Genomic DNA, 46335 nt, shown 5'->3' on the forward strand with positions numbered 1-46335 from the left:
TGTCTTGCGTTTCCGACTCTATCAGATCGTTTTCCGATCCGATTTCCTCGGTGCTTTCCAGGTTTCCGCTTTCGCGTTTCCCTTTCCGGCGGTTCTGACTCTATCAGATCCTTTCGGGCCTGATTCCCGGTCAGCGGGGACTGTCTTCACGGTTGTTGGGCCGTTCCGACGAGTGAGACTTTAGCGGATTCCCGGCTCCCGAGCTAATCGGGGGCGACGCCCTTTCGAACGTGGATTCCTCATTTCGCAAATAAGCATGCCAAGGACACGACGAGGGATCGTCGATTGTTGGTGATTACCTGCGGAATGGCTGCCCGGGGACCGACCGAGGGTCGGCGCTCACGTCGGACAACTCGGAGAACACTACGGATCGGCTCGGGCTGTGTCAACTCGCTGCCGGACGGCCCCCCGGAGGCGTAGCCTGACGTACATGACTACGCGTACGTGTCACCAACTGTGGTGGGCCGCCTGACGGCGGCCGGACTCACGTATGCATACGACGGCCGCCGTTTCGGCGGCCGTTCTCGTATCTCTCTCCAGAGAGTCGGCCGGCCGATGGCGGCGGTCCTGACCGAGAGGATGAGAGATGACGCGGGTCTTCAGCGGGGTCAAGCCGACGGGGCATCTGACGCTGGGGAACTACCTGGGGGCCGTACGGCGGTGGGCCGAGGTCGATCAGCATCGGACGGACGCGCTGCTCTGCGTCGTCGATCTGCACGCGCTGACCGTGGACCACGATCCGGCCCGGGTGCGCAGGCTCAGTCGGCAGGCGACGACGTTACTGCTGGCGTCGGGGCTGAATCCGGAGCTGTGCACCGTGTTCGTACAGAGTCATGTGGATGAGCACGCGCGGTTGTCGTATCTGCTGGAGTGCGTGGCCACCGACGGCGAGATGCGGCGGATGATCCAGTACAAGGAGAAGGCCGCGCGGGAGCGGGAACGGGGTGGGAGTGTCCGGCTGTCGTTGCTGACGTATCCCGTGCTGATGGCGGCCGACATCCTCGCGTACGGAACTGACGAGGTGCCTGTGGGGGACGATCAGACGCAGCACGTCGAGCTGGCGCGGGATCTGGCGGTGCGGTTCAACCAGCGGTACGGGCATACGTTCGTGGTGCCGCGGGCCACGCATCCCAAGGTCGCGGCTCGGGTGATGAATCTGCAGGAGCCGACGTCGAAGATGGGGAAGACGGACGACGTGGGGCCGGGGATCGTCTATCTGCTGGATGAGCCGGATGTCGTGCGGAAGAAGATCATGCGGGCCGTGACCGACAGTGGGCGGGAGGTCGTCTACGACCGGGAGGAGCGCCCGGGGCTCGCGAATCTGCTGGAGATCCTCGCCGCCTGTGAGGGTGGGAACCCCGAAGACCTGGGCGGCGTTTACGAGTCGTACGGCGCCCTGAAGAAGGACACCGCGGAGGCCGTGGTCGAAGTCCTCAAGCCCGTACAGGAGAGGCACAAGGAGCTGTGTGCTGATCCCGCCTATGTGGAGGGGGTGTTGCGGTTGGGCGCGGAGAAGGCGAGAGAGATGGCCCGGCCGAGGGTGGACGCGGCGTATCGGGCGATCGGCCTGCTACCGGCGTAACCGCGTGCTGTGACGGCTCATCGCCGCAGCGCCGGGAGCCGTGGGGCGGGCTCGGTCCCGGCGCTGTGCGCGTGGCTCAGCTGTTGTTGCCGGAGGCCAGCTCGCGGCTTCGGTTTCGGGCGGCCTCCAGCGCGGCGATGAGCGCGGCGCGCACCCCGTGGTTCTCCAGTTCGCGGATCGCACTGATCGTCGTGCCCGCGGGAGAGGTGACGTTCTCGCGGAGCTTGACGGGGTGTTCGCCGCTGTCGCGGAGCATCGTGGCCGCGCCGATGGCGGACTGGACGATGAGGTCGTGGGCCTTGTCGCGGGGCAGGCCGAGGAGGATGCCGGCGTCGGTCATGGCTTCGACCAGGTAGAAGAAGTACGCCGGGCCCGAGCCGGAGAGGGCGGTGCAGGCGTCCTGCTGGGACTCGGGGACGCGGAGAGTCTTGCCGACGGCGCCGAAGATCTCCTCGGCGTGCGCGAGGTCGGCCTGGCTGGCGTGGCTGCCGGCGGAGATGACGGACATGGCCTCGTCGACGAGGGCGGGGGTGTTCGTCATGACACGGACGACGGGGGTGCCCGTGGCCAGGCGCTCCTCGAAGAAGGAGGTGGGGATGCCCGCCGCGCCGCTGATGACCAGGCGGTCGGCGGGGACGTGCGGGGCGAGTTCGTCGAGCAGGGTGCCCATGTCCTGCGGCTTGACCGTGAGGATCAGGGTGTCGGCCGTCTTCGCGGCCTCCGCGTTGGTGACGGGTGTGACGCCGTAGCGGGTTCGGAGTTCCTCGGCGCGTTCGGGGCGGCGGGTCGTGACCAGGAGGTCCGCGGGGGCCCAGCCGGCTCGGATCATGCCGCTGAGCAGGGCCTCGCCGATCTTTCCGGTGCCGAGAACTGCGACTTTCTGGGTCATGGTGCGGGTGCCCTCCGGGGTGCGTCGTTCTGGGGCCATCCTCGCACTGGGGGTGGGGCTGCGGGGTTCGTGTCCGGTGGGCGGGACGTGGGATGGGGCTGTGCGCGGGGCCGCGCGGTGGGTCCGTTATGTGGTTCGGCGCCTCAGGGTTGCCGCTCCCAGGGTCAGGACCAGCAGGGCGCAGCCGGCGACGACGAGGACGTCTCGTACGAAGTTGGTGGTCATCTCCGTGTGGTGGAGGACCTCGTTCATTCCGTCGACCGCGTAGGACATGGGCAGGGCGTTGGAGATGGCTTCGAGAGCGGGGTGCATGTCGGGACGGGGGGTGAAGAGGCCGCAGAGGAGGAGTTGGGGGAAGATCACGGCCGGCATGAACTGGACGGCCTGGTACTCGGAGGAGGCGAAGGCCGAGACGAAGAGGCCGAGGGCGGTGCCGAGGAGGGCGTCGAGGAGGGCGACGACCAGGAGGAGCCAGGGTGAGCCGGTGACGTCCAGGTCGAGGAACCAGACGGCCAGGCCCGTGGCGAGGGCGGACTGGATGATCGCCAGGGTGCCGAAGGCCAGGGCGTAGCCCGCGATGAGGTCGCCCTTGCCGAGGGGCATGGCGAGGAGTCGTTCCAGGGTGCCGGAGGTGCGTTCGCGCAGGGTCGCGATCGAGGTCACCAGGAACATGGTGATCAGCGGGAAGATGCCGAGGAGTGAGGCGCCGATGGAGTCGAAGACGCGTGGGTTCGCGTCGAAGACGTAGCGGAGCAGGAAGAGCATCACACAGGGGATGAGGATGAGCAGGGCGATCGTGCGGGGGTCGTGGCCGAGTTGGCGGAGGACTCGGGCCGCGGTGGCCGTCGTGCGGGAGTAGGTGAGCGCGCTCGGGCGGGCGGGCCTGGAGGGGGCGGGCGCGTTCGCGGGGCCGTTCGTCTGTGTGTTCGTCGTGGTCATCGCGCCGGCTCCTTGTGGTGTGCGGCGGTCGCGGTGGCCTCGTCCACGAGGTGGAGGAAGGCCGCTTCGACGGTTTCCGAGTGGGTGCGGGCGCGGAGGGCTTCGGGGGTGTCGTCGGCGAGGATCTCGCCCTCGCGCATCAGCAGGAGGCGGTGGCAGCGCTCGGCCTCGTCCATGACGTGGGACGAGATGAGCAGGGTGGCCCGGCGTTCGGCGGCGATGGTGTGGAAGAGGTCCCAGAGGTCACGGCGGAGGACGGGGTCGAGGCCGACCGTGGGCTCGTCGAGTACCAGGAGTTCGGGGGTGCCGAGGAGGGCCACGGCCAGGGAGACGCGGCTGCGTTGGCCGCCGGAGAGGTTGCCGGCGAGGGCGTCGGTGTGGGTGGTGAGGTCGACGTCGGCGATGGCCCGGGTGACGTTGTGGTGGCGGCGTTCGGCTGAGCCGCGCCCGGGGTCGAGGATCGCCGCGAAGTAGGCGAGGTTCTGGTGAACCGTCAGGTCGTCGTAGACGGACGGGGCCTGGGTGACGTAGCCGATGCGGGAGCGGAGTGTGGGGGCGCCTGCCGGGTGGTCGAGGACCGTCAGGGTGCCGGTGGCTTTGGCCTGGGTGCCGACGATCGAGCGCATCAGGGTTGATTTTCCGCAGCCGGAGGGGCCCAGGAGGCCGGTGATCTGGCCTTGGGCGACGGCGAAGTCGAGGTCGCGCAGGACCGTGCGGGGGCCTCGGGTGACAGTGAGGCCCTGGGCCTGGATGGCGGGGGGTGGCGGTTCCCCGCGAGAGAAATTCATCATGTGATGAATACTGCTCTCGTGCGGGCGGGGCGTCAAGGGAGGAGGGGCGGGAGGGCGTGGACGCGGCGGCGGTGTTGCGTGGGGAGTGAGGAGGGGCGCAGGCGCACTCCGGGGTGATCGGAGGACGGGATTCCGGGGGTGCACGCTTCCGCCGTCCGTGAGTGAGCAGGGAAAGGGGGTGCGATCGGTGCTCACTTTGGGTGACAATTGATTGCGGAGCGTGGCCACTGTCGCGTCTCTTCGCTGTCGCCCGGTGTGGCGATCTTCCGTTGTGTTTTCTCGTGAGCGGCTGGAGGGGTGGCTTCTCGTGCGTAATGGCTCAGGGGCATTTCTGGAGCGACCTTGGCTTCGCCTACCGCCTCGGCCGTCGGTGCGGGCCGTGTGGCGTGGCGAGGTCGGCGCCTCGCTCGTGGTGTTCCTCGTGGCGCTGCCGTTGTGCGTCGGCGTCGCCGTGGCCTCCGGGGTGCCCGTGGAGTTGGGGCTGGTCACCGGGATCGTGGGCGGGCTCGTCGTCGGGGTGTTGCCCGGGAGCAGTCTGCAGGTGAGCGGGCCGGCGGCCGGGCTGACCGTGTTGGTGTACGAGGCCGTGAGAGCGCATGGGTTGTCGGCGCTCGGGGTGCTGGTGCTCGGCGCCGGGGTGGTGCAGGTCGGGCTGGGGTTGTTACGGCTCGGGCGGTGGTTCCGGGCGGTGTCCGTGGCCGTGGTGCAGGGGATGCTCGCCGGGATCGGGCTGGTGCTGGTGGCGGGGCAGGTGTACGCCCTGGGCGATGCCGTCGCGCCCGGTGGGGGCGGCCTGGAGAAGTTCGCGGGGCTGGGGGCGTTGCCCGGTGCCGTCGAGCCCGTCGCCCTCGCGATCGGGGTCGGTGTCGTGGCCGTACTGGTGGTGTGGCCGCGCTGGCGGCGGGGGGCGCGGTTTCTGCCGGGGCCGTTGGTGGCCGTCGGGGGTGCGGCCCTGGTGACCGGGGTGTTCGACCTGGAGGTGCGGCGGGTCGAGGTGCAGGGGTTGCTGGAGGCCGTGCGGGTGCCGTCGGTCGAGGAGTTGAGGCTGCTCGCGGAGGTGGGGGTGCTGGGGACCGTCCTCGCACTGGCGTTGATCGCCTCCGCCGAGTCGTTGTTCAGCGCGGCGGCCGTGGATCAGCTGCATGACGGAGCGCGCACCGACTACGACCGTGAACTGGTCGCGCAGGGCACCGGGAATGTCGTGTGCGGGGTGCTGGGCGCGTTGCCGATGACCGCGGTGATCGTACGGAGCGCGGCGAACGTCAGAGCCGGGGCACGGACCAAGGCCTCGCGGGTGCTGCACGGGGTGTGGCTGCTGGTGTTCGCGGCCGTGCTGCCCGGGGTGCTCGGGGTGATGCCCGTCGCCGCCCTGGCCGGGCTGCTCGTGTACGCGGGCTGCAAGCTCGTGCCCGTGCGGGAGTTGGGGGTGTTGTGGCGGGGGCGGCATCGCGGGGAGGTGGTGGTGCTCGGGGTGACGGCGCTGGCGATCGTGGCCTGGAATCTGTTCGAGGGTGTGCTGGTCGGGCTGGCTGTGGCGGTGGCCAAGACCGCGTGGGACATCAGCCATGTCCATGTGGAGACCGAGGACCGGGGCGATGCGGGGGTCGTGGTGCGGGTGGTGGGGCATGCCACGTTTCTGCGGTTGCCCGTGTTGCTGGACGCGTTGGAGGAGGTGCCTCGGGATCGGGAGGTGCGGCTGGAGTTGGGTGGGTTGCGGCACCTGGACCATGCGTGTGCGGCGGCTTTGAGGGCGTGGGAGGAGGGACGGGGGCGGGGGGCTCGGGGGGCCGAGGGGCTCGGAGAGGGCCGGGGGCTTTTCGGGGAGCCCGGGGTGTCCGGGGAGTTGCGGGGGCCGGGGGAAGGGGCGGGGTTCGGGGAGTTGCGCAGGTCCGGGGAAGAGCCGGGGTTCGGGGAGTTGCGGGGGTCCGGGAGAGAGCGGGAGCCCAGGGAGGAAGGGGACGGAGGCGGGGACGCGGGGGTCGGGGGTCAGGGGCGGATGGCCAGGAGTAGATCCACGTCGTAGGTCTCCTCGATGGTTTCGTCAGGGAAGCGGTCGTGGAGGTGGGCTCGTTCCTCGGTGAAGAACCGTGCCTTGGTCTTCTCGTCCAGGACCAGGAAGCCCGAGTGGCTGGCGATGTTGGCCAGGTGGGTGTCCAGGGAGACCGTGCGGCTCCAGCGGATGCGGCGGCGAGTGAAGTCCAGTTGGCCGGCCGTGTCGGTGAGTGCGGCGGGGGCGCCGGTGCCGCTCTTGTCGACGGGGCTGTGGGGGTCGAGGCCGAAGAAGTTCTGGATGCGGACGGCGGCGTCGGCGATCCAGGGGACGTCGAGGGCGCCGGTGTTCCACCACAGGGCCAGGGCTCCGCCGGGGCGCAGTACGCGGAGGGCTTCCGGGACCGAGCGGGTGGGGTCGGTCCAGTGCCAGGACTGGGCGTAGGTGAGGAAGTCGAGGGAGGCCGTGGCAAAAGGGAGGGCGTTGCCGTCGCCCCGGACCAGGGGGATGTGGGGGTGGCCGCGGCGGAGTTGGGCGGCCATGCCGGCGCCGGGTTCGACGGCTGTGACATGGGCGCCGCGCGAGTGGAGGAGGGCGGTGGAGATGCCGGTGCCCGCGCCCACGTCGACGGTGACCGAGCCGGACAAGGGGCGGGTCGCCAGGGAGTCGATGGTGTCGAAGAGGGAGGGGGGATAGGAAGGACGGACGGCGGCGTACTCGGCGGCGATCGCGTTGAAGGAGTGGGCGCGCGCGGTGTGGGCGGGGTTCAGGGCGGCCATGGGGCCATGGTGGCGTGGTGGGGGCGCGGCCCGTAAGAGGGCGGTCCCGTAAGGAGGGGACGTCCCCCCGTCAAGAAGGGGGTGTCCCGTAGGGGGCGGGGCTCGGCTAGGTGTTGCGGCGGCGTTTGGCCGGGTTGCCCGTGCGCTTGGCGGTGCGCTTCGCGTACTGGGTGCGGGCCGTCTCGTACTCGTCGCGGAGCAGGGACTCGCCCGGGGCCTCCTTGAGGGAGCGGAGGAAATAGGCGGCCAGGGCGCCCAGGAAGCCGATGGTGAGGAGGCCCCGTAGGGAGGACTGGCGGGCCGGGTCGGGGCGGGTGGTGTAGGTGCCCCAGGTGTGGCCGAAGGCGAGGGCGCTGCAGATGGCGAACATGACGAGGACCATGACGCTGACGAAGCCGCCGACGGCCGCGAGTTGGAGGCCCTCGTAAGCGAGGCGGAGGAGCAGACAGGAAGCGATCAGGGCGGCCAGCGAGCCGGCGGAGACGGTGGCGCGGCGGGACTTGTAGGTGCCGTCGTGGTGCAGCCAGGTCGTGCCGAAGAAGCGGATGGGTTCGGGGGCGGGGCCCTTGGGGGTGGTCGCGGTGGTTTCCGCGGTGGTGTGCTTGCCCTTGGGGGGCGCCCCGGTGCCGGTCTGCTTGACGTTGTCGCTCTCGCTCACGGTTCGATTATGGCGGCGGGGGTGGGAACGGCCGAGGGCGGCAGGCGTCCCGTGCCTGCCGCCACCCTTCGCCGTGGTCCTACGGCTTCACCGCAGCCGTACGGCTTCACCGCGGGCTTGTCCGCGCCTCCGCCGAGGTCGTGCCCGCGCCTCCGCCGAGGTCGTGCCCGCGGCTTCGCCGAGGTCGTGCCCGCGGTCTCGCCGAGGTGGGGTCGCGGTCAGCCGCAGCGGCCGGTCACGTAGCCGTCGCTGCCGGTGTAGACGTAGGCGTCGGAGATGTACTGGCCGTCGGCGATGTTGTCCCAGACATTGGTGGTGCCGTAGGGGCCGGAGATGGTCTGGCCGGGGGTCTGGCAGTAGATCGGGACCTCGGCGCCCTCGGGGAGGACGCGGACGACGCCGTAGCTGGTGCTGGGACCGCTGCGGACGTTGAGGCGGACGCCCGGGGCTATCGAGTAGTAGCGGACGGCTGCGGTGACCGAGGCGGACGCGGCCGTCGTCGACGCCGTGGCCGTCTGGGGCTGCTCGCCGTCGCCCGTGACGTCGTCGATGGCAGGGTTGATGGACATGGTGGTTCTCCCCCCGTTGAGACCGCCGAGTCATGGAGTCGGCGGCTGTGAAAGCGTGATCGCGTGTGCGTACGAGACCCATGACAGTCCCCTGATTGCCATGGGATGCCGTTGATACCCACCTATCAAGCCACGCACACCTGTACGTTCTTCGCACATGGTGGCTGGCACGCCGCCTCTGGCCCGTAGGTGGCATCGACTAGGCTCCCTGCGTCGCTCGACCGGCCCGAACAGCACGGAGGTGGACCCCATGGCAGCGCAGCGGGGCACCCGGCCGGGGACGGAAGCGGAACCTCCGGAATATGCCGGTCAGTACCGGCTGGAGGCCTGTCTGGGCTCGGGCGGCATGGGGGTCGTGCATCTGGCCACCTCGACCTCGGGGTTGCGGCTCGCGGTGAAGGTGGTGCACGCGGATTTCGCCAAGGACCCCGAGTTCAGGGGGCGGTTCCGGCAGGAGGTGGCCGCGGCTCGGCGGGTCAGCGGGGCATTCACCGCGCCCGTCGTCGATGCCGACACCGACAGTGCGCGGCCCTGGATGGCCACCCTCTTCATCCCCGGTCCCACCCTCGCCGAGCACGTCAAGCGGAACGGGCCGATGGCACCCGGGCAGTTGCGTCGGCTGATGGCGGGGCTCGCGGAGGCCCTGCGGGACATCCATCGGGCGGGTGTCGTGCACCGGGATCTCAAGCCGAGCAACGTCCTTCTCGCCGAGGACGGGCCCAAGGTCATCGACTTCGGCATCTCGCGGCCCAAGGACAGCGAACTGCGCACGGAGACGGGGAAGTTGATAGGCACTCCCCCGTTCATGGCGCCCGAGCAGTTCCGGCGGCCCCGTGAGGTCGGGCCCGCCGCCGACATCTTCGCGCTCGGCTCGGTGACCGTGCACGCGGCCACCGGGCGCGGCCCCTTCGACTCCGACAGCCCGTATGTCGTCGCCTACCAGGTCGTCCATGACGAGCCCGACCTCACCGACGTACCGGACAGCCTCGCGCCCCTCGTTCGCGCCTGCCTCGCCAAGGAGCCCGAGGACCGGCCCACCGCCGACCAGTTGATGCAGCAGCTCAGGGCCGTTTCGGCCTCGTACGACACCCAGACGTTCACGGCGGCGGGGAGCGGCGAGGGGGGCGAGGGTCCCGAGGGCGCGGGGAGTGGGGAGCGTGCGGGCGGCCGGGAGGGCGCGGACGGGTCGGCGGGGGCGGGTTCACGTGGGTGGCCGGGGGCGGGGAGGGGCGGGGCCAAGGGCTGGGGGGACAGTTGGGGCGGGGCTGCGACGGAGGCCGTCGTCGAGGGGTCGGGGGCAGGGGCGTACGCCGGTGACAGTGACAGTGACAGGGCGGGCGCGGGCGTAGGCGCCGGTGGCGATGCGAGCGCGGGCGGGGCCGGTGGCCGTCGTGGGGCCCTCGGTGGTGTCGACGGGTCTGGCGGCCGACCGCGCGGAGGCCGGGCCGGGGCGCGGGACCGGGCGGGCGACGGGGCGGATGGGGCCGAGGGCGGTGGCCGGAGTGGTGTTCGGGCGCGGAAGCGAGCCGTGTTCGCGGCGACCTCGCTCGTGCTGGTCGCCGGTGGGGTGTTCGGGTCGGTGCGGTGGGTCGGCGGTGGTGGCGACTTGGCCGGTGGCGGGGCCACGCCCCGGTCCACCGGGGCCGCGGTCGTCGCACCCGCGCTGGAGCCCTGGGCGACCAAGCCGGCGGCGAAGAAGCGCGGAATGCCGCAGTGTGCGTACGGGGCGGGGAAGCTGCTGTGTGAGCAGGCGGGGCTGGTTTCGGCCTTGGACCCGGCGGACGGGACCGTACTGTGGCGGCACACCTTCGCGCAGGAGGGCGTGACCGGGCCGAGTGACCCTCCTGTCGTGGCGGGCGGCCTGGTGCACGTCCTGACGGACGGGGAGCGGCGGCTTCAGGCCCTCGACCCGGCCACCGGCAAGGTCCGATGGGAACAGGACCTGACCGCGTACGGCAGCAAGCGGTACGCGGGCGAGGTGCTGTTGCTGACCTCCGCCGACGGGACGGTCACCGGGTTGGACGGGGCCACCGGTGACACGCTGTGGAGCCGGAGGATTCCGGGGCACGGGCAGGTGTTCTTCTCCTCGTTCGCGGGGGACGGCCTGGCGTACGCGGTGAGCACGCCCGACGATCCTGCGGCGGCGGGGGCGCGGACGCGGATCACCGCGGTGGACCCCGGGACCGGTGAGGTGCGGTGGAGTGCCGAGCCGGAGGGCTATCTGAAGCCGGTCGGGGTCGACGACGGCGTCCTCGTCCTCGCCGCGATCGGTGACGTCTACGGGGACACGACGGGCCTGGTCCGCTACGACCCCGACACCGAGCGGACCGAGCGGTTCACGTTGCCGGTGCGGGTCGAGCAGGCGAGTGCGGGTGTGCGGGGCGACCTCGTGTATCTGCTGGGCGCCGGTGGTTCGCTGACGGCCGTGGACATGGGGGCGCGCAAGCAGTTGTGGCGGGCCGAGACCGGGGTGGCGCGGGGTTCGGCGCCGGTCGCGGACGAGCGGCATGTGTACTTCACGGCGGCCGACGGACGGTTGTTCGCCCTGGACGTGCGCAAGGGCGACGTCAGCGGGGAGACTCCGCTGCGGCTCGGTGACGCCGACCGGGTCGCCGCCGCGCTGCCCGAGCCGGTCGTCATCGACGGACGGATCTGCTCGGCCGCGCCGGACGGGACGGTCTTCGGTGTGGACGGCGCCGATCCGGGAGGTTGGTGACCGGAACCGGGCGGCGGAACAGGCCGAGGGCCGCACCCCCGTGAGACCCGTAAGACCTGCAAGCCCGGTAAGACCCTTGGGGGAGCGACCCTCGCACGACCATGTGACGTCACCGGCGGGGATGAACGCCGTCCGGGCGCCGGCCGTCCTGCCGAGCTACCGGCGACCGATCCGCCGCCGGGCGCCGGCCCCACCGCCAGACGCCCAATCCAACCGGACGGCCCAGCCGGACCGCCAGGCGTCCATCCACCCGCCGGACGCCCCACCGAATCCGCCAGGGGCCCAGCCGGCCGCCGGGCGCCCACCGAATCCGCCGGACGCCCCGCCGAAGCCGCCAGGCGGCCAGCCGAACGCCGACCGCCCCAACCCCCGTCGAGCCCCCGGCTACTGCCGGGTCACCCCGCCAGATACCGGCCGGCTCAGCCCAGCTTCGTCACATCGCGCACCGCGCCCTTGTCGGCGCTGGTCGCCATCGCGGCGTAGGCCTTGAGCGCGGCGGAGACCTTGCGCTCGCGGTTCTTGGGGGCGTAGACGCCGTTCAGGGCCTGCTCGCGGCGGGCCAGCTCGGCGTCGTCGACCAGCAGCTCGATCGAACGGTTCGGAATGTCGATGCGGATGCGGTCGCCGTTCTCGACGAGGGCGATCGTGCCGCCGGCGGCCGCCTCGGGCGAGGCGTGGCCGATGGACAGGCCGGACGTACCGCCGGAGAAGCGGCCGTCGGTGATCAGCGCGCAGGACTTGCCGAGGCCGCGGCCCTTCAGATACGAGGTCGGGTAGAGCATCTCCTGCATACCGGGGCCGCCCTTGGGGCCCTCGTAGCGGATGACGACGACGTCGCCCTCCTTGATCTCCTTCAGCAGGATCTTCTGGACGGCCTCCTCCTGCGACTCGCAGACGACCGCCGGGCCCTCGAACGTCCAGATCGACTCGTCCACGCCGGCCGTCTTCACGACACAGCCGTCGACGGCGAGGTTGCCCTTGAGGACGGCCAGGCCGCCGTCCTTGGAGTACGCGTGCTCGGCGGAGCGGATGCAGCCGCCCTCGGCGTCCTCGTCCAGGGTGTCCCAGCGCTCGGAGGTGGAGAAGGCCTCGGCGGAGCGGACGCAGCCGGGGGCCGCGTGCCACAGCTCGACCGCCTCGGGGGACGGGGAGCCGCCGCGCACGTCCCAGGTCTTCAGCCAGTCGGCGAGGGAGGGGCTGTGCACGGAGTAGACGTCCTCGTTGAGCAGGCCCGCGCGGTGCAGTTCGCCCAGCAGGGCCGGGATGCCGCCGGCGCGGTGCACGTCCTCCATGTAGTACGTGCGGTTCTTGGCGACGTTCGGGGCGACCTTCGACAGACACGGCACCCGGCGCGAGACCGCGTCGATCTCGGCCAGGCCGAAGGGGACGCCCGCCTCCTGGGCGGCGGCCAGCAGATGCAGGATCGTGTTGGTGGAGCCGCCCATGGCGATGTCGAGGGCCATGGCGTTCTCGAAGGCCGCGAACGAGGCGATGGAGCGCGGCAGAACCGTCTCGTCGTCCTGCTCGTAGTAGCGGCGGGTGATGTCCATGACGGTGTTGGCCGCGTCGATGTACAGCTGTTTACGCGCGGTGTGCGTGGCCAGGACCGAGCCGTTGCCCGGGAGGGAGAGGCCGATGGCCTCGGTCAGGCAGTTCATCGAGTTGGCGGTGAACATGCCGGAGCAGGAGCCGCAGGTCGGACAGGCGTTCTCCTCGATACGGAGGATGTCGTCGTCCGAGATCTTCTCGTTCACGGCCTCGGACATCGCGTCGACCAGGTCGAGGGTGCGGACGGTGCCGTCGACCAGCGTGGCCCGGCCGGACTCCATGGGGCCGCCGGAGACGAAGACGGTCGGGATGTTGAGGCGCAGGGCCGCGTTCAGCATGCCCGGGGTGATCTTGTCGCAGTTGGAGATGCAGATCAGGGCGTCGGCACAGTGGGCCTCGACCATGTATTCGACCGAGTCCGCGATCAGGTCGCGGGACGGGAGCGAGTACAGCATGCCGCCGTGCCCCATCGCGATGCCGTCGTCGACCGCGATGGTGTTGAACTCGCGCGGGATGCCGCCCGCTTCACGGATCGCGTCGCTGACGATCCGGCCCACCGGCTGGAGGTGGGTGTGGCCCGGCACGAACTCGGTGAAGCTGTTCGCGACCGCGATGATCGGCTTGCGGCCGATGTCCGCGCCCGGTACACCGGAGGCGCGCATAAGGGCGCGGGCGCCCGCCATGTTGCGGCCGTGGGTGACTGTGCGGGACCTCAGCTCGGGCATCGCGCTCGCTCCTTCAGAGACTGCGATCAGAGAGTTCTGACAGAGTCGAGCGTACGCCGGTCATCCAGGGGGTGGACCGGGTGTCCGGAATGCGGGATGTGTGTCTCGCTTTCGGCTGCGGGCCGGTGGGGGCTTGTCGCGCCCACGCGGCGGAGCCGCACATCGATACGGCCCCGCGTCCCCTGGGAGCCGCACATCGATACAACCCCAGGTCCCCTAAAGGGGCGCCGTCAGGTGGGCCTGCACCACCGGCGCGACCCTCCTGATGATCTGCTCGGGGTCGGCCGACGCCAAGGGCTCGACCTTGATCACGTATCTGAGCATCGCCACCCCCACCAGCTGCGCCGCCGCAAGCTCGGCCCGCAGTTCCGCGTCCGGCAGATCCAGGCGGCGGGCGATCCGGTAAAGCAGCTGTGTGGCGACCATACGGCGGAAGACGGCGGCCGCGGCGTCGTGGTTGACGGCCGAGCGGACGATGGCCAGGAGCGGCTTGCGGGTGGTCGGATTCTCCCAGAAGCCGAAGATCGTACGGGTCAGTCGCTCGCCCACATGGTCGAGCGGGCCCTCGATGACGGTGTCCCTGACACTGAGCACCGGCGAGAAGGCGACCTCCACCGCCGCCTCGAACATCTGGTCCTTGGTGCCGAAGTAGTGGTGCACGAGCGCCGAGTCCACCCCGGCGGCCTTGGCGATCCCACGCATGGACGTCTTGTCGTAGCCCCGCTCGGAGAACTCCTCCCGGGCGGCGGCGAGGATACGGTCCCGCGCGGCGGGGGCGTCGGCCGACTCCGTACGAGAGGGCCGTCCCCGGCGGCGCGGGGCGGCGGCACCGGAGCCGGGCCCGGTCATGGCCTCGGCACCTTCATGGCCGAGGCCAGGTGCAGCCGGGTGAAGGCCAGGGCCTCCGCCAGGTCGGCCTCGCGCTCGGCGGTGGACATGGCGCGACGGGTGTTGACCTCGATCACGACATGGCCGTCGAAACCGGTCAGGGCGAGACGTTCCAGCAGCTCGGCGCAGGGTTGGGTGCCGCGGCCGGGGACGAGGTGCTCGTCCTTGGCCGAGCCCTTGCCGTCGGCGAGGTGGACATGGCCGAGGCGGTCGCCCATGCGGTCGACCATCTCCAGGGCGTCCGTGCGGGAGGTCGCGGCATGGCTGAGGTCGATCGTGAAGTGCCGGTAGTCGTCCTTGGTGACGTCCCAGTCGGGGGCGTACGCCAGCATCTCGCGGTCGCGGTAGCGCCAGGGGTACATGTTCTCGACGGCGAACCGTACGTCCGTCTCGTTCGCCATCCGCCAGATACCGGTGACGAAGTCCCGCGCGTACTGGCGCTGCCAGCGGAACGGGGGGTGGACGACGACCGTGGTCGCCCCGAGCTTCTCGGCCGCCGTCCGGGCGCGCTGGAGTTTGACCCAGGGGTCGGTGGACCAGACGCGCTGGGTGATCAGGAGGCAGGGGGCGTGGACCGCGAGGATCGGGATCTGGTGATAGTCGGACAGCCTGCGCAGGGCTTCCAGGTCCTGGCTGACCGGGTCCGTCCAGACCATCACCTCGACGCCGTCGTAGCCGAGGCGCGCGGCGATCTCGAAGGCCGTCGCCGTCGACTCCGGGTACACGGAGGCCGTGGACAGCGCGACCTTCGCATCCGGGATTCGTACGGGGTCTGCCACGCAGGACAGCCTAAGGGGTTTCGCGGTGGGGGCCGGGGTCAGGGGGTTGGGCGGGGGTGTGGGGTGGCGCTCGCCTGCGCGCCGTGGGGGTTGCTCAATGGGGGCGAGTGCGGGTTGTGTGTGGTTGCTCGCGCAGTTCCCCGCGCCCCTGAAAAGCAGGGGCTGCGCCCCTTGCTCTTCGGCCCGCAGGGACCGTGTCTTTTAGGGCGCGACCAGCCCCCCACCCACCCGCAGACGACTACGCGCCCCTTCCCTGAACCCCTACGCCGTCCCCATGTGATCCAAGCGCCGCAGGATCACACCCTCCCGCAGCGCCCACGGGCAGATCTCCAGTGTCTCCACCTCGAACAGATCCATCGCGCCCTCCGCCACCAGCGCGCCGGCCAGCAGCTGGTTCGCGCGGCCCTCGGAGACGCCGGGGAGGTCGGCCCGTTGGGCGGCGGTCATCGTGGCGAGGCGGGGGACCCAGGTTTCGAGGGCCTCGCGCTTGAGGTCGCGCTGGACGTAGAGGCCCTCGGTGGAGCGGGCGGCGCCGCCGATGCGGGCGAGCTGCTTGAACGTCTTGGACGTGGCGACCACATGGTCGGGGGCGCCGAAACGGCTGAACTCCCCGACGGTACGGGCGATCTGGGCGCGGACATGGCGGCGCAGGGCGCGGATGTCGTCGGGGGTGGGCGGGTCGCCGGGCAGCCAGCCGGCGGTGAGACGGCCGGCGCCGAGCGGCAGCGACACGGCCGTGTCGGGCTCCTCGTCCATGCCGTACGCGATCTCCAGGGAGCCGCCGCCGATGTCGAGGACGAGCAGTTTGCCCGCCGACCAGCCGAACCAGCGGCGGACGGCGAGGAAGGTCAGCCGGGCCTCCTCCTCGCCGGTGAGGACCTGGAGCTCGACGCCGGTCTCGGCCTTCACGCGGGTGAGGACCTCGTCGGCGTTGCTGGCCTCGCGCACCGCGGAGGTGGCGAACGGGACCATCTCCTCCACGCCCTTGTCCTCGGCGGCCTGAAGGGCCTCGTGGACGACGCCTATGAGTTTCTCGACACCTTTGGGATCGATCGCCCCGGCGTCGTCGAGAAGTTGGGCAAGGCGCAGTTCCACCTTGTGCGAGTGCGCGGGCAGGGGGCGCGCGCCGGGGTGTGCGTCCACCACCAGCAGATGCACCGTGTTCGATCCCACGTCGAGGACACCGAGTCTCATGGACGGAAACGCTACTGCCAGCGAGGCCGTGCACCGTCCTCCGTGCGCTTCTCGGCGCCGTACCCTGGACGCGTGCCAAAGACGAAAAAGGCAAAGGGCGACAAGTCGGCAGCGGATTCCGTGCGGGCCGCCGGTTCTTCGCGGGCGAAGGCGCAGGCCAAGCCTCCGAAGCAGAAGAAGATCACCGTCGAGCCCGACGAGAAGGGGCTCGATTTCGCCCGCGCGTGGGTGGAGTTCCCTGATCCGGCGGACGACGAGCAGGTCTTCCGCTGCGATCTGACCTGGCTGACCTCGCGTTGGAACTGTGTCTTCGGCAGCGGCTGCCAGGGCATCCAGGCGGGCCGCGCGGACGACGGCTGCTGCACCCTGGGCGCGCACTTCTCGGACGAGGACGACGAGAAGCGGGTGGCCGACCATGTGGCGAGGCTCACTCCGGAGATCTGGCAGTTCCATGACGTGGGCATGGAGTCGGGCTGGGTCTCGAAGGACGAGGACGGGGAGCGCCAGACCCGCCCGTACAAGGGGTCGTGCATCTTCCAGAACCGCCCCGGGTTCGCCGGGGGCGCGGGCTGCTCGCTGCACATCCTCGCGCTGCGGGAGGGGCGCGAGCCGCTGGAGACCAAGCCGGACGTCTGCTGGCAGCTGCCGGTGCGACGCACGTACGACTGGATCGACCGGCCCGACGACACCCGGGTCCTCCAGGTCTCGATCGGTGAGTACGACCGCCGCGGCTGGGGGCCCGGCGGCCACGACCTCCACTGGTGGTGCACATCGGCGACCTCGGCGCACGGCGCGGGCGAGCCGGTGTACGTGTCGTACCGCCCGGAGTTGACCGAGCTGATGGGCAAGGCCGGCTACGACCGCCTGGCGGAGCTGTGCGAGGAGCGGCTGGCTTCGCGACTGCCGCTGGTGGCACCGCATCCGGCGGACCCGGTGGAGCGGGCAGAAACCGCGCGCTGACGAGGACTCCTCCGGCCGACGGGCCGACTCCGCCCAAGGGTTTCTCCGGCTGGCTGTGTGGGCTGGTGGGCTGGTGGGCCGACTGACGGGCGGGTTTCTCCGGTCGGCCGGGCGGGCCGATCGACGGGCTTCTCCGGTCGGCTGGGTGGGCCGATCGACTGGTTTCTCCGGTCGGCCGGGCGAGCCAATCGACGGGCTCTGTGGCTCGCCCGGCGGACCGATCGACGGGCTCTCCGGCTGACAGGCCGACTGACCGACGGGCTTCTGCAGTCGGCTGGGCAAGCCGGGCGACTGGTTTCTCCGGTCGGCCGGGCGAGCCGATTGACGGGCTCTGTGGCTCGCCCGGCGGGCCGATCGACGGGCTCTCCGGCTGACAGGCCGACTGACCGACGGGGTTCTGTGGTCGGCCGGGTGAGCCGGGCGACAGGCTCTCCGGCTGGCCGGGGGCCGAGCGACGGATTCCCGCTCCTGCCGCGCGGGCCGGCCTACGGCCGCGCCCCCGTCCGCTGGCCGCCCCATCAGCCATCCGGCGGCCCGCCGCTCGGTAGGCCTCCTCAGTCCCTCAGTCCCCCTCAGCCCCTTCAGCCGCCTCCCTCGGCTCCCCGCCTCCCATCTGCTCGGCTACGGCGCCGGAGGCGAGCCGCTGCCGTCCGTCGGGGTGGGGGTCGGGGGCGGCGGGTCCGTGGGGGGCTGTTGGGTGGGTGTGGGGGTCGGGTCGGGCTGGGGCGGGGTGGTGGGGGTGGGCTCCGGGCCGGGGTCCGGGGGTGATGTGGGCCTCGGCGGGTCCGGGTTCGGCAGGGGTGGGGTCGGGCGGGGGTCTTCCGGGTGTGTGGGCGCGGGTGGGCCCTGGCCCTCGATGGTGACGACGGCGCCCGAGGGGGCGAGCGACACCGTGGCGGTCCAGTGACCGGTGGGCTCGGTCAGATGGTCCACGTACACCTTGATCGTGAACGACTCGCCGGGCGCCAGGGTTCCCGAGGAGCGGCTGAGGTCGAGCCAGTGGTCGCCGGTGCGGGCGGACCAGCGGACGGGTGCGTCGCCGGTGGCCTTGAGGGTGATGAGGGTGATGTCACCGCTGCTCTCGGCCGTGACGGTGAGGCCGCCGTGGTGTCGGCCGGGGCTGACCTCCACGGCGACGTCGTCCTTGGCGCCCCGCTTGCCCTTGCCGTGCCGGGCTCCGGGCTCGGCCCTGGCGCTGCCGGCGTTCTCGTAGGCGTCGCCGCTGCCGTCGCCGACGGTGCCGTCGCCGTGTTCCTCCCCGGCGGTGACCGGACGGCCGTCGACGCCCTCGCCGGTGAAGGGCGCGCTCCGGTAGGCGGCCCAGAGGGCGAGGACGGGGGCGGCGACGACGGTGGCGACGACGGTCGTGGTGACGGCACGCGCGCGTAGCCGATCCCGGCGGGCGGCGCGGTCCCTGGGGTCCATCGGGAAGCCGCGCCGGTCGAAACGGGGGGCACGCGCGCGTGTGAGGTGCCCCATCGCCGCGCACAGGGCCGCGCGCGGCGCCTCCAGCACGGGCAGCGCGGCGGGCGTGACGCTGGTGCCGGGCCAGTGACCCGGTACGGCGCGCTCGGCGGCGCGTCGGCACAGGGGGCAGTCGTCGACGTGCCGGACGAGTTCGCGGCGGAGGGTGGCGGTGAGGACGAGCTGGTGGTCGCCGGTGAGGCGGGCGATGCTCGGGCAGGCGCCGGTCGCCATGACGGCGAGGGCGGCCCGGGTGCGCTCCACCTCGCAGGCGGCGGAGGAGAGCAGTTCGCGCGCGGAGGCGAGGTCCATGCTGAGGACGTCGGCGACCTCCTGGGCGGCCAGTTGATGCCGTACGGCCAGTTCGAGCGCCTCACGCTGCTCGGGGGTGGTCCCGGCGGCCTCGGGCCAGGCCAGCGCGGCCAACTCCCGCCGCCGCTGCCGCTCTTCGTCCTCGCAGAGGCCGACGGCCGCCTTGGAGGCACCGCCGCGCGGCGCCCACCTAGCGCCGGCGTGCGCACCCTGCGCCTGCGCCGGTCCGGGCGCCTGCCCTCGGCCTCGGCCCTGCCCTTGCTGCCGCTGCCGGGACTCGGCGAGCTTGCGCAGACAGGCCCAGCGGGCGAGGGCGTAGAGCCAGGCGCGGCGGGCGTCCGGGGCGTCGGGCCCCCGGCGGCGTTCGGCGAGGGCGAGGACATCCCCCAGGGCCGCGATCGCGGTGTCGTGGTCGCACAGCACGGACAGGCAGTAGGTGAACAGGCCGTCCAGGTAGGGCTCGTAGCGCGCGGGCGGGCGCTGCGCCACCGCGCGCGCGGCGGCCCGGTCGCGCGCCTCGCGGTGCGCCCGGTGTGCGCCGGTGGAGCGGGTCGAGGTCTCCGGACTGATGCTCATCACTCGTGGACGGTAGGCGCCCAGAAGCGGCAGCTTCTCGCCCGTTCAGCACATTTACTCCGTACGGGTGAAACGATCCCTCATAAGGGGACAGGAATCACTGATTCCGCCACACCCCTGCCCTAATGTTGTGCACTTCCTTGACCCTCACAACAATTTCGCCCTACATTCCCTGAGGCCCCGGGTTACCACGTGTCACCGTCCCCCACCCGCGCGTAGACAGGAGCCCCACCCACCATGGCCTCAAGGACCCCCCGCTCGACGGCTCCGGCCCCCCGCCGCACGGCTCGCACCCTCGCCGCCCTGGCCGCGGCCGTCGTCCTCTCCCTGACCGGCGCCTCGGCCTCACCCGCGGCCACCGCCCCGACGGCGGCCACCGCCGCGCAGTCCTCCGTCGAACGACTCAGCGGCACCCTCCCCGACGGCGCGACCTGGATCGCGGACGTCCCCGAGGACTGGAACGGCACGCTGATCGTCTTCAGCCATGGATTCGGCGTCACCGAAGCCCGGAACGCCCCCTCCGAAGCCGTACGACTGCGCCTCCTTGAGGAGGGCTACGCGCTGACGGGTTCCTCGTTCGACACCAGCAGGACGCTCTGGGCCCTGGAGAGCGCGCACCGCGACCAGGTGGCCACCATCGAGGCGGTCACCGACAAGATCGGCGAACCCACCCGCACCCTCTCCATCGGCCAGTCCATGGGCGGCCTCGTCAACGCCCAGTTGGCCCGTTCCGGCGCCGGCGGCATCGACGGCGCCCTGGGCCTGTGCGGCCTGGTGGCCGGGGCGAACGACCTGGAGAACTACCAACTCGACGCCGAGTACACGATCGCCCGCCTCCTCCTCCCCGCCACGGACGTCAAGCTGGTGAACTTCGCCTCCCAGGCCGAGGCCGCCGCCACCGCCAAGCAGCTCACCGACGCCGTCACCGCCGCCCAGCGGACCCCCGAGGGCCGCGCCCGTATCGCCCTGGCCGCCGCCTATCTCAATCTCCCGGCCTGGTCCCCCGGCAAGCCCCGGCCCGCCGCGGACGACTGGGCGGAGCAACAGGCCCAGCAGTACGACTGGTTCGCGCAGGGCATCCTCAGCTTCGTGGAAGGCGGCCGGTTCCACATCGAGAACGCCCTCGGCGGCAACAACTCCTGGAACAAGGGTCTCGACTACGCGCGCGTGCTGGCGAAGTCCCAGCACGCGCCGCTGGTCAGGGCCATGTACCGCGAAGCGGGCCTCGACCTCCACGCCGACCTGCGCACGCTGAACTCCGGCGCCACCATCACCGCGGACCCCGCCGCGGTCGCCACCGCCGAACGCACCTCCTCCGCCGGCCAGAACCTGGCCGTCCCGCTCCTCGACATCCACACCACCGCCGACAACCTGGTCCCGGCGGAACACGAATCCCGTCTCGCGTCACGCGTCAGGGCGGCCGGGGACGCGCCCCTCCTGCGCCAGGCGTACGTGGAACGCCAGGGCCACTGCACCTTCACCACCGCCGAGACCGTGGCGGCGCTCCACGCCGTGGAACACCGCCTGGACACCGGCCGTTGGGGCACCGCCGCGAGCCCGGGCGCCCTCCAGCAGGCAGCGACCGCGCTGAACCTCGACGGGGCGGCGTACGTCCCGTACCGCGTCGCTGACCTGACGCTCGGACGACGGCCGTAGCGGAACCGGGCCACTCGGGGCCACCGGGCACCCGGCGCGGGGATGGGCCGGGCCGGGGCCGCGCTTGCCGGCGCTGACAGGGTGCCGCTGCGCCCACCCTCCCCCACGCTCGGCTTCTCCCCCACTCTCAGCTTCGTTCGAGCGGGAGGGGCCCCCACCGCGGGCGGTACCCCCATCGCCCCAGCGGCACGACTGCCCGCAGCTGGGTACGGCGGGGTGGGCAACCGCCGGGCGGCACGCCTGCCCGCAGCTACGACGACTGCCGGGTGGGCGCCGCCCAGCGCCACGCCTGCCCGCAGCTGGGACAGCTGGCGAGACGGCGGGTTAGCCGCGTACGGACGGAAGGGGCCGGGCCGGTGTGTCCTATGTCCGTCGCGTACAGCCGGCTCAGCAAAGTTCACGCCATCCCAACCCCGAGCAGTACGTCCGCCTGCGACGGACTGACACACCGGCCCGGCCCCGCCCCACCCACGCACCCAATCGCGAATAGCCCGACCACCGACCACTGTCAGTGGGTTCGGATAGCGTTCCCCCCATGGCTGCCCGTACCAAATCCACCAAGGACCGCCCGTCCTACCGCTGCACGGAATGCGGCTGGCAGACGGCGAAGTGGCTCGGCCGCTGCCCCGAGTGCCAAGCCTGGGGCACGGTCGAGGAGTACGGCACCCCCGCGGTCCGCACCACCACCCCCGGCCGAGTCACCACCTCCGCCGTCCCCATCGCCCAGGTCGACGGCCGCCAGGCCACCGCCCGCACCACCGGCGTCCCCGAATTGGACAGAGTCCTCGGCGGCGGCATAGTCCCCGGCGCGGTCGTCCTCCTCGCCGGCGAACCCGGCGTGGGCAAGTCCACCCTCCTCCTTGACGTGGCCGCCAAGTCGGCGAGTGCCGAGCACCCCACCCTCTACGTCACCGGCGAGGAGTCGGCCAGCCAGGTCCGCCTCCGAGCAGACCGCATCGACGCCCTCCACGACCACCTCTACCTCGCCGCCGAAACGGACCTCTCCGCGGTCCTCGGCCACTTGGACGAGGTCAAGCCCTCCCTCCTGATCCTCGACTCGGTCCAGACGGTCGCCTCCCCCGAGATCGACGGCGCCCCCGGCGGCATGGCCCAGGTCCGCGAGGTCGCCGGCGCCCTCATCCGCGCGTCCAAGGAGCGCGGCATGGCCACCCTCCTCGTGGGCCACGTCACCAAGGACGGCGCGATCGCGGGCCCCCGCCTCCTCGAACACCTCGTGGACGTCGTGCTGCACTTCGAGGGAGACCGCCACGCCCGCCTCCGCCTGGTCCGGGGCGTCAAGAACCGCTACGGCGCCACGGACGAGGTCGGCTGCTTCGAGCTGCACGACGAGGGCATCACCGGCCTCGCCGACCCGAGCGGCCTCTTCCTGACCCGCCGCGACGAACCGGTCCCGGGCACCTGCCTGACCGTCACCCTGGAGGGCCGCCGCCCCCTGGTCGCCGAAGTGCAGTCCCTCACAGTCGACTCGCAGCTCCCCTCCCCCCGCCGTACGACGTCCGGCCTGGAGACCTCCCGCGTCTCGATGATGCTCGCGGTCCTGGAACAACGCGGCCGCATCAGCGCACTCGGCAAAAGGGACATCTACTCAGCAACGGTCGGCGGCGTAAAACTCTCCGAACCGGCCGCCGACCTCGCGATCGCCCTCGCCCTGGCGTCGGCGGCCAGCGACACCCCCCTGCCCAAGAACCTGGTGGCCATAGGCGAGGTCGGCCTCGCGGGCGAGGTCAGAAGGGTCACCGGCGTCCAGCGCCGGCTCGCCGAGGCGCACCGACTCGGCTTCACGCACGCCCTTGTTCCGGCCGATCCCGGCAAGATCCCTCCGGGGATGAAGGTCCTGGAAGTCGCCGACATGGGGGACGCTCTGCGGGTGCTGCCCCGATCGCGTCGACGAGAGGCCCCACGGGACGAGGAGGACCGCCGGTAGACTTTGCCCAGGTCTCGCCCGTCCGTACGAACGACATGTGCGAAGCGGGAGCGCCCCAGAACCTGCGACCGGAGGAGTGCAGTGGCAGCCAACGACCGGGCAGCAGCTCCCGGAAAGTCCGGTGGGAGTGCCGGTACCGATGGCCTGATGCGCGCCTCGCTGAGCGCCGTGGCACCGGGCACCCCGATGCGTGACGGCCTGGAGCGGGTGCTCCGCGGCAACACCGGCGGCCTGATCGTCCTCGGCTCGGACAAGACCGTCGAGACGATGTGTACGGGCGGTTTCGTCCTGGATGTCGAGTTCTCGGCGACGCGGCTGCGTGAGCTGTGCAAGCTGGACGGCGGCATCGTCATCTCCTCGGACATGTCGAAGATCCTGCGCGCGGGGGTCCAGCTGGTCCCCGACCCGACGATCCCCACGGAGGAGACGGGCACCCGCCACCGCACCGCCGACCGCGTAAGCAAACAGGTCGGTTTCCCGGTGGTCTCGGTCTCCCAGTCGATGCGCCTGATCGCGTTGTACGTCGACGGCCAGCGCCGCGTACTGGAGGACTCGGCGGCGATCCTCTCCCGCGCCAACCAGGCCCTCGCCACGCTGGAGCGCTACAAGCTCCGCCTGGACGAGGTCGCGGGCACCCTCTCCGCCTTGGAGATCGAGGACCTGGTCACGGTCCGGGACGTCTCCGCGGTGGCCCAGCGCCTCGAAATGGTCCGCCGTATCGCCACCGAAATCGCCGAGTACGTGGTCGAACTGGGCACCGACGGCCGCCTCCTGGCCCTCCAGCTCGACGAGTTGATCGCGGGCGTCGAACCGGAACGCGAACTGGTGGTCCGCGACTACGTCCCGGAACCGACCGCCAAACGCAGCCGCACGGTCGACGAGGCCCTCTCCGAACTGGACGCCCTCACCCACGCGGAACTCCTGGAACTCCCCACGGTCGCCCGCGCCCTCGGCTACACGGGCTCCCCCGAGGGCATGGACTCCGCGGTCTCCCCCCGGGGCTTCCGCCTCCTGGCCAAGGTCCCCCGCCTCCCGGGCGCGATCATCGACCGCCTGGTGGAACACTTCGGCGGTCTCCAGAAGCTGCTGGCCGCGAGCGTCGACGACCTGCAGACGGTGGACGGAGTGGGCGAGGCCCGAGCGAGGAGCGTCAGGGAGGGCCTGTCCCGCTTGGCGGAGTCCTCGATCCTGGAGCGGTACGTCTAGCCTCCGAGGCCAGCACGTACAACCACAACGCACCCACCCACAGCTACACCCGCACCCGAGCACACCCGCAACTGCACCCGCACCAAGCCGCAGCTACGCACTCGCACCCGCCCACAAGCCAACCCACAAGCCGACGCACCCGGCTCATGGGCACAGCTCAGTCCTTCTCCAACACGAAGGACACCCGCGCGGTGGCCAGCCCGGGCGCCGCGGCCTCCACCAAGTACGTACCGGCGGTCGCCGAACCCGCCGAAGGCGTCGCGCAGTTGGGCGCGCTCGGGTCCCGGTTCCACTCCAGGGCGTAGGTGATGGTCTCACCGGCCGGCACCCGGAAGAACAGGCTGCCCGCGCTCTCATGGCAGTCGTCGGAGGACCAGAACGGATCGTCGGCGCCGGTCTGAGTGATCGTCACCACCGTGTTGTCCGGCCCCAGATCGAGCTTGCAGTCACTGCCGGACGAGTTCCGGGCGATGATCTCGAACGAGGGGTTCACCCCGGGGTCGTAGGCGTTGCGCACGCTCCGCAGGCTCAACTTCACGGCGCTGCCGGTGCAGTCGGGGAGCCCGGAGCTCGCCGGTACCTGCTCACCCGAGGTGGTCGCACCGCTGCCGCCCGTGCCTCCGCCGGAGCCGGCCGCACCGCTGTCGCCGTCGCCGCTCCCGGAACCGGACCCCGAGCCCCCGCTCGAACCGTCCGATCCACTCGACCCACTAGACCCGCTCGACCCGCTCGACCCGCTGGAACCACTCGACCCGCTCGCCCCCGAGCTGTCGCCGGCGGAGCTGGACTCGTCGCCCGACTCGTCGCGCCCGCCCGGCGCCTCGCTGATCGCGGGCCCGGAACCGGACGGGCCAGGGGTGATGGAGGGCGCGGGATTCTTGCCGTCGGAGTCACCCGCGTTGTTCGTGCCGCCATCGCCCCCGCTGGTGACGATCCACACGATCAAGAGCACGAGCACACCGACGACGGCGCCCAGAATGGCCCTCCGTCGCCAGTAGATGGTGGAGGGAAGCGGCCCGACCGGATTGCGCAGAGATCCCACGGCGCAAACTGTACGAGAGATCCGGCAGTTACCTTGCCCCACACCCCGCCCTGAACCTCAACTTTTCCGGATCATCATCCCGGAAGCCCTCGTCCCGAGCCCCACCGAGCAGCCCTTGATCACGTTACGTGACCACAAGGACCACCTGGGCACCCTCCGTTACGACGCCGACGAAACCGGAGCGACCAACTCCCCACCCCCACCCACCCGTTCGCAATCGCACCCTTGCACCATTGGCCAAGATGCCGGCCCGACCGCCCTCCTCCCTGCCCCCACCTGCCACAATCGGTACGGGCGAAGACGGAGGAGATCGGGGAAGACGGTGGACGAAGTCATATCGCCGGGCTCAAGGCCATTGCGGAAGCTGGGCTTTCTGACCATCGGGCTGTTCGACGAGGCGGACCCCCGCCGGGGCCATGAGTCCACGCTGGAGATCATCGAGTTGGGCGAGCGGCTCGGCTTCGACAGCGCCTGGCTGCGCCACCGTCATCTGCAGTACGGCATCTCCTCCCCGGTCGCGGTCCTGGCCGCCGCCTCCCAGCGCACCTCCCGTATCGAACTGGGCACCGCCGTCATCCCGTTGGGCTGGGAGAACCCGCTCCGCCTCGCCGAGGACCTGGCCACGGTCGACCTGCTCGCGGGCGGCCGGCTCAACCCGGGCGTGAGCGTGGGACCGCCGATGCGCTACGACACCGTCAAGGCGGCGCTCTACCCGGACACCGCCGACGCCGAGGACTTCGGCTTCGAACGGGTCCGCCGCCTCCTCGACTTCGTACGCGGCGAACGCGCCACCGACTTCAGCGGCACCGAGGGCTTCGAGACCTTCTCCGACCGCGTGCAGCCGCACTCCCCCGGCCTCGGCGGCCGTATGTGGTACGGCGGCGGCAGCACGCGCTCCGCGCGCTGGGCCGGCGAGAACGGCATGAACTTCCTGACCAGCAGCGTCGTCAAAGCGGAGGACACGTCGATGTCCCCCGACTTCGCCGAGATCCAGCTCGCCCACATCCGGGAGTTCCGCGCCCACCACCCCGATGGCGAGCGCGCCCGCGTCTCCCAGGGACTGGTCGTCATCCCGACGGACTCGGCGACGGCGGGGCAGCGGGCGAAGTACGAGGCGTACGCGGCGGCTCGTCTGCCGCGTACGGCCGCGCCGCAGGGGGTGGGCCGTCTGCTGTTCGCGCCGGACCTGGTCGGTACGGCTGCGGAGATCGCCGAGCGGTTGCATGTCCACGCGGCGTTCCGTGAAGTGGACGAGGTCGCCTTCGCGCTCCCCTTCACGTTTGGCCACGAGGACTACGTCCAGATCCTCACGGACATCGCGACGAAGCTCGGCCCCGAACTGGGCTGGAGTCCGGCCGCCTGAGCGCCCACTGACTCGGGTGGTGGGAGTTGTGTGGCGAGTGCGGGTGGGTGGGGGCTGGTCGCGCAGTTCCCCGCGCCCCTAAAGGACAGGGCCTACGGCCCTGATAACTGGGCGCGGCCTTGAGCGGGGGGATGAAAAAGCAGGCCGCAGGCCGGTTTTTCAGGGGCGCGGGGAACTGCGCGAGCAACCCCCACCCACCCGCACCCGCCCAACAACCCCACCCACCCCTCCCCCGACGCGCCCCGCCCCACCCAGCGGAGCGACATGGCAGGATCGGCCCTGCCATGACTGCACCCACGAAACCCACACCACCCCCGCAGCCCACACCGCCCCAAAACGACACCGCCCCCTCCCCCACTCCGAACCCCCCAACCACCCCCACCCCCACTCCCACCGACTCCCCCCTCCACCCCCCAGTGATCGCATGGTTCGAGGCGCACGCCCGTGATCTTCCGTGGCGGCGGCCCGAGGCGGGGCCCTGGGGTGTGATGGTCAGTGAGTTCATGCTGCAGCAGACGCCCGTCAACCGCGTACTGCCCGTCTACGAGCAGTGGTTGACCCGCTGGCCCCGCCCCGCGGACCTGGCGAAGGAACCGCCCGGCGAGGCGGTCCGGGCCTGGGGCAGACTCGGCTATCCGCGCCGCGCGCTCCGGCTGCACGGCGCGGCGGCGGCCATAACGGAACGGCACGGCGGCGACGTACCGAGGGATCACGCGCAGTTGCTGGCGCTGCCCGGCATCGGTGAGTACACGGCCGCGGCGGTGGCGTCGTTCGCGTACGGCCAGCGGCACTCGGTGCTGGACACGAATGTGCGGCGGGTCCTCGCGCGGGCGGTCACCGGTACGCAGTACCCGCCGAACGCCACCACGGCCGCCGAGCGGAAGCTGGCCCGCGCGCTGCTGCCGGAGGACGACGGGACGGCGTCGCGCTGGGCGGCTGCGTCGATGGAGCTGGGCGCGCTGGTGTGCACGGCGAAGAACGAGTCCTGCGAGCGCTGTCCGATCGCCGGGCAGTGCGCCTGGCTGCTGGCCGGGAAGCCCGCGCACGACGGTCCGGCCCGCCGGGGTCAGACGTACGCCGGTACCGATCGTCAGGTCCGCGGCAAGCTCCTCGCCGTACTGCGGGACGCGGTGGCGCCCGTACCGCAGGCGGCCCTGGACCGGGTGTGGGACGAGCCGATCCAGCGGGCCCGCGCCCTCGACGGTCTGGTCGCCGACGGTCTCGTGGAGCCCCTACCCGGCGGTCTCTACCGCCTCCCCCTGACCTGACGCCCCACCTGCACCCCGCCCGGCACATCACCCGACGCCTCACAGCGCACACATCGCCGAGCCCCCGGAAATCCATCGGCAACGCATCGGTGAGGCAGCACCGCAACACAAGCCGACACACAACCCCGCCGGGCAAATCACCCCATAAACCCCTCAAAGCCCGTGCCGCCGTACCCCTTTCCCGCCTCTGTTACACAACCGACGGACAGCCGAGCGTTCTCCGCAGGCTGGCTCGGACATCGCCGTGACAACCCCTCCGTAGCTTCATTGCCGTACCGCGGAACACGCGGAACGCACGGACCGAAGCAGCGAATGCGGCGGACCACCGACGGCGCACCAGGAGCGTCCGCGGCGGCAACGGGGAACGGAGGCGGTTGGAATGGCGCACGGCGAGGTGCTCGAATTCGAGGAGTACGTCCGCACTCGGCAGGACGCGTTGCTGCGCAGCGCCCGCCGGCTGGTCCCGGACCCTGTCGACGCCCAGGATCTGCTGCAGACGGCGCTGGCGCGGACGTACGGCCGCTGGGAGGGCATCGCGGACAAGCGGCTGGCGGACGCGTATCTGCGCCGGGTCATGATCAACACGCGGACGGAGTGGTGGCGGGCCCGGAAGCTGGAGGAGGTCCCGACCGAGCAGCTCCCGGACGCGTCCATCGACGACTCCACCGAACAGCACGCGGACCGCGCGCTCCTCATGGACATCATGAAGGTGCTCGCTCCCAAGCAGCGCAGTGTCGTGGTGCTGCGACACTGGGAGCAGATGTCCACGGAGGAGACGGCCGCCGCCCTCGGTATGTCGGCCGGAACGGTCAAGAGCACGCTGCACCGGGCGCTGGCGCGGCTCCGCGAGGAGCTGGAGTCACGGGACAGCGAGGAGCGCGCCGCACGCGTGCTCGAACGTGAGGAGCGGGAGCGTTGCGCGGCCTGAGCACAGCGGCCGGCCCGGACCCAGGGGCCCGGCAGGCGACGAAGGCGGTGATCACGGCGGTGGCCGTGCTCGCCGCCCTCGGCCTTTTCGTCAGCGCCTGCGGCACGGGCGGCACCGGCGCGCGCGACGAGGGCCCGGCCGACAGCGACTCCCTCGCGGCGGGTGTCGCCTCCCCGTCCGCCTCCGGCTCGGCCGAGAGCGATCACCCGCCGGTGGACGAGGTCGTCCGTATGGTCCGGGCCGATCCGGACGTCAGCAAGACGGTGAAGAGCGATTTGCAGCCGTGTGTGGCCGACGAGTACCCGGTCGACGTGATCTACGGGACGCTGACCGGGGGTTCGACGGACGACATCGTGGTCAATGTGATGACCTGCGCGGACGCCGTCGGTGTGGCCTCGTATGTGTACCGGCTGGAGAAGGGGAAGTACGAGAGCGTCTTCCTCTCCGAACAGCCGCCCGTCTACGCGGAGATCGACCGGGGCGATCTGCTGGTCACCCGGCAGCTGTACGAGAATGACGCGAACGGCGACCCGGCCGCGTACCCCTCCAGCGAGGAAGTGACCACCTACCGCTGGCTGTCGGGCCGCTTCGTCCAGGGGTCCAGTACGCGGACCGAGTACAGCACCTCCGTCGGCGGCGGTGACACGGCCACACCGGAGCCGGGCTGACCGTCGGCCACCATTGATCGACCTCGGATCAAATCCAGTGATCGAACCCAGTGATCACCCCTGATCACCCCTGATCACCCACCACAACGAGAGCGGACCAGAATCGGGATGGCAGAGCAGACCCATGTCCTGTTCGTCGAGGACGACGACGTCATCCGTGAGGCCACCCAGCTGGCGCTGGAGCGGGACGGCTTCGCGGTCACGGCCATGCCCGACGGGCTGTCGGGTCTGGAGGCGTTCCGCGCGAACCGGCCCGACATCGCGCTGCTCGATGTGATGGTGCCGGGGCTGGACGGGGTCTCGCTGTGCCGCCGTATCCGGGACGAGTCGACGGTTCCGGTAATCATGCTCTCCGCGCGGGCCGACTCCATCGACGTCGTGCTGGGCCTGGAGGCGGGCGCCGACGACTATGTCACCAAGCCGTTCGACGGGGCGGTGCTGGTCGCCCGTATCCGCGCGGTGCTGCGCCGTTTCGGCCATGCCGGCGGCGGTGACGCCAAGGCGGACGAGGCCGCATCGGCCGCTACGGGCGGGGTGCTCACCTTCGGCGAACTGGTGATCGACACCGAGGGCATGGAGGTGCGCAGGGCCGGGGAGCCGGTGGCGTTGACGCCGACCGAGATGCGGCTGCTGCTCGAATTCTCCTCGGCCCCCGGCACGGTCCTCTCCCGCGACAAGCTGCTCGAACGCGTGTGGGACTACGGCTGGGGCGGTGACACCCGGGTCGTCGACGTCCATGTCCAGCGGCTGCGCACGAAGATCGGCCAGGACCGGATCGAGACGGTCCGCGGCTTCGGCTACAAGTTGAAGGCCTGAGCGGGATCGGGGTCGGGATCGACATGAACATGAGGGGGATACGACGTCGGCGGGCGCCCCAGGTGCCGCCGGGCGCCGCCGCCACGGGGACCTCGCGCATCCGCACCGGGCTGCGCTGGCAGCTGAGCGCGGCGATCGCGCTGGTCGGCACGATGGTGGCGGTGGCGCTCAGCCTGGTCGTGCACAACGCGGCCCGGGTGTCGATGCTCGACAACTCGCGCGACCTCGCCGATCAGCGCATCCAGGTCGCCCAGCGGATGTACGAGTCGGGCCGCCCGCTGAAGTCCGGGGCGTTCGGGGTGCGGATCAACGACCCCGGCATCCCGGCGGACCTGATGGCCAAGGTCAGGGAGGGCCGCAGGGCCACCTATGTGTCCGAGGGCACCAACGGCGTACCGGACATCTGGGCGGCGGTCCCCCTCCAGGACAGCCGCGTCCTCTCCCTGCACACCCGTTTCACCGACCACAGCTCCACGGTCATGGACGATCTCGATCAGGCGCTGCTCATCGGGTCGATCGCGGTCGTCTTCGGCGGATCGGCGCTCGGGGTGCTGATCGGCGGTCAGATGTCCCGGCGGCTGCGGAAGGCGGCCGACGCGGCGAACCAGGTGGCGAACGGCGAGACCGATGTCCGGGTCCAGGACGCGATCGGCGGGGTCCTGCGCGACGAGACGGCCGAGTTGGCGCGGGCCGTGGACGCCATGGCCGACACGCTGAGGCAGCGCATCGAGGCGGAGCGCCGGGTGACGGCGGACATCGCCCATGAACTGCGCACTCCGGTGACCGGCCTGCTCACAGCGGCGGAACTCCTCCCTCCGGGCCGCCCCTCGGAGCTGGTCCGCGACCGGGCGCAGGCCATGCGGACGCTGGTCGAGGACGTGCTGGAGGTGGCCCGCCTCGACGGGGCGTCCGAGCGGGCGGAGTTGCAGGACATCATGCTGGGCGAGTTCGTGGCGCGGCGGGTGGCGGCGAAGGACGCGAACGTGCGCGTACAGATCGTCCATGAGTCGGCGGTCACGACGGACCCCCGCCGTCTGGAGCGTGTGCTGCTCAATCTGCTGGCCAACGCGGCGAAGCATGGAAAGCCGCCCATCGAGGTGTCGGTGGAGGGCCGGGTGATCCGGGTCCGCGATCACGGCCCCGGTTTCCCGGAGGATCTGCTGGCCGACGGTCCGCGCCGTTTCCGTACCGGCGCCTCCGACCGGGCCGGTCAGGGCCACGGCCTGGGCCTGACCATCGCCGCCGGCCAGGCCCGCGTCCTCGGCGCCCGTCTGACCTTCCGCAACGTCCGCCCGGCGGGAGCGCCTCCGGACGTACCGGCGGAGGGGGCGGTGGCGGTCCTGTGGCTACCGGAACACGCCCCGACCAACACGGGCAGCTACCCGATGCCGAGCTTTTCGGCTCCGCCGGGGGAATTGGGCGCCCAGTAGCTCGGGGGGCAGCTTGTTCGGCGACTGCGGGCGGGTGGGGGTTGCTCGCGCAGTTCCCCGCGCCCCTTTTCAGGCCTGCGGCCTGATACGGGGCCGCGGGCGGATGAAAAAGCTGGGCGCAGCCCGCTTTTTCAGGGGCGCGGGGAACTGCGCGACCAGCCCCCACCCACCCGCACCCGAACTCACGCTCACCCCCGGAGGGCACCCGCACCCGATCAAGCCGCCCCAGCCGCCGTCTCCTTTTCCTCAGACGCGCCGCCGGCCCCCCGCAGCGGCACCTCCCGTACGAACACCGCCGCCGCCAGGGCCAGCACGGCCACCCCGGCACCCAGCAGGAACGCCGCATGGGTGCCGCTCGCCACCGCGTACTGGTACGCCTCCCGCACCGGCTCCGGCAGCTTCGCGAGGCTCGCCGCGTCGAGTTGGGCGGACTGCTCGGTCACCTTGGACCCCAGTTCACCGGCCCGCTCGGCCATGACGTCCGCGACCCGGTTGTTGAAGAGGGCGCCCATGATGGCGACACCGAAGGACGAGCCGAGGGTCCGCGAAAGGGTCGAAGTCGAGGACGCGACCCCCATGTCCTTCATCTCGACGCTGTTCTGCGCGACCAGCATGGTGATCTGCATCAGACAGCCCATACCGGCACCGACGACGGCCATGTACACCCCGGACGTCAGCCGGCTCGTCCCGGTGTCCATCTGCGCCAGCAGGAACAGCCCCACGATCATCAGCACGCTCCCGACCAGCGGGAACACCTTGTAGCGCCCACTGTTCGTGGTCACGCGCCCGGCGATCATCGACACGACGAGCATCGCGCCCAGCATGGGCAGCAGCAGTAGCCCGGAGTTCGTCGCGGACGCGCCCTGCACGGACTGCTGGAACAGCGGCAGGAAGAGCACGGCACCGAACATCACGAAGCCGGTGATGAACCCGATCACGGCCATCAGCGTGAAGTTCCGGCTGCGGAAGATGTGCAGCGGCATCACCGGCTCCGCCGCCCTGCTCTCCACGAACACGAACCCGACGAGTGAGGCCACCCCGATCGCGGCCAGCTCCATGATGACCGCCGAGTCCCAGGCGTACTCGGTCCCGCCCCAGGTGGTGACCAGCACGATCGCCGTGATGCCGACGGTCAGCAGCGCGGCGCCGAGATAGTCGATGCTCCGCGCCGACCTTCCCGCACGGGACGGCTTTGGCAGATGCAGTACGGCACTGATGGCGATCAGCGCGATCACGCCGAGCGGCAGGTTGATGTAGAAGGACCAGCGCCAGCCCCAGTTGTCGGTGATGGTGCCGCCGACGAGCGGTCCGCCGATCATGGCGAGGGCCATGACCCCGGCCATCATGCCCTGGTACTTGCCGCGCTCCCGGGGCGGTATGAGATCACCGATGATCGCCATGACGCCGACCATGAGGCCACCGGCGCCGAGCCCCTGAATGGCGCGGAAGCCGATCAGCTGCCCCATGTCCTGGGCCATGCCGCTGAGCGCCGACCCGATCAGGAAGATCACGATCGAGGTCATGAAGACGCTCTTGCGGCCGTAGAGATCGCCGAGCTTGCCCCAGATGGGCGTGGATGCGGCGGTCGCGAGGGTGTACGCGGTGACGACCCAGGAGAGGTGTTCGAGGCCGCCCAGCTCACCCACGATCGTGGGCATCGCCGTACCGATGATCATGTTGTCGAGCATCGCGAGCAGCATCGCGATCATCAGCGCGAGCAGTACGACCCGCACACTGCGCGGCTGCTTCCCCGATGCGCCGCCGGGCCCGTCCATCACCGAGTCCTCGGCTCCGACCGCCGCCTCGGCCACCACTGCGTCCTCGGCCTCCACCGCCGCCTCGGCCACGCTCGCCCCCGTCTGTTTCTCTGCCATCTTCCCCACCACTTGCCCTGCTCAGCTGCGCTTCTTTGGACTTACCTGTCGACCGGCTAGTTCACTACACTAAGGGAAGCTTGGCCCGTAACTAGCCGGGCGTCAAGTAAGTTTCGAGGCCTTGACCGAGGCTTGGCATACGGCCACGCCCTGACCTGGCCGAAGGTGAGGAGCAGACGGGGATGGACGAGACGAAGCGACAGCGCCGCGGCGACACCAGGCAGCGCATCCAGGACGTCGCCCTCGAACTCTTCGCCGAGCAGGGATACGAGAAGACCTCGCTGAGGGAGATCGCCGAGCGCCTGGAGGTGACCAAGGCGGCCCTCTACTACCACTTCCGAACGAAGGAGGACATCCTCGTCGGCCTCTTCGAGGATCTACGGCGCCCGATCGACGAGTTGATCGCCTGGGCGGAGACCCAGCCGCGCACCCTGGAGACCAAGCAGGAGATCCTCCGCCGCTACAGCGAGTCCCTGACCGGCGCGGCCCCCCTGTTCCGCTTCATGCAGGAGAACCAGGCGACCGTACGGGAGCTGAGCGTCGGCGAGACGTTCAAGGAGCGCATGATCCGCCTGATCGACGCCATCAAGGAACCGGACGCCGCCCTCGCCGACCAGGTCCGGTGCGTAAGCGCCATCTTCACCATGCACGCCGGGATGTTCGTCATGCGCGACCTCGAAGGCGCCCCCGAGGAGAAGCGCCAGGCGGTCCTGGAGGTGGCGATCGACCTGGTCACCCAGGCGCATGGCCATCACGGGGGCGCCCGAGAAGCCGTAGCCGCGCCCGAGAAGCCGTAGCCGCGCCCGCGCGCCGCACGCCGCGCCGCCCCGGAGCGTACGGCCGCCCGCCGTCCACCTCCTGCCGACGCACGAGCCACGAGCGCCCCACAAACCACCACAAGCCCCCATGAAAGCACTTGAGAGCTTGAGGTTGTGGGTAGACCTTCGGAGCCTTCGGGACACCCCCGGGCACAGGTACGAGGAGGCCCCGTGGACGCCGACGACTACGCCCGTATGACCGACGAGGAACGCGAGGAGTCCTACCGCAGACGCCACACCTCGGGCCTGGTGGCCGCGGGCGCGGCGGCCGTCGTACTGGCCCTGACCCTGTTCCTCCTGATCACCTTCGGCGACAACGCCGCGATGTGCGGCACGGGCCAGGACATGGGCCCCTGCTGATCCAGAACGCATCCGGCGCGCAGATCTCCGCCGACACGACCGCGCAGATCTCCGCCGACACGACCGCGCAGATCTCCGCCGACACGACCGCACGGCCGCGCGGACAGGAGACCGCACGGCCGTACGAGTGCCCAAGGGCCCGGAGGCCGGGAAGGCGACCCGTCAGACGGTGACACCCTTGGCGCGGAGGAAGGCGACCGGGTCCACGGCGGAGCCGTAGTTCGCGGTGGTACGGATCTCGAAGTGCAGGTGGGGGCCGCTGGAGTTCCCGGTGTTGCCGGACAGGGCTATGCGCTGGCCGGTCTTGACGACCTGCCCCACCTTCACGTCGACCCGCGAGAGATGGGCGTACTGCGAGAAGGTGCCGTTGCCGTGCTTGATCACGACGGCGTTGCCGTACGCGGGACCGTCACCGGCGCCGTTGCCGCCGGCCTTCACCACGGTGCCGCCGTGCGCGGCCACGACCTTCGTACCGCTCTTGACGGCGAAGTCCTGCCCGCTGTGCTTGGCCGCCCACATACCGCCGGACTGCGCGTACTTGGCGCTGAGGGTGTAGCCCTTGACCGGGCTGACCCAGGAGACGGCCTTCTTGGCGGGGGCCTTCTTCGCGGCGACCTGAACGGCGACCTGGCCCTGGGCCGCACCGGAGGCCTGAGCACCGGCGGCGGCCGCGACCCCGACCCCCAGCACGCCCGAGACCCCCACACCGGCGGCCACGACGGCCACCCGGACACGGAGCTGGGACATACGGGAACGGGGGGTGCGAACACGCTGCGACATGGGGGTACCTCACGGGGACGGAGACGGGGAAGGCGCCGCGAGAGCCCGGACAGGCACCTCGCCGCACACGCATCCCATCCGGCGGACAACGACGGCCTCCGCATGGGACACCCCTTGGTACCCCCACCCCCCGAACCACCTCAAACGTGTGACCTACGACCGAACCTCGTACTTAACAGAAATTCCCCCCACGTCCTGACACCACCCCCCAAACCCACCCTCACCTGCACCCCAGCCCCTCCCCCTCACCCCACACCCCAAAAGTCCGTTTTGCCCCACCAGCCATCCACCACTACCCCACCTAGTACGTGACCCACGCCCTGTGCGCCATGTCACCGGCCAAGCGGCTTCGACGCCCCCGGAATGTGACGCGGGCTACCACTCCGGGCCTCCCCGATAAACTGCCGCCTCCCCGAACCGGAGGAGCCGTGCACCGCTGGGCGGCCGTTCATCGGCACGACCCACTCGGGCGTCCCCGCCTCTTGCCGAACCGCGCGAGCCACGAACGCCGTCTCCTCCCGACCCACGAGAGGCAGCCCATGAGCAGTACTCCGAACGCCCCCGAGCCCCCGCGCATCGAACTCGCCGACGCCGTGCAGTCCATTCGCGACGAACTCCTCACCGCCGCGCGCCGTTCCGCCGGCCAGGACGTCGTCTTCGAACTGGGCGAAATCCAGATGGAGTTCACGGTGGAGCTACGCAGAGAGATCAAGGCCGGGACACGGGTGAAGGCCTGGGTTCTCGACGCCGGTGCGGACGGCGCGTACGCCGACACCCGTACGCACAAGGTCAGCTTCACCTTGCGCGCCCACGATGCCCGTACCGGCGGTCCGTTGAAGGTGAGCAACGACACCGAGGGCAGCGTCTCCGACTTCGGCCGTCGTACACCGCCCACGGTGCCGTAATGCTCCGGTCGGCCATCGAACGGACCGTGGTGGTGCAGGCGGGCACGCAGGGTTCCGGGGTCCTGCTGTCCCCACGCCTCGTGCTCACCTGCGCGCACGTCCTACGGGACGAGGAGTGGATTCGTACAGCTCATCCGGACGGCGAACAGCCCATCCCCAGTCGGACGCTGTGGCGGGACGACACCCTCGACGCGGCTCTCCTCCTCACCGGCGAGGATCTGGTCGCCCCGGAGAAATGGGCCCTCCCGACATTACGCTGGGGCACCCTCGTGACCTCCGATCCGCTGCCCGGCTGTCAGGTCGTGGGATTCCCGGCAGTTCAGCGGTACGGCACCGAGGACCATCTGGAGTACGACCAATTGGCGGGGACCGTGCTGCCGATGGCCGGGCGGCTGCGCCAGACGCTGGTGTGCGAGTTCGACAGGGCCGCGGTGAGCGCGGCGCCCGGCATCGCCTCACCCCTGGCCGGGCTCTCGGGTGGACCGCTGTTCGCCGGCGCGGTGTTACTCGGCCTGGTCACCGAGGTTCCGGACGGCCGAGCCCATCGCCGGGTGAACGCCGTACCCGTGGACCGGATTCTGAACGCGCCGGGCTTCCCCCGCCATGCGGTCGGCACCGAACTCAGCCACATTCCGGCCGTCCTGGAACCCGTCGCCGGCTTCCACCAGCAGGACGAACGCTTCGAGCGCCACTACGCCCGCGCCCTCCAGATCCGCTACCGCAAGACCGAGATCTTCGGCATCGACGAACTGGGCACCACGGAGACGAGCTGGGACCTGGACACGGCCTATCTGAGTCTGGAGGCGGTGTCGGCGGCACGGCCCTCCGAGACCAGGACCATGGGCGGCTGGTACTACGAGTACGACCGGTCACCGGAAGACCCGCCGCCGGCGGAACCGAAGGCCGCATCCGTGCCCCAGCGCATCCACGATCTTCTCACCGACCGCCCCCGCACCCTGCTGCGCGGTGAGGCGGGCGCGGGAAAGACGACCCTGGTGTGGTGGCTGGCCTCGCACGCGGCTTGCGGCGCCCTCGGCCACGAGCTCGCCGAACTGAACGACCTGGTGCCCTTCGTCGTTCCGATGCGCAGCCTGCGCAGCCTCGGCACAGCGTTCCCGACGCCCGACCACCTGCCGACGGTCGCCGAACTACAGATCGGCACGATCCCCGACGGCTGGGCCCAACGCGTCCTGGAGTCCGGTCGCGCCCTGCTCCTCATCGACGGTATGGACGAGATCCCACCCGCAGGCCGGGAGGCGGCACGCCGCCGTCTGACCGACCTGCTGGCGATGTACCCGCACAATCGCTGTCTGATGACCGTGCGCCCGCTCGCCGTGCCGGGCGACTGGCTGGACGGCGACGGCTTCGAAGAACTGCGGCTCCTCCCCATGCGGGACAATGACGTCCTGGCCTTCTCGAAGGCGTGGCACGCTGCGGCCCGCCTGGAGTGCCAGGGCTTCCAGGACCACTACCGGGCGGCGACGGAGGTCGAGCATCTGCGGCTGCTGGAGAAGGAACTCGCCAAGGAGCTGGGACGCAACCGCACCCTCCGCAACCTGGCCCGGACCCCTCTGCTCGCCGCCGTGGTGTGTGCCCTGCACCGCCGCCGACGGGGAATCCTCCCGGAAACCCGCTGGTCCCTGTACAACGCGGCACTCAGCATGCTGCTCGGCGGCCGCGACACGCTTCGACGAGTGGCCGCGCCGGAGGGCATCGCCCTTGGAGTGGAGGAACACCAGCAACTCCTCCAGCGCATCGCGGCGTGGCTTGCCCGCGGCGGCTATGTCGAGTTCAGCCACGCCCAGGCGGAGCATCAGATCGAGCTGGCGATGCGGGGAATGCCGCAGGTACGGGAACAAGGTTCACCGGCCGCCGTCCTGGTCCACCTCCTCAACCGCAGCGGGCTCCTCCAGGAGCGCAACGAACGGGTGATTCAGTTCATCCACCGCACATTCCAGGACTACTTGGCCGCGAAGGAACTCCAGGAGAGTGACAGTCTGGGCGAGTTGCTGCGCCATGTGGGGGACGAGCAATGGCACGACGTGATCCTGCTGGCGGTCGGGCACTGCAATCGGGGAGAAGTCCGGCGGCTGGTCGAGGAGTTGATCGCGGCGGGCGACCGGGCGTCGGACCGCGGGACACGGTCGGACCTCCATGTGCTGGCCGCCCGATGCGCCCAGAGCGCGGTCGTACTGGACGAGGAGCTACGCGCCCGGGCGGCTGAACGCGTCAGACAGCTGATTCCGCCGACGGGTATCGCCGAGTTGGAGAATGTGGCATCGCTGGGCGAGTACGTTCTGCCGCTCGTTCCCGGCCCGGGAACACTGAGCGCCGCAGAGGCGACGGCTGTCGTGGATCTCGTCGTCAGTATCGGGGGCTCCTCGTCCCTGCCACGCCTGCGGGCATTCGCGCGGCACAGCTCACAAAAGGTCCGCAAACAGATCGCGGGCGCCTGGTCGCTGTATCCGGCGGACGAATACGCCCGTGAGGTCCTGGCCCACATGGAACTGTCCGACATCAGGGTCGTCGCCACGACCACCGACATGGTGCACAGCCTGCGTCACTGTGGCCCCATCGGGGAACTGTGCATCGAAGTCCCGGTCAGTGGAGCGGAACTGTCGAAGCACCTCCCGCACGGGCGGTACCGCGCAATCCATGTGCCGCCGAACGAACTCCTCGACGACCTTTCCTTCGTGCGCGACCAGTCCGGTCTGGAGGAACTGGTCGTCGATGTGTGCCCGAGACTCCGAGATCTCTCTCCCCTGGAAGGGCAGGGACTCGACCAACTCGTTCTCGCCATCGGCAAATTGCCGAGGTCGGCCCTGACTTCTTTGGAGCGTCTGGACCGGTTGACGGCTCTGCACTTGAAGGGGACGCCCATCGACAGCGATATTCCCCTTCCTTCGGGCCACCGGTCCGTCAAGAGGCTTTCGTTGACCGGTCAATCGCCCCTGTTGATCAATGACCTGGCCGATTGGGCCCGCCTTGAGGTGCTGACCGTTGCCGGGAAGTGCGACGTTTCCGCCCTGCTTCATGCCGCCGCCCGAGCCCCTGAGTTGAACCGTCTTCAGTTCTCGACGGATTCCTTGAGTCTGCCGGGGCTCCGCGAACCTCCGTGGGAAATCATCACCTCGACTCTGCCGAGAATCACCCCCCTGACCCTGCCGAAAATCACCACCCTGACTCTGACGGGGATCAGTCTCCCCAGCTCCGCCCTGAAGATCGCGCACGGTTTCCCGGCCCTCCGGCAACTGAACCTCGTGGTCGAGGAAGGGGTCCAGCTCGATCTGACTCCTTTGCGCGGCCACAAGAACCTGGTCATCAACGTCAACGGGCTGGTGGCGCATCCGTCGATCCTCGTCGGGATCGAATGACCAACGAGAAAGTCACCCGGCCGAGAACGTCACACAGCGAGGGCCCATGGAAGAAAAGGGGCTGCCCCAGGACCCAAGTCCCGGGGCAGCCCCTTCTGTTCGAGCCGAGCGCAGCGGCTGTGCCCGCGCTACGCCTCCTTGCTCAGGTTCGGCCCGGCGCCGCCGGCCGCCTGCTCGATCGGCGGGACGTCGGGGAGGGCCGACTTCTCCTCACCCCGGAAGGTGAAGGTCTGGGACTCGCCCTCGCCCTCGGTGTCCACGACCACGATGTGACCGGGGCGCAGCTCGCCGAAGAGGATCTTCTCGGAGAGGGTGTCCTCGATCTCGCGCTGGATGGTCCGGCGCAGCGGCCGGGCGCCCAGCACGGGGTCGTAACCCTTCTTGGACAGCAGCTCCTTGGCGGACTGGGAGAGCTCGATGCCCATGTCCCGGTCCTTGAGGCGCTCGTCCACCTTGCTGATCATCAGGTCGACGATCCGCAGGATGTCCGCCTGCGTCAGCTGCGGGAAGACGACGACGTCGTCGACACGGTTGAGGAACTCGGGCCGGAAGTGCTGCTTGAGCTCGTCCTGGACCTTGTTCTTCATGCGCTCGTAGTTGGTCTTCGTGTCACCCGAGGCCGCGAAGCCCAGGTTGAAGCCCTTGGAGATGTCCCGGGTGCCGAGGTTGGTCGTCATGATGATGACCGTGTTCTTGAAGTCCACGACCCGGCCCTGGGAGTCGGTCAGGCGACCGTCCTCCAGGATCTGCAGCAGCGAGTTGAAGATGTCCGGGTGGGCCTTCTCGACCTCGTCGAAGAGGACGACGGAGAACGGCTTGCGGCGGACCTTCTCGGTCAGCTGGCCACCCTCTTCGTAGCCCACGTATCCGGGGGGCGAACCGAAGAGACGCGACACCGTGTGCTTCTCGCTGAACTCCGACATGTCGAGGGAGATCAGCGCGTCCTCGTCACCGAACAGGAACTCGGCGAGCGCCTTGGACAGCTCGGTCTTACCGACACCGGACGGGCCCGCGAAGATGAACGAACCACCAGGGCGCTTCGGGTCCTTCAGACCGGCACGCGTACGGCGGATCGCCTTCGACAGCGCCTTGACGGCGTCGTCCTGGCCGATGACCCGCTTGTGCAGCTCCTCCTCCATGCGGAGCAGGCGGCTGGACTCCTCCTCGGTGAGCTTGAAGACCGGGATGCCCGTGGCCGTGGCCAGCACCTCGGCGATCAGCTCGCCGTCGACCTCGGCGACGACGTCCATGTCGCCGGCCTTCCACTCCTTCTCCCGCTTGGCCTTGGCGGCCAGGAGCTGCTTCTCCTTGTCGCGGAGGGAGGCGGCCTTCTCGAAGTCCTGCGAGTCGATCGCGGACTCCTTGTCCCGGCGGACACCGGCGATCTTCTCGTCGAACTCGCGGAGGTCCGGCGGCGCGGTCATCCGGCGGATACGCATCCGGGAACCGGCCTCGTCGATCAGGTCGATCGCCTTGTCCGGCAGGAACCGGTCCGAGATGTACCGGTCGGCCAGGGTGGCGGCCTGGACCAGGGCCTCGTCCGTGATGGAGACGCGGTGGTGCGCCTCGTAGCGGTCGCGCAGACCCTTGAGGATCTCGATGGTGTGCGGGAGCGAGGGCTCGGCGACCTGGATGGGCTGGAAGCGGCGCTCCAGGGCCGCGTCCTTCTCCAGGTGCTTGCGGTACTCGTCCAGCGTGGTGGCACCGATGGTCTGCAGCTCACCGCGGGCCAGCATCGGCTTCAGGATCGAAGCGGCGTCGATGGCGCCCTCGGCGGCACCCGCACCGACCAGCGTGTGGAGCTCGTCGATGAACAGGATGATGTCGCCGCGGGTGCGGATCTCCTTGAGGACCTTCTTCAGGCGCTCCTCGAAGTCACCGCGGTAGCGGGAGCCGGCGACCAGGGCGCCGAGGTCGAGCGTGTAGAGATGCTTGTCCTTCAGCGTCTCGGGCACCTCGCCCTTGACGATGGCCTGGGCGAGGCCCTCGACGACGGCGGTCTTGCCGACGCCGGGCTCACCGATCAGGACCGGGTTGTTCTTGGTACGGCGGGACAGCACCTGCATGACCCGCTCGATCTCCTTCTCGCGCCCGATGACCGGGTCGAGCTTGGACTCACGAGCGGCCTGGGTGAGGTTCCGGCCGAACTGGTCGAGGACCAGGGACGTGGAGGGCGTGCCCTCGGCAGGACCGCCGGCGGTGGCGGCCTCCTTGCCCTGGTAACCGGAGAGCAGCTGGATGACCTGCTGCCGCACCCGGTTGAGATCTGCGCCCAGCTTGACCAGGACCTGGGCGGCGACGCCCTCGCCCTCACGGATCAGGCCGAGCAGGATGTGCTCCGTGCCGATGTAGTTGTGGCCGAGCTGAAGGGCCTCGCGGAGCGACAGCTCCAGGACCTTCTTGGCACGGGGGGTGAAGGGGATGTGGCCGGACGGGGCCTGCTGGCCCTGGCCGATGATCTCCTCCACCTGCTGGCGGACCGCCTCGAGCGAAATCCCGAGGCTCTCCAGGGCCTTAGCGGCGACACCCTCACCCTCGTGGATCAGGCCCAGGAGGATGTGCTCGGTGCCGATGTAGTTGTGGTTGAGCATCCGGGCTTCTTCCTGAGCCAGGACGACAACCCGCCGCGCGCGGTCGGTGAACCTCTCGAACATCGTTTATCGCTCCTCAGAGCGGTCAGGCACTGAGGGGACGCTCCCCTCACTGTCCTTCCGCAGCTTAGTCCCGCGAGCGGGGACCGCTCATTCCAACTGCCGACACCGTCCGGATCACCTCCGCTCTCGCGGAGACAGAGTCACTGCCTCCTGACCCCGAACGCCGACATCTGCTCCAACCCGATGGTGCGAGACGATGTTCCCGCAGGCCAGGTGGTTACCCTCACCATCAGTACGCCGATGGCGAACGCGAAACGGCCTTTCCTGCGTGTCGCCCCCTCCCACTAGGGATGTCTTACCCGTAGGCACTGACACTCCATGCCGGATGCACCGGTTCCCTCCGCTAAGGGCGAACATCCTTGCGCCGGTTTCCACTGCGGATCGCCCCCTTCTCCGGCACTCTACGCACCCGCACTGACACCCAGCGTAACTCCGGGCTCCTTCGCACGGTTGCTCCTGACATGGCCATCGTCCCCCTTCCCCGCCGACCGCTCGACCCGAGCGCAGTGGTACGGCGTTGGTACGAGAACGATCTGGGTTGGGCGACCGTGCCCGGCACTCCCGTACATCTCATTACGGGCCTGCGCTTCGATGTGCTCGACGTCCCGGCGGAGGCGGGCGGCGCGGCCCTCAGACATCTGGGCCCGGTCCCGGAACCGGGCTCGCCGGTGGCGCTGCGCGGCGGGCGGATGCTGCTGCTGGTCGCGGCGGGCGGCGCGGAGGAGGTGCCGGGGCTGCTGGAGTGGCTGGACTGGGGTGGCGTGGACCTGGACCTCACAGCCGTGGGAACGGGGGGTCACATGGTGGCGCCACCGCCTCCGGAAGCGGCCGGAGGACGCGGTGCCGGTTCACAGGGGGCCGCTGTCTGGCTGCGGCCCCCCGAGCCGGGGCGCGAGGTGGAAGCCTCGCTGCCGACGATGTCGGCGCTGGGGGGCGTTGGGGGCACCCCCGACCTCGTGCGAGTGGTGGACACGGTGGCGACTGCCTGCCACCGCGTCCGGCTGCGGCGCGCGAGCACCGAGCCGCTGGCCTTTTCCCAGACCTTCAGCCGTTGGCCTTCTCGTAGGCCTCGCGAATGGTCGCCGGAACGCGGCCGCGGTCGTTGACCTCGTAACCGTTCTCCTTCGCCCAGGCGCGGATGGCCGCGGTGTCCTGGCTGCCGGCGGAAGCGGCGCGGGCCTTTCCACGGCCGCCCGAAGCACGGCCTCCGGTGCGACGGCCACCCTTGACATAGGGGTCGAGAAGCCCGCGGAGCTTGTCCGCGTTGGCGGTCGTGAGGTCGATCTCGTATGTCTTGCCGTCCAGCGCGAACGTCACGGTCTCGTCCGCCTCGCCGCCGTCGAGGTCGTCGACAAGAAGGACCTGAACCTTCTGTGCCACCGGATTTCCTTTCATCGATAACTACAGGGCCGAGGGCCTGCGGCACGAGCCGCTGTTTCACGTCCCCTTATATGCAGTACTGCAGTACGTCGGAAAGCAAACCGCTTTTCCAGAGAAAACACAAACCCCTGGGAGAGACCGGGGAGAGGGCGAGGAGAGACCGTGCGCCCCGGGGAAGACCGGAAACATGTGCGTTTCGGACATAGGGCACCGGGGCAAGGCGACCCGCTTCGAATAGGGGTCGCCCGGCGATCACAGATGCAGAAGCATCCGGCTGTTGCCCAAGGTGTTCGGTTTCACTCGTTCGAGACCGAGGAACTCCGCGACACCCTCGTCATAGGAACGCAGCAGCTCCACGTAGACATCGGTGTCCACCGGTGTCTCGCCGATCTCCACGAAGCCGTGCTTCGCGAAGAACTCCACTTCGAAGGTCAGACAGAAAACCCGGCGAACACCCAGCCAGCGCGCGGTGTGCAGCAACTTCTCCAGCAACTGATGTCCGACGCCGAGACCCTTCGCCTCCGGGTTCACCGCGAGAGTGCGGACTTCCGCGAGGTCTTCCCACATCACGTGCAGCGCGCCACAGCCGACGACCTGGGCGTTGTCGTCCCGTTCCGCGACCCAGAACTCCTGGATGTCCTCGTAAAGCGTCACCGTCGGTTTGTCGAGCAGGATGCGGCGCTGGACGTAGGCGTCAAGGAGGGCGCGTACGTGCGGAACATCGCTGGTCCGGGCCCGGCGGACGGTGATGGCTTTTGAGGTGACTTCGGGACTGACTGCTGGCATGAGCGGACGCTATCGCCCGGGACGATCCGGGGATTGGCCGGGGGTCCCCTGTGATTCGCCGGACGATTCGACGGATTCGGGGCCTTGGACGATGCGTACGGCGTCGCTGAGGGCCTGTCGCTGTTCCTCGCTCATCATCCCGAAGAAGGCGACGAGAGCGGCCGCCGGGTTGTCGCTCTGCGACCATGCCTCGTTCATGAGTGCGGCGGCGTAGGCGGCACGAGTGGAGACAGCCTCATATCGATAGGCCCGGCCTTCCGCCTCACGGCGGACCCAGCCCTTCTGATGGAGATTGTCCAGAACGGTCATCACCGTGGTGTACGCGATGGACCGTTCCCGCTGAAGGTCTTCCAGGACTTCCCGAACGGTCACCGGGCGGTTCCACTTCCACACCCGCGTCATCACCGCGTCTTCGAGTTCTCCCAATGGGCGAGGCACAGTTCCGCACAATATCCGGAGATAGCGAACAAAAAGGGCGTACGACTCGAAAACCACATGAGTCGTACGCCGATGGGGGCGCGGGGGGGGCGCTGGTGGGAGGCGGCGTCAGGCGCCGGCGTCCCTGCTGTCCGAGGGGGTGGCCTGGCGGGCGGCCTCCGCGCGGGCGTACGCCGCGTCCACGGCCGCGTCCTCCTTGGCCTTGTTGGAGCCGCCCTGGGTCTTCACGATCACCCTGATGACGCTGATGAACAGCACGGCCATCACGAAGGGGGGCAGCAGCGCGGAGACGTAGTCCATGGGTCCAGGGTAGCCAGGGCTACACGGCCGCCAACTGGTGGGGCGGGTTGGCGGGCGGGGCGGCGGGTTTCCGCTTGGGCGGGAAGACCTCACCGGGTGTGGGGATGGGCTTGCGCGCCGGGCGCGGGGCGTCGGGGCGGGGCACCGGCCCCGGCTTCTCGGCGGGCTCGGCGGGCCGCGAGGGACGGGCGGGCCGGGCCGGCTTCGGCTTGGCGGGCTTCGCGGGCTCGTCGGACGCGGCCCCATGGCTGTAACCGGCACGCGCGTGTGCGGCCCGCTCCGCGCGTCCACCGGGGAGGGCGGTGAGCCGGGTCCGGGAGCGGTGGCCGGCGGCGGAACGGGATGTCGGGACGAGCACCGCGCGGGCGGCCTGCCCCGCGAAACGGGCCCGTACGTCCTGCTCGGCGAGGGGCCGGCAGCGGTCCAGGAGGGCGGCGGCGGTGGGATTGCCGCGCAGGGCGCGCAGTGCGGCGAGGTCGTCCGGTTGGGGCCGGTACCCGACGTCCAGGGCCTCCTCCAGGAGCGCCGCGTAGCCCGTGACCGTGCCCGGGAGCGCGGCGCGGTAGCGGGCGAGGTCGGCCAGCAGGAAGGCCCTGAGACGGGCGTCCTCGCGGGTCGCCTCGTCGACGGACTCGGCGAGCCGGAGACAGTCCTGCACGTCCTCGGCCGAGGCGGGAGTGGGGTTCAGGGCGAGGGCGAGGGCACGACGGAGCACACGCAGCTCCTCCGCACCGAACGCCATGCCGCCGCGGGTTCCGTGGGGCGTGGGCATGCACCGAAAGATACGCGCTAATCAGACAAAAGCGGGCCGATGCACACGCGTGGCGCCGGGGACCACCCATAAGGGGCGGGCCCCGGCGCCCAAGAGCTCGGGGGTGAGTTGTTGGTTGGCGGGTGCGGGTTGTGTGTGGTTGCTCGCGCAGTTCCCCGCGCCCCTAAAAAGCACCGGCCCCCCCCCCAACATTTAGCGGCGCCGGGAACAGCG

At 70.4% G+C, this 46335-nt stretch carries 38 protein-coding genes; 18 read left to right on the forward strand and 20 right to left on the reverse strand.

The genetic code is table 11. The annotated features are described in order from the left end of the window. Positions 1 to 586 precede the first annotated feature (586 nt). The gene (gene trpS / locus ACWD4G_RS42910; protein ID WP_451303673.1) at positions 587 to 1582 is read left to right on the forward strand and encodes a tryptophan--tRNA ligase; all 996 of its coding nucleotides are present in this window, start codon (positions 587 to 589) and stop codon (positions 1580 to 1582) included. 76 nt (positions 1583 to 1658) lie between these two features. Here trpS and proC read toward each other — a convergent pair whose 3' ends face one another. The 3 genes from proC to ACWD4G_RS42925 all read right to left on the reverse strand — a co-directional run bounded on the left by proC (position 1659) and on the right by ACWD4G_RS42925 (position 4201). Then, entirely contained in the window at positions 1659 to 2471 is an 813-nt protein-coding gene (proC, locus tag ACWD4G_RS42915) for a pyrroline-5-carboxylate reductase (protein WP_451303675.1), read from the reverse strand. A gap of 126 nt (positions 2472 to 2597) precedes the next feature. Beyond that, positions 2598 to 3410 (reverse strand): ABC transporter permease, encoded by an 813-nt coding sequence (locus ACWD4G_RS42920; protein ID WP_451303677.1) that lies wholly within the window; start codon positions 3408 to 3410, stop codon positions 2598 to 2600. After that, entirely contained in the window at positions 3407 to 4201 is a 795-nt protein-coding gene (locus tag ACWD4G_RS42925) for an ABC transporter ATP-binding protein (protein WP_451303679.1), read from the reverse strand. The genes ACWD4G_RS42920 and ACWD4G_RS42925 overlap by 4 nt, the downstream gene beginning before the upstream one ends. Before the next feature lie 379 nt (positions 4202 to 4580). Between ACWD4G_RS42925 and ACWD4G_RS42930 the strand changes: the two genes are divergently transcribed. Then, a complete protein-coding gene (locus ACWD4G_RS42930; RefSeq protein WP_451303681.1) occupies positions 4581 to 6224 on the forward strand; it encodes a SulP family inorganic anion transporter in 1644 nt (547 codons plus the stop codon). On the opposite strand, the gene ACWD4G_RS42935 is transcribed toward ACWD4G_RS42930, so the two are convergent. From ACWD4G_RS42935 to ACWD4G_RS42945, 3 genes are all read right to left on the reverse strand, one after another. Beyond that, positions 6188 to 6970: a class I SAM-dependent methyltransferase gene (locus ACWD4G_RS42935; RefSeq protein WP_451303683.1), complete on the reverse strand. Its 783-nt coding sequence runs from the start codon at positions 6968 to 6970 to the stop codon at positions 6188 to 6190. The genes ACWD4G_RS42930 and ACWD4G_RS42935 overlap by 37 nt on opposite strands. Before the next feature lie 106 nt (positions 6971 to 7076). Continuing rightward, positions 7077 to 7628 (reverse strand): EamA/RhaT family transporter, encoded by a 552-nt coding sequence (locus ACWD4G_RS42940; protein ID WP_451303685.1) that lies wholly within the window; start codon positions 7626 to 7628, stop codon positions 7077 to 7079. Between the two features lie 218 nt (positions 7629 to 7846). After that, the gene (locus ACWD4G_RS42945; protein ID WP_451303687.1) at positions 7847 to 8197 is read right to left on the reverse strand and encodes an SH3 domain-containing protein; all 351 of its coding nucleotides are present in this window, start codon (positions 8195 to 8197) and stop codon (positions 7847 to 7849) included. A gap of 250 nt (positions 8198 to 8447) precedes the next feature. On the opposite strand from ACWD4G_RS42945, the gene ACWD4G_RS42950 reads away from it, so the two are divergent. After that, entirely contained in the window at positions 8448 to 10913 is a 2466-nt protein-coding gene (locus ACWD4G_RS42950; RefSeq protein ID WP_451303689.1) for a serine/threonine-protein kinase, read from the forward strand. 419 nt (positions 10914 to 11332) lie between these two features. Here the strand turns inward: ACWD4G_RS42950 and ilvD are convergent, their stop codons facing one another. The 4 genes from ilvD to ACWD4G_RS42970 all read right to left on the reverse strand — a co-directional run bounded on the left by ilvD (position 11333) and on the right by ACWD4G_RS42970 (position 16047). Further along, positions 11333 to 13186: a dihydroxy-acid dehydratase gene (gene ilvD / locus ACWD4G_RS42955; protein ID WP_451303691.1), complete on the reverse strand. Its 1854-nt coding sequence runs from the start codon at positions 13184 to 13186 to the stop codon at positions 11333 to 11335. Positions 13187 to 13402: 216 nt separating this feature from the next. Further along, the gene (locus ACWD4G_RS42960) at positions 13403 to 14035 is read right to left on the reverse strand and encodes a TetR/AcrR family transcriptional regulator (RefSeq protein ID WP_451303693.1); all 633 of its coding nucleotides are present in this window, start codon (positions 14033 to 14035) and stop codon (positions 13403 to 13405) included. Beyond that, a complete protein-coding gene (locus tag ACWD4G_RS42965; RefSeq protein WP_451303695.1) occupies positions 14032 to 14853 on the reverse strand; it encodes a sugar phosphate isomerase/epimerase family protein in 822 nt (273 codons plus the stop codon). Before ACWD4G_RS42965 ends, ACWD4G_RS42960 begins: the two co-directional genes overlap by 4 nt. A 261-nt stretch (positions 14854 to 15114) precedes the next feature. Continuing rightward, entirely contained in the window at positions 15115 to 16047 is a 933-nt protein-coding gene (locus tag ACWD4G_RS42970) for a Ppx/GppA phosphatase family protein (RefSeq protein WP_451303697.1), read from the reverse strand. Positions 16048 to 16119: 72 nt separating this feature from the next. Here ACWD4G_RS42970 and ACWD4G_RS42975 point away from each other — a divergent pair, with 72 nt between their 5' ends. Then, positions 16120 to 17007: a hypothetical protein gene (locus ACWD4G_RS42975; protein ID WP_451303698.1), complete on the forward strand. Its 888-nt coding sequence runs from the start codon at positions 16120 to 16122 to the stop codon at positions 17005 to 17007. A gap of 621 nt (positions 17008 to 17628) precedes the next feature. Here the strand turns inward: ACWD4G_RS42975 and ACWD4G_RS42980 are convergent. Next, entirely contained in the window at positions 17629 to 19362 is a 1734-nt protein-coding gene (locus tag ACWD4G_RS42980) for a BACON domain-containing protein (protein WP_451303700.1), read from the reverse strand. Between the two features lie 234 nt (positions 19363 to 19596). On the opposite strand from ACWD4G_RS42980, the gene ACWD4G_RS42985 reads away from it, so the two are divergent. The 3 genes from ACWD4G_RS42985 (at position 19597) to disA (ending at position 24166) form a co-directional block, all read left to right on the forward strand. Then, positions 19597 to 21015, forward strand: coding sequence for an alpha/beta hydrolase (locus ACWD4G_RS42985; protein ID WP_451303702.1), 1419 nt, complete (start codon positions 19597 to 19599; stop codon positions 21013 to 21015). 535 nt (positions 21016 to 21550) lie between these two features. Then, a complete protein-coding gene (radA, locus tag ACWD4G_RS42990; protein ID WP_451303704.1) occupies positions 21551 to 22960 on the forward strand; it encodes a DNA repair protein RadA in 1410 nt (469 codons plus the stop codon). An 81-nt stretch (positions 22961 to 23041) separates the two neighbouring features. Beyond that, on the forward strand, positions 23042 to 24166 hold the full coding sequence (gene disA / locus ACWD4G_RS42995; RefSeq protein ID WP_451303706.1) for a DNA integrity scanning diadenylate cyclase DisA: 1125 nt from the start codon (positions 23042 to 23044) through the stop codon (positions 24164 to 24166). 157 nt (positions 24167 to 24323) lie between these two features. Here the strand turns inward: disA and ACWD4G_RS43000 are convergent, their stop codons facing one another. Continuing rightward, complete coding sequence (locus ACWD4G_RS43000) at positions 24324 to 25208, reverse strand: hypothetical protein (protein ID WP_451303708.1); 885 nt, start codon at positions 25206 to 25208, stop codon at positions 24324 to 24326. 334 nt (positions 25209 to 25542) lie between these two features. Here ACWD4G_RS43000 and ACWD4G_RS43005 point away from each other — a divergent pair, with 334 nt between their 5' ends. From ACWD4G_RS43005 to cseC, 6 genes are all read left to right on the forward strand, one after another. Then, a complete protein-coding gene (locus ACWD4G_RS43005) occupies positions 25543 to 26571 on the forward strand; it encodes an LLM class flavin-dependent oxidoreductase (protein WP_451303742.1) in 1029 nt (342 codons plus the stop codon). 284 nt (positions 26572 to 26855) lie between these two features. Then, positions 26856 to 27839, forward strand: a complete 984-nt coding sequence (locus ACWD4G_RS43010) for an A/G-specific adenine glycosylase (protein WP_451303710.1) — start codon at positions 26856 to 26858, stop codon at positions 27837 to 27839. A 379-nt stretch (positions 27840 to 28218) separates the two neighbouring features. Next, positions 28219 to 28767, forward strand: a complete 549-nt coding sequence (locus ACWD4G_RS43015) for a SigE family RNA polymerase sigma factor (RefSeq protein WP_451303712.1) — start codon at positions 28219 to 28221, stop codon at positions 28765 to 28767. Continuing rightward, on the forward strand, positions 28755 to 29435 hold the full coding sequence (locus ACWD4G_RS43020) for a hypothetical protein (protein ID WP_451303714.1): 681 nt from the start codon (positions 28755 to 28757) through the stop codon (positions 29433 to 29435). The genes ACWD4G_RS43015 and ACWD4G_RS43020 overlap by 13 nt, the downstream gene beginning before the upstream one ends. A 108-nt stretch (positions 29436 to 29543) precedes the next feature. After that, positions 29544 to 30251, forward strand: a complete 708-nt coding sequence (gene cseB, locus ACWD4G_RS43025; RefSeq protein WP_451303716.1) for a two-component system response regulator CseB — start codon at positions 29544 to 29546, stop codon at positions 30249 to 30251. A gap of 23 nt (positions 30252 to 30274) precedes the next feature. Beyond that, positions 30275 to 31681: a two-component system sensor histidine kinase CseC gene (cseC, locus tag ACWD4G_RS43030; RefSeq protein WP_451303718.1), complete on the forward strand. Its 1407-nt coding sequence runs from the start codon at positions 30275 to 30277 to the stop codon at positions 31679 to 31681. A 215-nt stretch (positions 31682 to 31896) separates the two neighbouring features. Here cseC and ACWD4G_RS43035 read toward each other — a convergent pair whose 3' ends face one another. After that, on the reverse strand, positions 31897 to 33456 hold the full coding sequence (locus tag ACWD4G_RS43035) for an MDR family MFS transporter (protein WP_451303744.1): 1560 nt from the start codon (positions 33454 to 33456) through the stop codon (positions 31897 to 31899). Positions 33457 to 33737: 281 nt separating this feature from the next. On the opposite strand from ACWD4G_RS43035, the gene ACWD4G_RS43040 reads away from it, so the two are divergent. Together ACWD4G_RS43040 and ACWD4G_RS43045 are read left to right on the forward strand one after the other, a co-directional pair. Next, positions 33738 to 34352, forward strand: coding sequence for a TetR/AcrR family transcriptional regulator (locus ACWD4G_RS43040; RefSeq protein ID WP_451303720.1), 615 nt, complete (start codon positions 33738 to 33740; stop codon positions 34350 to 34352). 192 nt (positions 34353 to 34544) lie between these two features. Further along, positions 34545 to 34733 (forward strand): hypothetical protein, encoded by a 189-nt coding sequence (locus ACWD4G_RS43045; RefSeq protein ID WP_451303722.1) that lies wholly within the window; start codon positions 34545 to 34547, stop codon positions 34731 to 34733. Positions 34734 to 34895: 162 nt separating this feature from the next. Here the strand turns inward: ACWD4G_RS43045 and ACWD4G_RS43050 are convergent, their stop codons facing one another. Beyond that, the gene (locus ACWD4G_RS43050) at positions 34896 to 35513 is read right to left on the reverse strand and encodes a M23 family metallopeptidase (protein ID WP_451303724.1); all 618 of its coding nucleotides are present in this window, start codon (positions 35511 to 35513) and stop codon (positions 34896 to 34898) included. 539 nt (positions 35514 to 36052) lie between these two features. Here ACWD4G_RS43050 and ACWD4G_RS43055 point away from each other — a divergent pair. Then, the gene (locus ACWD4G_RS43055; RefSeq protein WP_451303726.1) at positions 36053 to 36418 is read left to right on the forward strand and encodes a trypco2 family protein; all 366 of its coding nucleotides are present in this window, start codon (positions 36053 to 36055) and stop codon (positions 36416 to 36418) included. Then, positions 36418 to 39792, forward strand: a complete 3375-nt coding sequence (locus ACWD4G_RS43060; RefSeq protein ID WP_451303728.1) for an NACHT domain-containing protein — start codon at positions 36418 to 36420, stop codon at positions 39790 to 39792. Before ACWD4G_RS43055 ends, ACWD4G_RS43060 begins: the two co-directional genes overlap by 1 nt. Before the next feature lie 128 nt (positions 39793 to 39920). Here ACWD4G_RS43060 and ACWD4G_RS43065 read toward each other — a convergent pair whose 3' ends face one another. Next, on the reverse strand, positions 39921 to 42446 hold the full coding sequence (locus tag ACWD4G_RS43065; RefSeq protein WP_451303730.1) for an ATP-dependent Clp protease ATP-binding subunit: 2526 nt from the start codon (positions 42444 to 42446) through the stop codon (positions 39921 to 39923). Between the two features lie 461 nt (positions 42447 to 42907). Here ACWD4G_RS43065 and ACWD4G_RS43070 point away from each other — a divergent pair, with 461 nt between their 5' ends. Then, positions 42908 to 43552 carry an SCO3374 family protein gene (locus ACWD4G_RS43070; RefSeq protein WP_451303732.1) on the forward strand — a complete coding sequence of 215 codons (645 nt, stop codon included), beginning with the start codon at positions 42908 to 42910 and terminating at the stop codon, positions 43550 to 43552. Here the strand turns inward: ACWD4G_RS43070 and ACWD4G_RS43075 are convergent. The 5 genes from ACWD4G_RS43075 to ACWD4G_RS43095 all read right to left on the reverse strand — a co-directional run bounded on the left by ACWD4G_RS43075 (position 43491) and on the right by ACWD4G_RS43095 (position 46092). Further along, positions 43491 to 43826 (reverse strand): histone-like nucleoid-structuring protein Lsr2, encoded by a 336-nt coding sequence (locus tag ACWD4G_RS43075; protein WP_451303734.1) that lies wholly within the window; start codon positions 43824 to 43826, stop codon positions 43491 to 43493. The two genes, ACWD4G_RS43070 and ACWD4G_RS43075, sit on opposite strands and share 62 nt — an antisense overlap. A 252-nt stretch (positions 43827 to 44078) precedes the next feature. Further along, complete coding sequence (locus ACWD4G_RS43080; protein WP_451303736.1) at positions 44079 to 44612, reverse strand: amino-acid N-acetyltransferase; 534 nt, start codon at positions 44610 to 44612, stop codon at positions 44079 to 44081. Positions 44613 to 44621: 9 nt separating this feature from the next. Next, complete coding sequence (locus ACWD4G_RS43085) at positions 44622 to 45038, reverse strand: BlaI/MecI/CopY family transcriptional regulator (RefSeq protein ID WP_451303738.1); 417 nt, start codon at positions 45036 to 45038, stop codon at positions 44622 to 44624. Positions 45039 to 45158: 120 nt separating this feature from the next. Then, complete coding sequence (locus tag ACWD4G_RS43090; protein WP_451303740.1) at positions 45159 to 45350, reverse strand: hypothetical protein; 192 nt, start codon at positions 45348 to 45350, stop codon at positions 45159 to 45161. Positions 45351 to 45369: 19 nt separating this feature from the next. Continuing rightward, complete coding sequence (locus tag ACWD4G_RS43095; protein ID WP_451303746.1) at positions 45370 to 46092, reverse strand: hypothetical protein; 723 nt, start codon at positions 46090 to 46092, stop codon at positions 45370 to 45372. Positions 46093 to 46335: the final 243 nt, after the last annotated feature.

The sequence above is a fragment of the Streptomyces sp. NPDC002643 genome (genome assembly GCF_053592555.1).

Coding starts and splice junctions, on each gene's coding strand:
- radA (WP_451303704.1), top strand. CDS start 21,551: ATGGCTGCCCGTACCAAATCCACCAAGGACCGCCCGTCCTACCGCTGC.
- ACWD4G_RS43080 (WP_451303736.1), bottom strand. CDS start 44,612: ATGCCAGCAGTCAGTCCCGAAGTCACCTCAAAAGCCATCACCGTCCGC.
- cseB (WP_451303716.1), top strand. CDS start 29,544: ATGGCAGAGCAGACCCATGTCCTGTTCGTCGAGGACGACGACGTCATC.
- ACWD4G_RS43095 (WP_451303746.1), bottom strand. CDS start 46,092: ATGGCGTTCGGTGCGGAGGAGCTGCGTGTGCTCCGTCGTGCCCTCGCC.
- ACWD4G_RS42985 (WP_451303702.1), top strand. CDS start 19,597: ATGGCCTCAAGGACCCCCCGCTCGACGGCTCCGGCCCCCCGCCGCACG.
- ACWD4G_RS43055 (WP_451303726.1), top strand. CDS start 36,053: ATGAGCAGTACTCCGAACGCCCCCGAGCCCCCGCGCATCGAACTCGCC.
- proC (WP_451303675.1), bottom strand. CDS start 2,471: ATGACCCAGAAAGTCGCAGTTCTCGGCACCGGAAAGATCGGCGAGGCC.
- ACWD4G_RS42925 (WP_451303679.1), bottom strand. CDS start 4,201: ATGATGAATTTCTCTCGCGGGGAACCGCCACCCCCCGCCATCCAGGCC.
- ACWD4G_RS43090 (WP_451303740.1), bottom strand. CDS start 45,350: ATGGACTACGTCTCCGCGCTGCTGCCCCCCTTCGTGATGGCCGTGCTG.
- ACWD4G_RS43050 (WP_451303724.1), bottom strand. CDS start 35,513: ATGTCGCAGCGTGTTCGCACCCCCCGTTCCCGTATGTCCCAGCTCCGT.
- ACWD4G_RS43065 (WP_451303730.1), bottom strand. CDS start 42,446: ATGTTCGAGAGGTTCACCGACCGCGCGCGGCGGGTTGTCGTCCTGGCT.
- ACWD4G_RS42945 (WP_451303687.1), bottom strand. CDS start 8,197: ATGTCCATCAACCCTGCCATCGACGACGTCACGGGCGACGGCGAGCAG.
- ACWD4G_RS42920 (WP_451303677.1), bottom strand. CDS start 3,410: ATGACCACGACGAACACACAGACGAACGGCCCCGCGAACGCGCCCGCC.
- ACWD4G_RS42950 (WP_451303689.1), top strand. CDS start 8,448: ATGGCAGCGCAGCGGGGCACCCGGCCGGGGACGGAAGCGGAACCTCCG.
- ACWD4G_RS43070 (WP_451303732.1), top strand. CDS start 42,908: ATGGCCATCGTCCCCCTTCCCCGCCGACCGCTCGACCCGAGCGCAGTG.
- ACWD4G_RS42970 (WP_451303697.1), bottom strand. CDS start 16,047: ATGAGACTCGGTGTCCTCGACGTGGGATCGAACACGGTGCATCTGCTG.
- ACWD4G_RS42935 (WP_451303683.1), bottom strand. CDS start 6,970: ATGGCCGCCCTGAACCCCGCCCACACCGCGCGCGCCCACTCCTTCAAC.
- ACWD4G_RS43035 (WP_451303744.1), bottom strand. CDS start 33,456: ATGGACGGGCCCGGCGGCGCATCGGGGAAGCAGCCGCGCAGTGTGCGG.
- ACWD4G_RS43010 (WP_451303710.1), top strand. CDS start 26,856: ATGACTGCACCCACGAAACCCACACCACCCCCGCAGCCCACACCGCCC.
- ACWD4G_RS43015 (WP_451303712.1), top strand. CDS start 28,219: ATGGCGCACGGCGAGGTGCTCGAATTCGAGGAGTACGTCCGCACTCGG.
- ACWD4G_RS43060 (WP_451303728.1), top strand. CDS start 36,418: ATGCTCCGGTCGGCCATCGAACGGACCGTGGTGGTGCAGGCGGGCACG.
- cseC (WP_451303718.1), top strand. CDS start 30,275: ATGAACATGAGGGGGATACGACGTCGGCGGGCGCCCCAGGTGCCGCCG.
- ACWD4G_RS43040 (WP_451303720.1), top strand. CDS start 33,738: ATGGACGAGACGAAGCGACAGCGCCGCGGCGACACCAGGCAGCGCATC.
- ilvD (WP_451303691.1), bottom strand. CDS start 13,186: ATGCCCGAGCTGAGGTCCCGCACAGTCACCCACGGCCGCAACATGGCG.
- trpS (WP_451303673.1), top strand. CDS start 587: ATGACGCGGGTCTTCAGCGGGGTCAAGCCGACGGGGCATCTGACGCTG.
- ACWD4G_RS42960 (WP_451303693.1), bottom strand. CDS start 14,035: ATGACCGGGCCCGGCTCCGGTGCCGCCGCCCCGCGCCGCCGGGGACGG.